Source organism: Actinosynnema sp. NPDC091369, from assembly GCF_044757065.1.
Taxonomy (GTDB): domain Bacteria; phylum Actinomycetota; class Actinomycetes; order Mycobacteriales; family Pseudonocardiaceae; genus Actinosynnema.
The window spans coordinates 112,976-157,393 of record NZ_JBIVUG010000017.1 but is presented as its reverse complement, the minus strand read 5'-3'; the positions used below and the strand labels follow the sequence as shown (position 1 = coordinate 157,393).

Here is a 44,418-nt window from a genome sequence, read left to right as displayed (position 1 = left end):
GGCTACCGCACCCCGCACGAAGCCCGCGTCGGCTATCGTCAAGGTCTCACCCTCGTGGCATGAAATCCGGTGTCCGGTCATCGGGGACAACCTCAGTGCGAGCTGGAGTGCTTGGTGTGGTCTGCGGTGGTTGTAGTGGGCCGCGTAGCGGTCCAGCACCGTCCGCAGGTGGTGTTCGTTGATGATGAGCAGTCGGTCGGTGGCTTCGCGTCTGACGGTGCCGACGAACCGTTCGGCGTGGGCGTTGGCTCGCGGACATCGTGGTGGGATCTTCACGACCTGGATACCGGTAGCGGAGAAGACTGCGTCGAACGAGGCGGTGAACTGACCGGCCCGGTCGCGGATGAGGAACCGGAAGCTGTCGGCTCGGTCGTCGAGGTCCATGAGCAGGTTGCGGGCTTGTTGGGTGGTCGACGCTCCGTCTGGGTTGGTGGTGGTGCCGAGGATGTGGATGTAGCGAGTGGCGACTTCCATTACGAAGAAGACGTACACACGTTTGAGGGTGACGGCGCAGTCGACGTGGAAGAAGTCGCAGGCCAGCATGGTCGTGGCCTGGGCGCGGAGGAACCGTCGCCATGACATGTCGGTGTCACGCTGGGGTGCGGGCGGTATTTGCAGGCGCTTGAGCACGCGGCGAACCGTTGAGGCGGCTACCCGGTGGCCGAGCTTGAGCAGTTCGCCCTGAATCCTGCGGTAGCCCCAGCCGGTGTTCTCCCGCGCCATCCGCTGGATCAACGCCACGACGGTGTCGTCGACCGGTGGTCTGCCGGTCCGGTTGGGGTAGGTCCACTTCTTCGCCACCAGGTGCCGGTGCCATCGCAGGATGGTGCCCGGCGTCACCAACCGGTGCTCGCGCAGCAGTCGGGGGAGTCGGCGAACCAGCGCAGCGAGCACCGCACGATCGGCCCACTCCAGCCGCGGGCGGGGGTTGGTCCGGCGTAGAACGGCGACCTCGTGCCGCAGTACCAGCAGCTCCACGTCCTTGGCCGCGGAGGACCGGCCGAGCAGAACCAGCCAGTCACCGAGCCGGACGAAGATCAGGTACAGCAGTCGTAACACCACACCCCACGATCATGCCCTGAAGGTCCAGCGTGCGCGATCGTCGCAGCTCGGCATGCCAGTGCAGAGTTCTGGCACCCCACAGGCGTTGCAGGACCATGATTTGGTGGCGCAGCGCCAGGATTTCGGTGTCCTTGTCCCGGTCGCTCATGGGCAGCAGGCGCAGCAGCGCGAACGCGTTGGTCACACCGAGGTAGGCCAGTCGAAGCAGCACGGCCGATCATCATGCCGTGCTGGTCGACGTCACAGCGGATGGCAGCCGTCCCCGCGAGCGCTTGACGTCTCTTGCGTTTATACGTCCTCTACCTGCATGGATGGGGTTCTCGGCAGGCGCAAGGTCTCGGTGCCACCGCAGCACCGTCTCCGGACGGACCAGCAGTCGGAGCTGACGAAGCGCATCGACCGGGAGTCGGTGCAGCAGCGCCGCGAGGAACGCCGGTCGCCGCGAGAGAACCGCGGACGGGCATTGCCCAGTTGGCGCTCCAGGACCGTGAGCTGGTGACGTAGCGCCAGGATCTCCACGTCCTTGTCCCGGTCGCTCATGGGCAGCAGGCGCAGCAGCGCGAACGCGTTGGTCACACCGAGGTAGGCCAGTCGGAGCAGCACAGCCGGTCATCATGCCGTGCTTGTCGCTGTCACAGCGGATACAGCCGTGCGCTGTGAGCGCTTCGATGTCTTTGGCCTTGCACGCCCTCTACCAGCGTGGATGGAGTTCTCGGCAGGTACAGGGTGACCGCGGACGAGGCTTATGGGCAGGCCAAGTACCTGCGGTTCTGGCTGGAGCGGCACAACATAGCCCACGTGGTGGCGACCAGGGTCAACGACACGCTGGTCACCACCGACTTCCGCCAGGTCCGTGCCGACTACCTCGTCGCCGGGCTGCCGGCGCGGGCCTGGCGGCGGTTGTCGGTGGGCGCCGGAGCGCACGGTCCGCGCGAGTGCGACTGGGCGAGGGTGCCACTGCGCATCCTGTGGGAACCGGGCCGCGGGCACTGGCTGCTCGCCCGCCGCTCGATCACCGACCCGACCGACATCGCCTACTACGGACCACGCCGCTCGACCCTGCTGGACCTGGCCTGGATCGCCGGCACCCGCTGGCGCATCGAGGAATGCTTCCAACAGGCCAAGAACGAGGTCGGGCTCGACCACTACCAGGTCCGTTCCTGGCGGGCCTGGTATGCCCACATCACCCTGTCGATGCTCGCCCACGCCTGGCTCGCCGTCACGCGATCCCTTGTGACAAAGGGGGAATCAGCGTCAGCCGCACGGGCATGATCGCCTTCACGTTACCCGAGATCCGACGCCTGTTGATCAACCTGGTGCTACGCCCCGCGACCAGTGTCGAGCACGCCTGGTCCTGGTCGTGTTGGCGCCGACGACGTCAACACCAAGCCCGCCTCAGCCACTACAAACGACGTCGCTACCCACTCACATAAGTGCCGTTGCAGTACTAGGTCGAAGTGCTCCGGCGTCTTCCGGCTGCTGTAGTCCTCGACGTCGATGCTCATGCACAGCCTGCGCCTGCCCTCGGGTAGCACCACCGCGGCCTCTCCCGGCGAAGAAGGCGACAGCGACAGAACTCGTTGCGGCGGAAAAAGAGTTCAGCGGTGGCTCTTCGTCGCGGTCGCGAGGTTCGACCGCATCGTCCTGGTCAGCGGGTGGTCAGGTCCGAGCAGTCGTTCGGCGTCGGCCAACGTCGTCTCGAACAGCGGAATCGCCTGTCCGGTGCGCCCCGCCGACGCGTAGGTGACGGCGAGGTTGTGCCGCGAACTCAGTGTGACGGGGTGGTCGGGCCCCAGCACCCGCTGCTGATCGGCGATGTTCGCCAAGAACAACGTGATCGCCCGATCCGTGTCACCAGCCGCCCGGAGGGCATCGGCGAGGTTGTTGCGCGCGGTCAGCGTATCGGGGTGGTCGGATCCCAGTATTCGCTTGAAGTCGGCCAGGCTCGCCTCGAATAGGTGGATTGCCCGCGGCAGGTCACCCACCGACCGGTAAACCGAGGCGAGGTTGTTCTGTGAGGTCAGTGTGTCGGGGTGGTCGGACCCCAGCAGACGTCGTCGATCGGCCAATGTTGTCTCGAACAGCGGAACCGCCCTCTGCGGATCACCTGCCGACCGATAGGCGAGAGCGAGGGTGTTGCTTGAGCTGAGCGTGTCGGGATGGTCAGGTCCCAGCACTCGCCTGAAGTCGGCGAGGTTCGCTTCCAGCAGTGGAATCGCCCGCTCCGAATCGCCCGACGACTCATAGGAGCGGCCAAGGTTGTGACGTGAGGTCAGGGTGCTCGGGTGATCGGTACCCAGTACTCGCTGTTGGTCAGCCAGGGTTGCCTCCAGCAGCGGGATCGCCCGTCGCAGCTGACCCGCCGACCAGTAGGCGTTGGCGAGATTCACCTGCGCGGTCAGCGTGTCGGGATGGTCGGGCCCCAGCACCCGTCCAACGTCGGCCACGACCGCTTCCAACAGCGGAATCGCCCGTCCCTGGTCACCCGCCGACCGGTACGCGCCAGCGAGACTGCCTCGCCCGGCCAATGTGTACGGGTGGTCGGGTCCGAGTACCCGTTCGGCGTTGTCCAAGGTCGTTTCCAGCAGTGGGATCGCCCGCCGCAGATCGCCTGCCGACCGGTAGGCACCGGCGAGGTTGGCGCCCGCAGCCAGCGTGTCGGGATGGTCGGATCCCAGCACATGTCGTCGATCAGCCAGCGCCGTCTCCAACAGCGGGATCGCCCGCCGCAGATCGCCTGCCGACCAGTAGGCGGTGGCAAGGCTGTCTTGCGAAGTCAACGTTTCAGGGTGGTCGGGCCCCAGTATCCGGCGGCTGTCGTTCAGGATCTCCTCGAACAGCGCGATCGCCCGCTTCGCATCACCCGCCGATTCGTAGGCGTCGGCGATGTTGTGGCGCGAGGCCAGTGTGTCGGGGTGGTCGGAACCCAGCACCCGCCGCCGATCGGCCAGTGCTGCCTCGAACAGCGGAATCGCCCGACCCGGGTCACCCGCCAACCGGTAGGCGCGGGCGAGGTTGTCGGCTGAGCGCATGGTGTGTGGATGGTCGGGTCCGAGCACTCGCCGGCTGTCGGCCAGTGTCGCCTCGAACAGCGGGATCGCCCGGCCCAAATCACCGGCGGACTCGTGGGCGGCGGCGAGGTTGGTGCGCAGGACCAGCGTGTGCAGGTGGTCGACTCCCAGCATCCGCTCGTTGCCAGCCAAGGTGGCCTCCAGCAGTGGAATCGCCCGCCGGGGTGCGCCCGCCAACCGGTAGGCGTTGGCGAGGTTGCCGCACGAGGCAAGGGTGTTCGGGTGGTCGGCACCCATCACTCGCCTGCTGTGAGCCACGTTCGCTTCGAACAGTTCGATTGCCCGGGCCAGATCGCCTGCGGTCTGGTGGGCTATTGCGAGGTTGTTCCGGGACACCACAGTGCGCGGGTGCTCGGGGCCCAGAACTCGTTCACAGCTACTGGCGGCGCGGGCGTGCAGGGCGATGGCAGTGGTGGCGTCACCCTGGCCGTGCAGGTAGCCAGCGAGCACATCGGCGAGATCGCAAACCCGGTCGGTGTCGGCAGCCGGCTCCGAGTGGTCTAGCAGTGCCAACGCGTGGGGCAGTACCGCCTGGAGGACGGGCCAGTCCGCCGGCAGGTGGGGATCGGTTCCGATGACGGCGGTGTTGAGAGCGGTCGTGGTGGCGTGGCAAGCACGAGTGATGTCGTCGGGTCGGCGGTGCGGGTCGGTGGGGTCGGGTGTGCGGGTGACGGCCTGGACCAGGCGGTGCACGCTGATGGTGTCGGCGGTGAGGGTGATCATGCTGTAGGCGGCCAGCCGCCCCAGTGCGTGGAGCAGGTCGCGATCGGGCGCACCGCCGTCGCCGGCGGTGGGCAGGTGACGGGGGATGTCGTCGGGGGCGTACCAGGCCAGTCGACGCAACAAATCCCCGGCGTGCGGGGTGTCGGCGAGCCGGTCGAGAGTGACGCGCCAGACTCGGGCGATGGTGCGCTGGGCATCACCGCCTTCGGCGGTGGCGGTGAACATCCACGCCGGGTACCGCCTCAGCAGCTCCAGGTAGGCAGCGGGGGTGATGAACGTTTGGGCGAGATAGGCGCCAGCCTGCTTGATGGCCAATGGCAGCCATCCCAGCTCCTCGCACAGCCGCCGCGCGTCGGTCAGGTCGGCGTCCGGCCACTGCTCACGCACGATTCGGGCCAGCAGCTCTACCGCTTCCACCTCGGGGAGCACGTCGACGGCCACTGTCGTCGCGCCACTCCAGCCGCCGGTGCGCCGAGAGGTGATCAAAATCGTGCCGGTCCGCACCCGCTCCAGCAGACCGGTGGCGTCAGCCGGGCCGGTGAGGTTGTCCAGCACCAACAGCCACCCGTCGTGGGATGCCAGCCACCGCACCCCCAGTTCGACCCTCTGCTCCAACAGCAGCTCCGCCGTCTGCGGCGCCAGCGCCAGCGCCAGCTCCGCCAAGCCGTTCTCCAGAGCGGCGGGTGAGTCGGCGGTGATCCACCACACCGGGGTGAAACGCTCCGCGCGCCGTTCGACGAACCGGGCGGCCAGGGCGCTCTTGCCCACTCCCCCCAGTCCGTGCACGGCCACGACCACCGCACGTCGGCCGGCCGCGGCCACCGCCTCGTCCAACCGCGTCAGCTCCGTCTCGCGGCCTACGAACGACGCGGGCGCCCTCTCCACGCGCCCCATCCATGAGGGCGCACGCACCGACTCCATCAACGGCACCACCGGTGCGGCCCGCTCCGCACGCACGTCACCGTTGATCGTGACGTCCCGGCCGCCCTAGATCACCGTCGACCCGCCGGACGCCTCGCCGTGTTGCTCCACCGCGGTCGTACCGCTCTCGTCACCGGAGTCGTCCAACATCCACCCACTCACCTGCGCATGGCCACGAGCAGTCCGACGAAATCGGAGAAGACCAATCCCAACCCGTCTGGTATTCCGTCGCAACGCACAACTGCGGACAACCCCGGCGACGCCCTCGCTCTCACCGCACGGTCGACGCCCACCAGCGGTGGACGGCCTCCGTCCCCGCGAGGCATCGCTCGACCGCCTCTGTCCCTCCGACCCGGTGTACGATGGGTATCGCCTCGGCGAGGAAAGCCTGGCAGGAACACAGGTCGAGGCCGGTAAGCAAGCGTCGGAGGTAAAGCCCTGCCGGATCCTGGGCCACGAGGGAGTGGGCGAGCGGGTCGGCGCGGCGGTCACCGGGATCAACCGGGTGCTGGTGTCGTGAGTCCAGCAAGGCGGCCAACTCCAGCACGAGACCTGTGGGGTGCCAGAAGTCGGCCGCATGGTCTGACCTGCGGTTAGGCTGCGGTGGGTTCGTACTCGTTGATCAGGCCGCCGAGGACTGGTCGGCGGCGTGTCGAGGTGTAGCCCGGCTCTGCGGTTGGTGGGTGTGGTCGCGGTGGTGCGAGTTGCAGTGCTCGGTGGGGTCGTCGGTGGTTGTAGTGGGTCGTGTAGCGGTCCAGGACCGCTCGCAGGTGGTGTTCGTTGATGATGAGCAGGCGGTCGGTGACCTCGCGCCGGACGGTGCAGATGAACCGCTCGGCGTAGCAGTTGGCTCGTGGACACCGTGGTGGGCTTTTCACGACCGTGATGCCTGCGCCGGAGAAGGCCGCGTCGAACGAGGCGGTGAATTGGCCGGCCCGGTCGCGGATGAGGAACCGGAGGTCGTCTGCTCAATCTCCGAGGTTCATGAGCAGGTTGCGGGCTTGTTGGGTGGTCCATGCCCCGTCTGGGTTGGTGGTGGTGCCGAGGATGTGGACGTAGCGGGTGGCGACCTCCATCACGAAGAGCACGTAGACCCGCTTGAGGGTGACCGCGCAGTCGACGTGGAAGAAGTCGCAGGCCAACATGCTCGCGGCCTGGGCATGTAGGAACTGTCGCCAGGAGGTGTCGCTGTCGCGCTGGGGCGCTGGCGGTATCCGTAGGTGCTCGAGCACACGGCGCACGGTTGAGGCGGCTACCCGGTGTCCAAGCTTGAGCAGCTCGCCCTGGGGCCGGCGGTAGCCCCACCCGGTGTTTTCCCGGGCCATCCGCGCGGCCAACGCCACAACCGTGTCGTCGATCGGAGGCCGGCCGGTGCAGCCCCGGTGCGTCCGCTTCTTCGCGACCAGGCGTCGGTGCCATCGCAGGACGGTGCCCGGTGTCACCAACCGGTGGTGCCGTAACCAGCCGAGTAGGCGTCGGACCAACGCGGCGAGCACCGCGCGATCGGCCCACTCCAGCCGCGGACCTGGGTTGGTGCGGCGCAGCACGGCGACTTCGTGCCGCAGCACCAGCAGTTCGACGTCCTTGGCCGCGGAGGACTGGCCGAGCGGGACCAGCCAGTCACCGAGTCGGACGAAGATCAGGTAAAGCAGTCGTAGCGCCACGCCCCATGATCATGCTCCTACGGCTGGTTCTGTGCGATCACCGCAGCTCAGCGCCTCAGTGCAGAGTTCTGAGACCCCGCAGGTCCCATGGACGATGCGCTCGCGGTCACCCCATGCGCCCCGCCGCCGACATCGCCCGTCGGCGGCTGTGCCGAGATGTGCGGGGTGTCACGAGCCCCGGCGCCCTCATGCCGACATAGTGTCGGTAAAGTTGCCGACATGATGTCGACAACCCGCCTGGGTCGGTAGCCGATGTTCTTGACGATTCGCGAGCTGGTTTTCGCCCGGAGCCGCTTCGCCTTGATGGGCACCGTGGTCGCGTTGATCGCGATCCTCATGGTGCTGCTGTCCGGGTTGTCCGTCGGCTTGGTCGACGACGGCGTTTCCGGGCTGAAGAAGCTGCCTGTCACGTCGTTGGCCTTCGAGCGCGGTGTGGCGGGCGACGCCGCGTTCTCGCGCAGCGTGGTGGACCTCGGCGCCGTCGACGAGTGGGCGGAGCGCGACGGAGTCACCGACACCGCGCCGTACGGGAACACCCTGGTCAACGCCAAGACCAACGGGGACGTCGACATCGACCTGGCGTTGTTCGGTGTCCAACCCGGTTCGTTCATCGACCCGGAACCGACGCAGGGCAGGCGGTTGGGCTCCGACCCGAACGAGATCGTGGTGAGCGCCACGGCGCTGGACGCGGGCGTCCGGCTCGGCGATGTCGTCACGGTCGACAGGGTCGGCACCGAACTGACCGTCGTCGGCGTGCTGGACGGTCAGCACACCTACGGCCACGTCGACATCGGCTACATCCCGCTGCGCACGTGGCAGGAGATCCGGACCGGGACCGCACCGGGCGCTCAGGCACCGGCACATGCCTACGAGGAGATCACCGCGGTCGCGGTGCGATCCGGTTCCGCGACCGACCTCGCCGCGGGTGACCGCGAGGTGGGGACGATGTCGATGACGTTGGAAGAGTCCTTCGGCGCGTCTCCCGGCTACACCGCGGAGACGTCGACCCTCCGGATGATCCAGGTGTTCCTCTACGCGATCTCCGCCCTGGTGGTCGGGGCCTTCTTCACCGTGCTGACCATCCAGCGCAAACCGGAGATCGCGGTGCTGCGCGCGATGGGCGCGAGCACGCGGTACGTGTTGCGCGACAGCCTGGCCCAGTCGCTGGTGCTGTTGACGATCTCGACCGTCCTCGGGGTCGGCATCGGGGTCGCGGCGGGCGGCGCGATCTCGTCCACGCCGATGCCGTTCTCACTCGACCCTGGGTCGATCGCCGTCGCGGGGCTGCTGCTGGTGGTGCTCGGCATGGCCGGTGCGGCCATCGCGGTACTGCGCATCGTGAAGGTCGACCCCCTCACCGCGCTGGGAGGCAACCGATGAGCGCCGGGCTGTTGTTGGACGAGGTCACCCTCCGGCACGGCGATGGGGAGGACATCACCACCGCGCTCGACGAGGTGACCCTGCGCGTCGAAGAAGGCGAGATCGTCGCGGTGGTCGGGCCGTCGGGGCCGGCAAGTCGAGCCTGCTCGCCGTGGCGGGCGGACTCACCGTGCCCGACGAGGGTCGAGTGTTCGTCGGTGACGTCGACCTGTCGGGCACCGAGCGGGACCGGGCGCGGATCCGTCGGGAGCGGATCGGCTACGTGTTCCAGAGCAACAACCTGATCCCCTCGCTGACCGCCGTCGACCAGGTGCGGCTGCCGCTCACGTTCGGCCGGCACGACGCGGCCCGCGACCCCCTCGAACTGCTCGCCGAAGTGGGTATGGAGCACAAGGCCGGTCGTCGACCCCACGAGCTCTCCGGCGGTGAACGCCAACGGGTCGGCATCGCCCGCGCGCTGGTCACCCGACCGCGCCTGCTGCTCGTCGACGAGCCCACCGCGGCACTGGACCGCCAACGCAGCCACGAGGTGGTCGAACTGCTGGCCAAGGAGACCCACCACCTCCGGATGGCTACAGTCGTGGTCACACACGACCACGACGTGCTGCGCCACTGCGACCGGGTCTACGAGATGGTCGACGGCAGGCTGAACCCGACCCGGCCCGCTCTGGCGTAGCGAAAGGCGACACCCGCCAGGAGGAGAGCATGCCCCGCATCCAGGCGCCCACCGTGGCCGAGCACCGCGCACGGCAACGGCGGGCGATCCTGGTCGCGGCGTACGAGTTGCTCGCGGAGACGGGGCAAGCCCCTTCGCTGGCCGCGGCGGGCGCACGCGCCGGCCTCGCTCGATCCAGCGTCTACCAGTACTTCTCCTCGCGGGACGCCCTGCTGCAGGCCGTGGTCGAGGACACCTTCCCGGCCTGGGCCGCCCAGGTGCGCGCCCACGTCGCCGCGGCACCCACCCCGGCCGATCAGGTGTGGGCGTACGTGGAAGCCAACGTCGCGCTGTTCTCCGGGCCGGAGCAAGCGGTCGCCAAGGCTCTGCGGACCGCCATGGACCCATCGGTGCTGCACGAGCACAGCGCGCGACTGCACGCCCAACTCCGGGAACCGCTCATCCACGCCCTGCGCCTGCTCGGCGAGCCGGATCCCGACCAGATGGCCGAGCTGGTCAACACGACCGTGCTCCGTGCTTCACAGGACATCGAGCGCAATGGCCAAGCGGCCGTACTGTCCCGGCTCGACCGGCTCCTCCGCCCCTACCTGGACGTGAACCGGACCGGGTGACCCTGTGGGGCGTCAGAAGGCGACCACGTGCCCTAACCCCGCGCCTGAGCCGCGACCGTTTCGGTACTCGTTGACGACACCGTCGACCACCTCCGCGAAACTCGCCCGCTACACCGGCTGCGCCCCAATTCCCGTCTACTCCGCGGACCAGGAACGCTTCCGCCTGCACCAAGGCGGCAACCGCAGACTCAACAGCGTCCTCTACACCGCCGCCATCGTGCAGAAACGCCCGGCATCCAGCCGCACAAGCACTCCTGGCACGCCACGAACCCGCCAAGGGCTCACGAGGGGCACGCCGCATCCTCAAACGCCACCTCGTCGACGTCATCCACCGAGCAATGACCACCGACCACATGGCCTGGCACCACCACGTCACCCACTATCAGCCTACCGCTTGACATAGAAGCATCAACGGGCTACTGCGCCAGTACTTCCCCCCAAAGGCACCGACCTCTCCCGCTGGTCCGCCAAGGACCTCGAAGCCGTCGCACTGGCGATCAACAACCGGCGCCGCAAAATCCTCGACTGGAAGACTCCTGCCGAGGTTTTCGAAGAGCAGCTACGCTCACTTCAACAGCCCGGTGTTGCATCGACCGGTTGAACTCACCCAGTACGGCGCCACATCCTTCGCCGACACCTGCCAGGCTGCCGGGGTGACCCGGCCCATGGGCGCGATCGGCAGCTCCGCGGACAACGCCGCCGCAGGGAGCCTCAACGCCTCCTTCAAACGCGAGACGCTGCAAGGCGCCCAGAGTTGGGGCAGCGTCAGGGAAGCACGCCTGGCGGTGTTCGGCTGGGCACATCGCTACAACGCCCGACGACGCCACTCATATCTCGGTCAGACCTCCCCCCGATCGACTACGAGAACAGCCTGCTACCAACACCGGCTACGCTGACCCCAGCCGCATAACCCCGTGTCCAAAATCCGGGGCCAGGGCCCCTCCGCCGCCTGTAACCGAACCTGCTCGCGTTTGGCCCTGCCCCGCTCGGACAGACCACCACCATCCGCGTACTTATCACTCCTGCGTAGACCACCCATCGATCACCACCCCGCAGGACATGCCGAGAGCCACACGATCAACCCTGGTCTTTCAAGATCTGTACCCGCCAGCCGCATCACCAACCTCACCGGGCAGTACAGCTAATCGTTGCATTCCCGCGTGCACTACCGGAGGGTTGAACTGATTTAGCCGCCGCCCAAATGGGTGATTACCTCCTGATTCGCTAGCGCGCCAACGGGGACTCGTTAGATGCTAGTGGACACTGCTTTCCTCCACGTGAAAGAGTGCGGAATGCGCCGACCAATGAAACGTTTTCTAGCCGTAACGATGGCTGCGATACTGGCGATAGGGCTGTGCACCACTAGCGCGATGGCGGAAAGCCGTGTCACGCGCGCCGAGATCCACTGTTCGAGCTTCTCCAATGTGATCATGCCCCACATAGGTCAACAGTACTTCCAGCACGTACCGTCGACTGCCTGGGATTCGTATAACTTCGGTTGCGTCCTGGCCAGGGGTGACCGCAACGTAGGCGTGTTGGCTCTGCAGGAAAGCTTGAACAAGTGCTTCGCGCGAGCCATCGATCAAGACGCAATTTTTGGCACGGAGACTGAAAATGCGGTAAGGTATGCCCAGGGAGAAATCAACAGACTTTACGGTCGACCTGTAGTCGCTGTCGACGGCAGGTTCGGGCCGCAAACCAGTTTTTACTTTATTTACTCGCTGTACGACCACTGGAATGCCGGATTCCAGACGGACATGTGCAAGTATCGCGGAGCATGAACTGTCCGGCCATGCTCGCAAAAGACGACGGCACTCTCACACTATTAGCGGCGATGACTTTTCGAGCGGTACAGGAGCGAACAGCGCCGTTATCGGCCCACCATGGAGAGGTCGAGAATACGGGATAACCAAACGCTGTCGATCGTCGCTCACGGCGGAAGTGCTTGTATTCGAATTTCAATAGCCGATGCCGCGAAATCGCCGTCTCGTCAGCCACTTTCTGATGCGCGTGTAGACCAGAACTCGAGGTTGTGGCGGGTGGTCAGGGTGTCGGGGTGATCGGACCCGAATGCTCGCTCCCGCGCTTCAAGCAGGTCGATGAACGCTTCCACCGCACCTGCCGCGTGTGGGGTGCCAATAGTCGGCCACACGGCCTCAACTGCGCTTACGCGGTCGTGGGTTCGTGCTCGTTGATCAGATCATCGAGGATGGTTCGGCGGCGTCTGGGCGTGTGGACCGCCGGTCTGCGGAGGCTCGTGCTCGGTCTGTCGGTCATGAGTGTCTTTCAGACCCCGTCGCCGCGGTGGCTTCCGGGCCGTTGATCGACGGCCCGGAGGACGGTCGTGGTGGTTGGGCGTTAGGGTGGGGCATGGCCTCTCCTGCTGCGTCGGTGCCGTCCGGTGGCGATCCGGTGGTGCCTGCGGCTGATCCGGTGGCGATCCGGGCTGCGTTGACGCCGATGCTGGTGGCGGAGTTCGATCGTGAGTGGGAGTTGGTGTTGGAGCGGGCCAAGGTGTCGAAGGACTTGGCCGGGATTCGGGATCTGTTGGGCAAGTGGCGGCACATCGCCTACGGCGAGTTGCGTGACCCGGGTTCGTACTACCGGATGTTGGCCAAGGCCGAGCAGGTCCAGCGTCTGGGCGCCAACCCGGACGCGGTGTCGTTGGAGGAGATGAAGGCGCTGCTGCGTCGGCGTCAGGGGCGGGCCGAGTAGCCGGTGTATCGGATCGTGCCCGACGCGGCGAGCCTGGAGCAGGTGGCCGCGCTGCCCGTGGAGGCGCTGTCTGCGTATGCCGAGGTGTTGGCGGTGTTGGAGTTGCAGCCGTGGAACGGCCGTCCGCAGCACGAGGACAATCCCGGCGCGGCGGTGCGGTACTGGAGCTTCGGACCGGACAGGGTCGGTCAGGTCGTGTACTTGATCCTGGAGGAGCAGCGCGAGGTGCACCTGTTGCTGGTGCAGTGGCTGGGCTGATCCTATCGGCTGCGGGATTGCGCTTGCCGGAATGCCGTCCGTGCGAGTTGCGCGGCAGTTCACGACTTCCGGGAGCACTGGGAGCGGATAGTGGGAGCAGAATGGGAGCCGTCGGACGCGCTCGATAGCGCTGAACCGCATTCAACGACTCCCAATGGTCATATTTATCCTGCGGTAATTCTGTTTCCGCTGGTGGAGGCTTTGTTCTGGCTTCATTCACACCGAAGAGGTCACTGGTTCGATCCCAGTATCGCCCACAGTGGTTTTTGCCTGGTCAACGGCTCGTAGACGATCTTCGTCTGCGGGTCGTTGATCGTTCGTGGGAGCAATATGGGAGCAAAAGATCTTGACCACCTTGCTGCTCCGAAGAGGTCACAGGTTTTTGCTCCCGTATTGCTCCCACCGGGCTTGGAGTCCGGCGAGCATGGCGTCGATCATCGGGCGGGTGACGTGGGAGTAGACGCCCATGACGCCGCGGAACTTGTGCCCGATCCTCTTGTGCTGCAGCACCTCGGGCACGCCGTCTTCGATGAGCCAGGTCTTGTGGGTGTGGCGCAGGTCGTGGAAGTGCATGTGCGGCTTGATCGGCGCCCATCCCTGTGGGGTTCCAGAAGTCGGCCGTATGACCTGACCTGCGGTTACGCTGCTGCAGGTTCGTAGTCGTTGATCAGGCCGCCGAGGACTGGTCGCCGGCGTATCGAGGTGTAGTCCTGCTCTGCGATCGGCGGGTCTGGTCGTGGTGGTGCGAGTTGCAGTGCTCTGTGGGGTCGGCGGTGGTTGTAGTGGGTCGCGTAGCGGTTCAGCACGGTCCGTAGGTGGTGTTCGTTGATGATGAGCAGGCGGTCGGTGACTTCTCGCCTGACTGTTCCGACGAACCGTTCGGCGTGGGCGTTGGCTTGTGGACACCGGGTGGGGTCTTCACAACCTGGATGCTCGCGTCGAAGAGGACCGCGTCGAGCGAGGTGGTGAACTGGCCGCCCGGTCTCGGATGAGGAATCGGAGGTCGTCTGCTCGGTCACCCAGGTCCATGAACAGGTTGCGGGCTTGTTGGGCCATGCCCCGTCGGGGTTGGTGGTGATACCGAGGATGTGGACGTAGCGGGTGGCGACCTCGATCACGAAGAACACGTAGACCCGCTTGAGCGTCAGGGCGCAGTCGACGTGGAAGAAGTCGCAGGCCATCAGGCTCGCGGCTTGCGCGCGGAGGAACCGCCGCCAGGAGGTGTCGGTGTCGCGCCGGGGCGCGGGCGGTACGCCTCGGCGCTTGAGCACGCGGCGAACCATTGACGCGGCTACCCGGTGGCCGAGCTTGAGCAGCTCCCCCTGGATCCGGCGGCAGCCACAGTCGGCGTTCTCGCGGGCCATACGCTCGATCAACGTCACGATGATGTCGTCGACAGGTGGGCGGCCCGTGCGGTGGGGGTAGGTCCACTTCTTCGCGATCAGGCGCCGGTGCCATCGAACAAGGGTGCCTGGCGTCACCAATCGGTGCTCGCGCAGCAGTCGGGGGAGTCGGCGCACCAGCGCGGCGAGCACCGCGCGATCGGCCCACTCCAGCCGCGGGCGCGGGTTGGTACGGCGCAGTACGGCGACTTCGTGCCGTAGCACCAGCAGCTCCACGTCCTTGGACGCCGATGACCGGCCAAGCAGAACCAGCCAGCCGAGGACCCGGACGAAGACCAGGTACAGCAGTCGTGGCGCCACGCCTCGCGGTCATGCTCCTACAGCCCATGGTGCGCGATCGCCGCAGGTCGGCGCCTCAGTGCAGAACTCTGGCACCCCACAGGTGCCGCAGCGCCAGGATCCTCATGTCCTTGTCCCGGTCGCTCAGGGGCATCAGGCGTAGCTGCGCGAAGGCGTTGGTCACGCCCCGGTAGGCCAGTCGGCGCAGCACAGCCGGTCATCATGCCGCGTCAGCCGAGGGCGCTGCAGATCTGCGGCCGCACCCAGGAGTGCCTCGACCTCTCACGCTACGCACAGCTTCAACCTGCATGGATGAAGTTTGTCGGCAGGCACAGCGCCGACGCGTGGAGCCCTCGGAACCGCGATCCCGTTCGCCCGCCGGTCGAGGGGGCGGCGCGAGAATGCGAGTTGCTCAGCTGCTTCCGGCAGGGCGGGTCTTCGCCGCTACCCAGGACTCGACACCGTCCAGGAATCGGTCCACCCCGAAGCTGAGCTCGATCGGCAGCGCTTCCCCGTCGGGCCGCTCAGGTCCGGCGTGATCGCTGCTGGTTTCGGCGGCGTGGACGGCCGCTAGTGCGGGGTAGCCGTCCGGGTCGATGAGCTCAGTGAGCGCGTGTGCCAGTTCGGCTTCGTTGTGCGGCGATCCGTCGGCGGCCTTGTGGGCGCTGGTCATGTCCATGGTGATCTGTGCTGTGCCGCGTACGACCGCAGTCAGGTGCAGGGCCGCCGCCCTCGCCTCACCACCCGCAAGCCCGGCCGTCAGCAGGGGCTGCAGCAGGCGATCGAGCCACGCGAGCTGGTTGGGCCCGATCGGTGCGTGGTCGAGCGGCACGCGCAGGAGCCAAGGGCGGGCCTGGAAGCCGGCCCAGAGCGCGCCGACCCAGTGCCGGACCGCGTGCCGGAAGTCCCCTGTGCTGTCGAGCTCGGGTGGTTGCCCGGCCGCGACGTCGGCCACGACCTCCAGCAGCAGGTCCTTGCTCGGGATGTGGTTGTAGATGGACATCGTCGAGTAGCCGAGCTCGGCGGCGATCCGCTGCATCGACAGCGCCTCCAGGCCGTCGGCGTCGGCGATCCGGACGGCCGCGTCCGCGATCTGCGCCACGGTGAGCTTGGGCCGAGGTCCGCGCTGACCACGCGAGCGCCCCGCCCACAGCAGTGTGAGGCTGCGCTGCAGGTCAGAGGTCTTGCTGTCTCGCGTCGTCATCTGCTGCCCCGTCCATGTCGTCTCGTCATTCTAAAACTATGTATGCCGTACGTTCGTATGTATGGTGTACATAGTTTTGTCCCGTCTCAGCACGAACGGATCCCCATGACCCACACGAGGAACGCACCTCCCGCGCCTCCGCTCCGCCGTGCCCAAGCCTGGTGGCGCCGCCCTTGGATCGTGCCGCTTCTGCTGGTGGTCGCGGCATTCCTGACCTTCTCCGTGCCGCCCTACCTGACCCTCGATCCGTCCCTCTCCCGCTTGGAACCGCCGGAAGGCAACCACCTCTACTACACATTGCTGGTCGCGCACGTCTTGTTCGGCACCGTCGCGATGACGACCGCCTGCTTCCAGATCTGGCCCGCGTTCCGCAACCAACACCGGCGCGGACACCGGATCACCGGCCGGATCTACGTCTTCGGCGGAGTGTTGCCCGCGGGCCTGCTCGGGCTGTACATCGGCTGGCACACCGCGGCCGGCCCTTCCGTGCGGGTGGCCAACCTGGTGGGCTCGGTGCTGTGGCTCGTGATCACGAGCATCGCGCTGCGGATGGCCCGCCAACGCCGCTACGGCGACCATCGCAAGTGGATGTCACGCAGCTTCGCACTCACCATGTCGATCGTTCTGAGCCGAGTCATCAACGTGGTGGCCACGATCGCGCTCATGCCGCAGGTAGACACCACCTTCGGCGGCAGCGGAGAACTCATGCAGTACAGCGCCGCGAGCATCGGGGTCTGGCTCAGCCCCCTACTCCTGCTCCTGCTCACCGACTGGCTGCTGGAACGCCGCAAAACCCGGTAGTGCCTCTCGGAGCCCTTTCCGACCTCAACCAGCCGCGAGATGAAGAGCGAGAACGGTTCGGGCAGGTCGGTGATGCGAGTGGGGGGCGCAGCGGAGTCTGCGTCGTAGCCGCCGACTCTTCAGGGTGGAGACAGTGCGTCGCCTGGGACGCGGATGCGGGCATGGGTCGGGTTGACCGCCTGCTGTCCGGGCCTCACCCTGGGCACGCCGGATGCCGTCGTAGGTGCCGCCGGCGACGGCGCGTCCGTTGTCGTCTCATGAACTGGCTGGCCGGTCCGGTCGCGGATGAGGAACCGCAAGTCGTCGGTCCGGTCGTCGAGGTCCATGAGCAGGTTGCGGGCTTGTTGGGTGGTCCATGCCCCGTCGGGGTTGGTGGTGGTGCCGAGGATGTGGATGTAGCGAGTGGCGACTTCCATTACGAAGAAGACGTACACACGTTTGAGGGTGACGGCGCAGTCGACGTGGAAGAAGTCGCAGGCCAGCATGGTCGTGGCCTGGGCGCGGAGGAACCGTCGCCATGACATGTCGGTGTCACGCTGGGGTGCGGGCGGTATTTGCAGGCGTTTGAGCACGCGGCGAACCGTTGAGGCGGCTACCCGGTGGCCGAGCTTGAGCAGTTCGCCCTGGAGCCTGCTGTAGCCCCAGCCGGTGTTCTCCCGCGCCATCCGCTGGATCAACGCCACGACGGTGTCGTCGACCGGTGGTCTGCCGGTCCGGTTGGGGTAGGTCCACTTCTTCGCCACCAGGCGTCGATGCCATCGCAGGATGGTGCCCGGTGTCGCCAACCGGTGCTCGCGCAGCAGTCGGGGGAGTCGGCGAACCAACGCGGCGAGCACCGCGCGATCGGCCCACTCCAGCCGCGGACCTGGGTTGGCGCGGCGCAGCACGGCGACTTCGTGCCGCAGCACCAGCAGTTCGACGTCCTTGGCCGCGGAGGACCGGCCGAGCGGGACCAGCCAGTCACCGAGTCGGACGAAGATCAGGTACAGCAGTCGTGACGCCACACCTCACGATCACGCCCTGGAGGTCCAGCATGCGCGATCGTCGCAGCTCGGCATGCCAGTGCAGAGTTCTGGCACCCCACACGTCAACGGTGCCAAGGACGCCGGCATCGAGTTCCGGGCGGAACTCAAGGACGGCCGCACCGTACCCGTGCGACGCAAGGTCGGAGTCGAAGAGCTCCGCCGGATCTGGAACGTCATCACCGATGACGTGCCCACCATCCCCCAGAACGGCTCGGTCCCGCAGTGAGCTGGTGACGCCGTCGCTCGCAGTTCGGCAGACACCCCTTCGGCCGCATCGACGGAGTCGTCGGCAGGCACCGCGCCCACCCCGCTCGAGCTCTGCCGCAACGCGGATGACCTGTCCCAAGGCACTCTCGACGAGTCCGATGAGTTCCTGCTGCCTGCGGCTCAGCGCGTGGAGGCGAACGGCACGCTGTTCACCGGCTCGGCGGGGAGATCCACAGGGTGCCGCCACAGCCCTCTGGCGCGCAACAGGGGCAGGACCCCTTCACCGAACCAGTAGGCCTCCTCGAGGTGCGGATGTCCGGACAGGATGAACTCGGTGACGCCGGCCGCGTGGTACTCCTCGATGCGCTCGGCGATCTCGGTGTGGCTACCGACCAGGGCGGTGCCGGCGCCGCCGCGCACCAGGCCGACGCCGGCCCAGAGGTTCGGGTAGACCTCCAGGCTGTCCCGGCGGCCGCTGTGCAGGGCGACCATCCGCCGCTGTCCCTCCGAACCGCTGCGGGCCAGTCCTTCCTGCACGCGCGCGATGGTGGCAGGGTCGAGCGCGTCGAGCAGCCGTTGCGCCTCAGCCCACGCCTGGTCGGCGCGGTCACGGCTGATCACGTGCAGTCGCAGGCCGAACCGGGGCTCGCGGCCCAGCGCCGCCGCCTCGCGCCGGATCCAGGCGATCTTCTCCGCGACCTGGTCCGGCGGTTCGCCCCAAGTGAGGTAGACGTCGGCGTGCCGGGCGGCCACCCGGCCCGCGGCGGGTGAGGAGCCGCCGAAGTAGACCTCCGGCACCGGGTCCGGGGTGCGGACCAGCTCGGCGTCCTCCACGGTGAGGTGCTCACCGGCGTGGTCGACCCGCTCACCGCGCCACAACGCGCGCACCACGGTCAGGAACTCGTCCGTGCGCCGGTACCGCGCCTCCTTGTCCAGGAAGTCACCGTAGGCCCGCTGCTCGTGGTCCTCACCGCCGGTCACCACGTTGAGCAGCAACCGGCCGCCGGAGTGGCGTTGGAAGGTGGCCGCCATCTGCGCCGCCAGCGTGGGGCTGACCAGGCCGGGGCGGAAGGCGACGAGGAACTTCAACCGCTCGGTGGACCCGACCAGCATGGCGGTGGCGAGCCAGGCGTCCTCGCACCAGGCACCGGTGGGGGTGAGCGCGGCCTCGAACCCCAGCTGCTCGGCGCTGCGGGCGATCTGCCCCAGGTAGGCGAGGGTCGCCGGCCGGTCGCCACCGGCGGCGGTGGTGGCGACCCCGTGACCGCCGCCGACGAGGTAACGGCTGTCGCCGTAGGTGGGCAGGAACCAGTGGAACGTCAGTGACATGGTGTCCTCGTCAAGGCGTCAAGTGTCGGGTCACGGGGCGGCGAGCAGGGGGCGGCGGGAGTGCAGTGCGGCGGAGAAGCCGTCCACCACGTCGTGCAGGGGCCGCTGCGCCTCGGGGGCGAGCGCGAGCACGTCGTCGGTGGTGGTGATGTGCTTGTCCAGCACGAACCACCCCTGCACGACGTGGTGCGCGCCCAGCGAGGACAGGACCGGCCGCAGCGCGTAGTCGACGGCGAGGACGTGCGCCGGGCTGCCGCCGGTGAGCACGGGCAGGACCACCTTGTCGGCCAGCGCGAACTGCGGCAGCAGGTCCAGCAGCGCTTTGAGCACACCGCTGTAGGCCGCCTTGTAGACCGGTGAGGCCACCAACACGCCGTCCGCGTCCGCCAGCGTCGCCACGACCTCAGCGATGGCCGGGTCGGTGGCGTCGGCGCCCAGCAACGCCTCGGCGGGAAGGTCCCGGACGCGGACCACGCGCACGGCGTGGCCGTCACCCCGCAGCCGCTCGGCGAGGTGCTCGGCCAGTGCCGCGGTGCGCGAGGTCGGGGAAGGGCTCCCGGACAGCACCAGGATCGAGGGCATCGTCCACCTCCGTCAGATCAGGCCGTGGCGCGGCGGCGGTGTGCCGTCGAGCGCGTAGCGGCCGATGTGCTGGACCTTCCAGCGCACCGGGTCGTGCAGGGTGTGCGTGCGGGCGTTGCGCCAGTGCCGGTGCAGGTTCAGCCCGTTCAGCGTCGAGCGGGTGCCCGACACCTCGAACAACGCGCTGCTGGTCTCCAGCGCCACCGGTTCGGCGAACGCCTTCGCCGCGGCGACCGCGATCGACGCGGCCGCCGCGCTCCGGTCGTCCAACGCGGCGCCGGCCGAGTCCAGCGCCGTGCCCGCGGCGACGAGCAGCGCCTCGGCCGCCCGGACCCGCACCTCCAGCTCGCCGAAGCGCTGGACGGTCAGTGGGTCGTCCGTGGCGCGCTCGACGCCCGCCTCGAACCACGGCCTGCTCTTGGTGCGCACGAAGTCGGCTGCCTCCAGCAGCGCCGAGCGGGCCAGCCCGACCTCGATCGCCGCATGCATCGCCTGCGCGCGTGCGCCGTGCAACTGCGGGCCGGTGAACGTCAGGTGGTGCGGGACGACGTGCTCGGCGGGTACCCGCACCTGCCGCAGGTGGACCGTGCCACTGGCGGTGGTGCGCTGCCCCATGCCGTCCCAGTCGTCCACCACCTCCACCCCCGGAGCGTCGGCGGGCACGTACGCGACGACGACCCGGTCGTCGCGGTCCTTGGCCAGCACCGGGATCCAGTGCGCGAGCAGCGCACCGGTGCAGTAGTGCTTGGTGCCGTCGAGCACGAATCCGCCGTCGGGGTGGGGCAGCAGCCGCGTTCGGTAGTCCTGCGCGTGCTTGGTGCCCGCCTCGGACTGGGCGTTGCCGAAACGCCTGCCCGCGAGCACCTCGCGGAAGAAGAACGCGCGCTGCGCGGCGCTGCCCCGCTGCCGCAGGACGTTCACGTAGACGAAGTGGTTCTGCGGGACCTGGGCGATGTTCGGGTCGGCCACCGCGAGCAGCCGGAACACCTCGAGCACCGTCGTCCACGACACGTCGGGCCCGCCGTCCTCGGCCGGGACCGTGATGCCCAGCAGACCCGACGCGGACAGCTCGTCCAGTTCGGCGCGCGGGAGCCGCCGCTGCGCGTCGCGTTCGGCGGCTCCCTCGGCGAAGCGCCCGGACAGCTCGACGGCTGTCCGGACGGCTTCGGCGTCGTCGGTGATCACGTGTACCACGTGGGCTCCGGCACCTCTCCCAGGAGCGCGTACCGCCCGACCTCGGCGCGCTTGTAGGCGATCGGGTCGTGCAGGGTGTGGGTGCGCAGGTTGCGCCAGAAGATGTCGAGCCCGACCGAGGCGGCCGTGGCCCGCGCCCCGGTCACCTCGAAGATCCGGGTGCCGATCTCCAGGCCGGTGTCCACGGCGCGCTGCTTGGCCGCCGCGATGACCACGGCCGCCTCACCGCGCTCCCTCGGGGTCACGTCGTCGGGGTGGGAGTTGATGCGCTCGATGAGGGCCGCGGCGCGTTCGGCCAGTGCCTCGGCGGCCCAGAGCTTGGAGTGCAGGTCGCCGTAGGTGTCGAGGATGTAGAACTCCTCGGAGGCCGAGTCCTTGTTGTCCCCGCCGTAGGGCCAAGGCCGCGTCTTGTCCTTGGTGTAGGAAGTGGCGGTGGACAACGCGCCCTGCGCGATGCCGAGGTAGAAGTTGGTGAACACCAGCTGGATCAGCGGTACGTTGAGCGTGTTGTAGGTGCGCGGCCGGAACTCCTTGTCGACGTAGCCGGCGGCCTGCGCCCAGGGCACCCGCACGCCGTTGACCTCCACGCTGCCGCTCTCCGTGAGCCGCTGGCCCAGGTTGTCCCAGTCGTCGTTGAAGACGATGGCGTCCTGGTGGGACGGTACGATGGCGAAGATGTGCTTGTCCGTTCCCTCCAGCACTCCTTCGAGCACGGTCACGTCGGAGACCTTGCCGCCGGTGGAGAACGACTTGCGGCCGGTGAACTCGATCTCGTCGCCGTGGTCGGTGATGACGAGGTCGTTGTCCCGCGGGTTGACCGCGCCGCCGAAGAACCACCGCTCCCGGGTGGCCTGCTCCTCCACGGCCGCGATCTGCTCCGGTGTGGCGACCAGGCGGGCGGCCCAGAACCACAGGTAGTGGTAGCCGATGAGCTGGCCGATCGACCCGTCGCCCGCGGCGATCTCCCGGATGACCCGGTACGCGGTGGTCCAGTTCTGCCCGCCGCCACCGTGCGCGACGGGGCCGAGGAGGGTGACGAGGCCGGAGTCCTTGAGCAGGGCGACTTCGGCGTGCGGGGTGGCCCCGGCTCGATCACGTGCGACCGCGTCGGTGGCCAACAGGGTGGAGACCTCCCGTGCGCGGGCGATCCATTCGTCGGAGGTGGTGGGTGTGGTGTTCCAGGTGCGCTGCGCGGAGGTCGTCACGGTCGGGCTCCGATCGGCTCGGGGGTGGCGGCGGAGGTGTCGAGGGACGCTTCGAGTTCGCGGACGACCGGCAGGACGTGCTTGCCGAAGTACGCGACTTCTTCCTTGTAGTGCAGGAAACCGAGCAGGAGCAGGTCCACGCCGCGCCGCTTGTACTCCACGATCCGGTGCGCGATCTGCTCCGGCGTGCCGATGAGCTTGGACCGGAAGCCGTCGTTGTACTGGACGAGGTCGTCGAACGCCGAGTCGGCCCACATGCCCTTCTTGTCACCGGTCGAGCTGCCGGCCTGCTGCACGGCGTCCCGGAACCCGTGCACGGCCTCGACATCGGCCTTGGCGACGATCTCCCGCAGCGTTTCGCGGGCCTCGGCTTCGGTGTCGCGGGCGATGAGGAACCCGTTGAGCCCGAAGCGCACCTTGCGCCCGTGCGGCGTGGCGGTGCGGTTGACCTCCTCGATCTGCTCGGTGATGCCGTCGAAGTCCTTGCCGTTGCTGAAGTACCAGTCCGACACCCGGCCGGCCATGGCCCGGGCGGCGGTCGAGTTGCCGCCCTGGAAGATCTCCGGGTGGGCCCGCCCGGGCACTTCCAAGGGCTTCGGCTTCAGGTCGTAGCCGTGCAGCCGGTAGAAGTCGCCGGAGAACTCGGCGGGCTCTTCGGTCCAACTCGCGCGCAGCACCCGGATGAACTCCTCGGCCCGGCGGTAGCGCTCGTCGTGCTCCAGCCACGGTTCACCCAAAGCGGTGAACTCACCCTTGAACCACCCGCTCACCACGTTCACCGCCGCACGGCCACCGGAGAGGTGGTCCGCCGTGGCGACGAACTTGGCCAGCACAGCGGGGTGCCACAGGCCCGGGTGCACCGCGGCGATCAGCTTCAACCGCTGTGTGGCCAGCAGCAGCGCGAGGCTGAAACTGGTGGATTCGTGCTGGTAGGCCGCGCCGTAGCCGGCCATGTAGCGGACCTGGCTGAGTGCGTACTCGAAGCCGTTGTCCTCCGCGAGCACGGCCAGCTCGCGGTTGTAGTCGTAGGACCAGTCGGTGCGTTGCTCGATCTTGCTGACGACGAGGCCACCGCTGACGTTCGGCACCCAGTAGGCGAACTTCAGCGGTTCCCGTTCCCGGTTCTCGGGCACAGTGGAACTCCCGGCTGTGGGATGGGCGAGCGGCGGAACTGCCCGGAAAGGACAGTGCGTGAACGGTGTCGTGGCCTAACGGGGGCAACAGCCCTGGGCGCCGACGCGGACGAAGTCCACGTGCCGGCGCCTGGTCAACACGGTCGGTCGCTGCACGCGTTCACTTCAGCAGCCCGGTGTTACCGGGTCAACGCACACGGTCCGCCTCCCACATCGTGAACGTCGTGCCCGCCGAACGTCGTCCGTGGAGATCGGGTGGCGTGGTGGTGCTCGTTGCGGATGCCGACCAGTCGTCGGCGTCGGCGGATGCCGACCTGGGTCAGCCGAGGGCGCTGCGGACCTGCGGTCGCACCCGGGAGCGCCTCGACCCCCACGCTACGCACGGCTTCAACCCCGTCCCCGACCGGACGCGGGAATGCCCGTTGCGTTGCGAGTGCGGATCGCTTGTCCGGCCTGAGGGATACCACAGTCAGCGCGGAAGGTTCCAGTGCACACGGGGCAGTGGACTGTGGGAGCCAAGTGGGAGCCGTCGAGCGCGTTCAACGCTGTCGGGTTGCATTCAACGGCTCCCATGGCTGCGTTCGGTTGTGTCGGCGGAACGGGACGCCCTGCGGTTGGGTGGCTGTGGATTCGTGCTCGTTCGGGCAGAGGCAGCCGGGGCGACGTCCTGGTCGACCTCGCCGTCCTGACGCTCGGGCGCCGGGAGCACCTCGACGACGTCCCGGTCGAGCACGGCTTCGACTCGTTCTCGTCGGGCCGCGAGGTCGAGGTGCCGGGGTCCCGGCTGTGAGGCCGACCCGTTCAGGACGGCACCGGGCCGCCGTTCCCCGCGTTCCCGGTCCTGGTCGACGCGGGCTCCAGGTCGGCGAGCCGTCGGCGGACGCGCTCGGCGTCGGTGTCGCGGCCCTGCTGGCGGTAGAGGTCCAGCGCTTCCCGCCAGGCCGCGCGAGCCCGGGCGTGGTCGCCGAGCGCGAGGTGGGGGTGGGCGAGGTTGTCCAGGGTGTCGGCGGCCTCGGCGGTGTTGCCGACGGCCTGGTAGAGGTCGAGCGCCTGCCGGTAGTGGTCGACGGCCCGGAGGTGGTGGCCGGTGTGGTGCTCGATCCAGCCGAAGCTGTCCAAGGTGTCCGCTTCACCGTCGAGGTCGTCGTGGCTGCGGTACAGGTCGAGGGCGGCCTGGCAGTGCTCGCGGGCGACCTCGTACTCGCCCAGGCGGGCGGCGTGCCAGCCCACCATGTTGAGGGCAGTGGCCTCCCACACCGGGGAGCCGAGGGCGCGGAACAGGTCCAGGGCGTGCCGGGCGTGGTCGAGGGCCTTGCGGTCGTTGCCGCGCTGCTCCCAGGCCCACGTGAGGGCGTGGTGGGTGTGGGCCTGCTGCGCGAGGTCGCGGTGCTGCCGGGCCAGGTCGAGGGCTCGGTGGAGGTGGTCGATGGCCCGCTCGTGCTGCTCCAGCTCGGCGTGCGCGTGGCCCAGGAGCCGGTGGGCGAGGATGTGCGTGCCGGGGTCCGGTAGGTGGGTGGCGGCCTCGGCCGCGGCCTGCCACACCGCCAGATCGTCGTGGATGTGCCCGCGCAGGCGGTGGAACGTGCCCAGGGTCCACGCGATCTGCCACACCACCCGGTGGTGGCGCCGGGTGACCGCGTCCTGCTGGGCGGCCAGGAGGTGCAGGTGGTGGGCGTCCATCCAGGCCAGGGCGGTCGCCCGGTCGGGCAACGGGTGGGACCGGGTGCCGGGCGCGGGTGGGCTGAGCCGGATCGGTGGGCGGTAGGGGTTCAGCAGGTGGTCGGCGGCGTGGGCGGTGTGCAGGTAGAAGTCGACCAGCCGCTCCAGCGCGGCCTCCCGCGCCGGCTCCGGCAGGTGCTCGTCCGCCGTCGTGGCGTAGGCGCGGACCAGGTCGTGCATCGCGTAGCGGCCGTGCGGGTGCCGGTCCAGCAGCGAGTGGTCCTCCAGCACCCGCAGGCCCTTGCGGGCTTCGGTCGGGGTCAGTCCGGTGAGGGAGGCGGCGGCGGGCAGGTCGATGTCCGGTCCGGGCGCGATCCCGAGCAGCACGAACACCACCCGCTGCGGCGCGGTGAGGTGGCGCAGCGACCACGACAGCACCGCGGGCAGGCTGGCGGTGAGGTCGGTGTCGTGGTCGAGCATCTCCAGACCCGCCTCGCGCAGTTCCGCGGCCAACTCGGCCAGCGGGAGCCGGGGACGGGTGGCGGCGTGCCGCGCGGTGATCGCCAGGGCCAGGGGGTGCCGACCGCACAGCCCGACCAGCTCGTCGATGGCGTCGGGTTCGGCGTGGGTGCGGTGCTCGCCCAGCCGTGCGGCCAGGAGGGCGCGGGACTCCACGGGCGTGAGCACGCCCAGGGGCAGGTGGTGCGCGCCGTGCCGGTCGATCAACGACGGCAGGCTGGTGCGGCTGGTGACCAGCACGGTGCAGGTGGAGTTGCCCGGGAGCAGCGGCACGACCTGGTCCGCGGATGCGGCGTTGTCCAGCAGCACCAGCGCTCGCCGCCCGGCCATCAGGTTGCGGTACAGGACGCCCGGGTCCGACTGGGCCCCGTCGGTGGTGGCGCCCAGGGCGGTGAGGAAGCCGCGCAGCGCGTCGGCCGGGTCGGTCGGCTCCCCGGTGGGGCTGAACCCGTGCAGGTCCACGAACAGCTGCCCGTCGGGGAACCGGTGCAGGTTGCGGTGCGCCCAGGCGAGTGCGAGCCAGGTCTTGCCGACCCCACCCACCCCGCCCACCGCCGAAATCGCCCCTGTGCCGGCCGCCGGGCCGCCCGACGCGGCGGACCCGTGGCCCGGTGCCGCGACCAGGGCGCGGTCGAGCTCGGTCAGCTCGGGCACGCGGCCGGTGAACGGCGTCGGCGCCGCGGGCAGTTGGCGGGGTACCACCGGCGACCGGTCCGCCTCGGGCGAGGCCAGGTCGGGGTCCGCGGCCAGGATTCGGTGGTGCAGCCGCCGCAGGCCCGATCCGGGTTCGGTGCCGAGTTCGTCGGCCAGGCGGGTGCGCAGCCACCGGTACCGGTCCAGGGCCTCGGCCTGGCGACCGGCGCGGAAGAGGGCGAGCATGAGCTGGGCGGCCACGTGCTCGTTCAGCGGGTGCTCGGCGGCGCGGTCGGTCAGCTCGGGCAGCAGTGCGGCGTGCCGCCCGAGCCGCAGCGCCAGGTCCAACCGGTCGGTGTCGGCGGCGAACCGCTCCCGCTCCAGCCCGTGGCGCACCGACGTGACCCACGGTGTGTCCAACCCGAGCAGCGCCTCGCCCCGCCAGAGCCCGGCGGCGGCCTCGGCCAGCTCCAGTGCGCGGACCTGGTCCGTCTCGGCGCGTGCCCGCGCGACCAGCCGGCGGAACCGGTGCACGTCCACCGCTTCCTCGTCGACGACCAGCTCGTACCCGCTGGACCGGTGCACGATGGCGGCCTGCTCGGTGGTCCGCAGGGCCCGGCGCAGGCGCGACAGGTAGCCGTAGAGGGTGTTCCGGCCGCCGGGTGGGACCCGGTCACCCCAGGCCCGGTCGAGCAGCTGGTCGGCCGACAGCCACTGGTTGGCCTCGACCAGCAGCACCGCCAGCACGCACCGCTGCCGGGCGTGACCGAGGTCCACCTGCCGCCCGCCGATCCACGCCTGCACCGGGCCCAACACGCGGAACTCCACCGTCACCGCGGAACTCCCTCTCGCCGACCGGCCCCCGTCATCCCGGTCTAGCAGGGGCTTCGGGCGGTTGCAGGTTTCCCGCAGGTTTTCGTTCGTTCGGTCGAGCAAGGTGGCGGACGTGGCGGCCCGGAACGGCACGAGCTCACGACACGCCGGTCCTCGCCGCACTCCCATCACGGTCACGGAGGACTCCATGCGGTTACGGCAACGAACGGTCGCGCAGGCACCGGGGAGCGGCAGGCGATCGCGACTGGTGCGCGGCACGACGGCTGCGGTCTTGGCCACGGCGATGGTCCTGCCGATGGCGGCTCCCGGCGCGCAGGCGGCCCCGGCCACGGCGTCGCAGTCCGGTGAGGTGTCGGCGACCACGGTGCAGGCGATCATCGCGGCCGCCCAGGCGGCCTACTCGGCGTACAAGCAGTTCGCGAAGGCGGGCATGTCGGTGGAGGAGGCGACCAGGCAGATCCTCAGCGCGATCAACTCGGCCAAGAACGAGATCATCTCCCACATCGACCTCGTCGCCACCGCGCAGGCCAAGGCGTGCGCGCGGGCCGCGATCATCGACTTCGCGGACATCGAGCGGTTCACGCCGGACACGCTCCAGGCGTTCGCCCGCGACGCCACCGCCTGCGTCACCTACATCGACAGCCTGCTCGACGCCGTGGTCGACCCCGGCGCGATCGACCAGCTCGGGTTCGCCCTCGACGCGGTCGGCCCGGTGGCGCTGATCGCCCGCGGGCGCGCCGGCCTGACGACGCAGGGCCTGGCGGACACCCTCGTGCACGGCAACACGACGGTGATCTCCAAGCTCGCGCCGACCTGCAAGGGCGTGTACCGCGAGGGCATGCTCGAGTGGTACGGCTGCACCGCGTACAACGGCGACAAGGGTCAGCACGACACCTCCGTGCAGATCGCCGCGGACCTGGCCACCGCGAACACCAGCCGCCCGGTCGCCAAGACCTCGCGGACAGTCCTGCTGTCCTGACCCGAGGGGTGTTCCCGCCCGCGGCCTTCCCCCCGACGGGCCGCGGGCGGGGGCTTCGGCTGTGCGCCACCGGATACCCGCACCCCGATGGTTCGACATCGCCACGGGTCCGGCAGCGCCGGAACCGCGGCCACCGGGCAGGGAGTGCCCGGTGGCCGCGGTTCGATCCGACCGCGCCTGGGTAGAGGCCCCCGCGACTAGCAGGTGCCGTCGGACTCCTTCAAACCCGTGTTGGCACCCGCTGTGCGGCTGACGACGCTCGGCACGCAGTTGGCCTGGTCGAGCCGGAAGCTGTAGGGGATGCTCACGGTGGTGGTGGACTTGACGTCGGGCCCGGCGGGGTTGGTGTCGGTGCCGGGGCTGGACCACGTCACGTTGTCGAAGATGTTGCCGCTGACGTGCCAGTAGCCGGCCTCGTCGGTGTAGAAGGTGCCGAGGACGTCCTTGGAGTTCTTGAAGTAGTTGTTGTCCACCTTGGCCTTGGCGCCGGCACGCGAGTTGATGCCGGACTCGTTCAGGCTCACGTAGTAGTTGTTGTACATGTGGCCGATGCCGCCGCGCAGCAGGGGCGTCCGCGAGTCGATGTTCTCGTACAGGTTGTGGTGGAAGGTGACGAAACCGTTGGAGCGGTCGCTCTCGCTGGAACCGACCAGCCCGCCGCGGCCGGAGTTGCGCAGGGTGCTGTAGGACAGCGTCACGTACTGGGTGTCGTCCTTCATGTCGAACAGGCCGTCGTAGCCCTCCGACTCGCCGCCGGACGCCAGCAGGGTGGTGTGGTCGACCCAGACGTTGCGGACGTTGCTCTCCATGCCGATGGCGTCACCCCCGTTGGACGTGGGGGAGCCGGACTTCTTGACGTTCCGGATGGTCACGTTCCGGATGATGATGTTGCGCGACTCCCGGATGTGGATGCCCAACTGGTCGAACACCGCGCCGCTGCCGACGCCGATGATGGTGACGTTGCTGATCTGCTTGAGCTCGATCACGCCGGCGGCGGTCGAGCAGCTGTCGCCGGAGACCTTGGCCGTGTTGGCGTGGTTGATGGTGCCCTCGACCTCGATGATGATCGGCGTGCTGCTGCTGGCGCGGCTGCACAGGGCCTGGTGGATCTGCGTTCCCGTGGTGGCCCGGACCGTGGCCCCGCCCTGACCGCCCGTGGTCCCGCCGTTCTGGGACGCGTAACCGGTCGCGACGCCCGCGGGCGGATTCGAGGTCGTGGTGGTCGTGGTCGAGGTCGACGTGGTGGTGGAGGTCGACGTCGAGGTGGAAGTCGACGTGGAGGTCGACGTCGTGGTGGTGGACTGTCCGGTGCACGCCACGCCGTTGAGCGTGAAGGAGGTGGGTACGGGGTTGGAACCCGTCCAGGAGCCGTTGAAGCCCGGCGTGACCGACGCGCCCGTGGCCAGCGAGCCGTTCCAGGACGCGTTGCGCACCGTCACCGCGCTGCCGGACTGGGAGAACTCCCCACCCCACAGTTGCGTCACCTTCTGGCCGGCCGCGAACGACCACTGCAACGTCCAGTTCGACACCGCGTCGCCCAGATTGGTCACCGTGACGTTGGCGCCGAACCCGCCGTCCCACTGGTTGGTGACGCTGTAGTCCACACGGCACCCGACCGCCGCACTGGCATTGGAGCCGGCCGCGATCACCAAGCCTCCGGCCAAAGCCGCCACCGACACCGCCGCGGCAATGCTCGCGGTCCGGCTTCTCGCGCGTTCACCAATGCGCATGCTCATGCGTCGCCTCCTTGCAACAGCACTCGTGGACAGCGGTTACCCAGCGACACCGAACGCCGGCCGACGGGCGGGATCGGCACTGGTCAGCACGTCCTGGGAACGCTCCCAGAAGCATTGCGCAACTGTGCGCAACTGGCAACAATATTCACGTCGGTGAACGATGCCGGTCACTTACCACGCGGTTTTTACCGTGTCCACGGCCATTGTTCCGCAGCAGTGTCGTTCATACTTGTGAACCATTACTCTCCGTGGGTGGCGCCCCTGGAGCGGGCGGGCAGTCGAACACTTGCGTCGAGAACTTCTCAATCGACGACCGAAATGCGACCCCGCGGTCCCCTCCCGTTTTGTCGTCGCTGACTCGATGGCCGACTTGGAGGCGGACGCGGGCCGGGGCGGTCCGGCCGATGTCCACCTCGATCTCTTCCACCGCTGGTCTCGGCCCGCTCGCGGAAGACCTTCGAGGGCCTTCACCGGGTCATCGCGGCCGACGTCGAAGCCCTCGGCAAGGCCGGCATCGACGAGGGCACCCTGCGGGGCATCACCGAGACGGCACTGGCACAGCTTCCGCGTCCACCCCGGTAGCGCACGCCGCTGTGACGATCACCGCGCGCAGCAGGCCGCGGCGGGTCAGGTTTTCGTGGCGATGACCCAGCGGTTGGCGGCCAGCGTGTCGTGGGGCTCGGGGAGCGGTCCGCGTCCGTGGTGGTGGGTGAAGTCGAACGGGGTGTGGACCCGGGTGGTCCAGCCGCGGGCGGTGAGGGCGGCGGCGGAGTCGGGGCGGGGGTCGTCGTCGAACAGGGCGAGCAGGTCGATCCCGGTTTGGGCCTTGGTCGAGGTGTAGACGGGGTTGTGGCGGACCGCGGGGTGTTCCCGGACCAGTTTGACCTCGTAGGCCAGGGTGCTGCCGGGTGCGGACAGCCGGTCCACGGTGTCGACCAGCCGGCGTTCGGCGTCGCCGGGCAGGTACAGCAGCAAGCCTTCGGCCAGCCAGGTCGTGGGCTCGTCCGGCCGGAACCCGGGTAGGAGCCGCGCCCAGTCGTCGCGGAGGTCGGCGACCACCGGGTGGCGGGTGGCGCGCGGGCGTGCTCCGAGGCCGTCCAGGACCTGCTGCTTGAAGTCCAGCACCGGCGCCTGGTCGAGCTCGAACACGACGGAGTCGGGCGGCCAGTCGAGCCGGAACGCCCTGGTGTCCAGGCCGGCGCCGAGCAGCACGGCCTGGCGGTTGCCCGCGGCGAGCACGATGTCGTCCAGCACCCTGGTGCGCAGCCCGAAGTAGCGGGCGAGCCGGCCCCACAGCGGGTTCGCTTCGCCGTCCGGGACGTCGCGCGGGTGCACGGGCCAGTTCGCGGACGCCGGTGCGGCTCGCACGAAGTGCTCGGCGTAGTCGTCGCGGGCGAGGGAGTCCGGGCGGTGGGTTTCGATCGCGCGGGCAGCCGCGACCATGAGCGCGGTCAGCGCGACGCCCTCACCGAGCACCGTTCGTCCTCTCGTCCGAGGGGATCGCACCACGTGTCGGGGCGGTCGTGGGTGGTGGTGCGGGCCCCGTACAGGTCGGCCATGAACCGCGTGGTGTCCTCGTCGCGCTGGAGCAGGCTGGTGGTGCTGTCGACGAGGACCGTGATGTGCCAGCCCTTCTGGAAGGCGGTGCGGGCGGTCGAGTCCACGCACACGTCCGCGTACACGCCGGCGAACACCAGGTGCTCGATGCCCCGCCGGCGCAGGTGTGGCTCGAAGCCGGGGGTCAGGAACGCGTCGAAGCACGCGTGCTTGGTGACCACGAGCTCGCCCGGCGCCGGCGTGACCTTGTGGAACTGCGCGCCCCAGGTGCCCTCGACGCAGGTCGGCGCCCGACCACCGCGGTCGTTGCGACGACGCCAGCTCGGGCCTTGGTGCTCGACGTCGCCGACGAAGCGGACGAACACCACCTCGGTGCCGCGGGCCCGCGCCAGGTCGACCGCGCGTGCGGCGTTGGTCGTCACGGCGTCCAGGCGCGCGGGGTCCTTGCGGTACCGGGTCGCGGCGACCGGTCCGGTGCAGAAGTCGTTCTGGAGGTCCACGACGATCAAGGCCGTCCGGGTCACGATCCCGCCTCCAGCCGCGCTTGCCCGACGCGCCGGTGGGGCAGTTCGGCGAGCAGCGCGTCGACCACGGCCGTGGTCGAGTGCCGCCCACCCAGGTCGGGGGTGAGCACGCCGCGGGCGGTCACGGCGGCGAGCGCCCGTTCCGTCGACTCGATCGCGCCCGCGCCGTCGCAGTGCCGTTCGACGACGGCCGCCGCGGCCCGCACCGTGGCCACCGGGTTGACGGTGTCGCGACCGGTCAGGTCGTCGGCGGAGCCGTGCACGGTCTGGTACTCCACCAGCCCGGCCAGATCGGGGTGCAGGTAGACGTTCTCGGTGCAGCGGTTCTCCTGCTTGTCCTCGCCGTAGCGGTCCAGCAGGACGACGTGCATGATGTCGCCCCACTCGTTGCCGGCCACGACGACCGTCCGCCGGGGTAAGCCGTGCTGGAGCAGGTTCCGGTTCACGGTGTCGGGTTGGCTCAGCTCGATCCGCACCCGGTGGCGTTCGGCCGCGGCGCGCACCCAGTCGTCGAACGCGCCGTCGAGCAGGTGGTGCTTGTAAGCCATGACGATCCGGTCGGGGCCGCCGTCCGGCCACTGCCGCCGCCCGCGCGCCAGGGCGTGGGCGATGACGTCGTCGGTGACCTCCCGGCTGAACTGCATCGTGCGGGTGATCACCCCCGGCGCGTGCCGGTTCTCACCGGTGTAGAAGCCCTGGGCCTCGTCCCGGACGAGCAGCAACGCGGCATCGGGCGACGACCTGGGCGCCGACACCACGTCGACCTTCACCGCCCGCAGCCGCTGCCGGACCAGGTACAGCGACTGCGCGTTGACGGCCGTGCGGAACACCGCGGCGGCGCCCCGCCGGGCCAGTGCCCGGCAGAACCGCTCGTAGTGCCCGGCGTCGTCCTCGGTCAGCCGGCGCATGTCCGCGATCCCGCCGGCCTCGGCGCGCAGCGAGTGGTAGGAGTGGTAGGTCCGGGGTGAGCGGGTGACGGCCGGGGTGACGCCGTGCAGCTGCCCCAGTCGGTGCACCACCCGTTCGAACACCGCCGCCAGCTCGGGGCCGGTACCCCGTCCCACGGCGAGCCCGACTTCCGCCGTCATCCGGCGCTCGGCACCAGGCGGTCACCGGGGATGCCGGCCGCGTCCGGTCGGTAGAAGTCCTTGATGCTGTCCACCCAGACCGACACGGAGATCCGGTCGTCCGGGTCGGGCTCCAAGGCGTCGAAGAGCGCGTCGATGTTCTGCTGCTCGAACCCGATGGCGGACATCAGTGCGGTGAACACGTGCCGCTCGATCAGGCCGTCGCCGTCCGGGTCGCCCAACCGGGCCAACGACCGGGCGAACTCGTCGATCGTGAACTCGAACCGCTTGGGGGACAGCACGATGTCCTCGAACTCGTCCCGGTCGATGCGACCGTTGCGGTCGTCGTCCAGTTCCTCGGCGAGGGTCTTCCAGTAGCGGTGGAACGCCGCGTTCATCGCTTCCTTCGCCGCCGCGTCGGACTGCGGCGCCGCCTCGACCACCCGGCGGGCCATGTCCTCGAAGTCGTTCGCCTCGATCTCACCGGAGCCGTTGGCGTCGAACAAGGCGAAGACGAGGTCGACCCGACTCAGCGCAGCCTGAGGGTGCTTCATGGTTCTTCTCCCGTCGGAAATGACGACGCGCCATCGGGTGGAATCGCGCCGTCGTCCCGCCGCCGTGCCCGGTGGCGGTGTCCCCATGATGTCGAAGGCTGCGCGTGCCTGGTCGAACCACTCGCGTCTTCACTGGAAAGTGTGAATTGTCGGCCGCCGCCCGGGTTTGTTCGAGCGCGGACGTCATCGCCCACGCAACCGCCGGAGAAGGCGACAGGCTGCGCGGAGGACTTGTGAGGGCGGGGTGGTGGCTTTCGGGCGGCGACGTCAGCTCTTGCGACGGCGAGGCGCTGCCGATCGCGGCGGGGTGGACCGCATGTGGTCGCGCACCGGTGCGAGCAGTGCGGCGAGGGCGGTGACGTCGGACGGGGAGAGCGGTTCGAAGAGCAGGCTGCTGACGACCTCGACGTGTCCGGGCAGCACGGCCGCGAGCAGCGCGCGTCCGGCGTCGGTGATGGTGACCGTGACGCTCCGCTCGTCGTCGGCGGATGGCGTGCGTTCGACCAGGCCCGCCTTCTCCAGCAGTCCCACCTGGTAGGTCAGGCCGCTGCGGCTGTAGACGACGCCGTCGGCCAAGTCGGTCATGCGGTGGCTGCCCGTCGGCGAGTCGCCGAGCCGGGCCAGCAGCTGGAACTGCACGTAGCTCAGATCGCCCGCCTCCTTCAGCTGCTGCTCGACCGCGTGGCGCAGCAGGCTGGTCACCTCGACGAGGTCGAAGTAGGCGCCCAGCTGGACGGGGTCGAGCGACGGCGGGGAGTCGGTCATGCGCGCCAGTCTATTGCTTCGAATTTGAAGGATCACGGACCGTCCGGCGGGTGGGGGGCGAGTCGGTGCTCCGGGTCGGGTGCGGCACCCGCGGGGCCACGACGTGCCGCACGTCACTTTGCTTCGAATTCGAAGCAAGCCTACTGTCAGTGCCAGATGCTTCGAGTTCGAAGCAAACCGCGAGGGAGAGTCGCCATGAAGGCAGTGCGTTTCCACGAGTTCGGCGGTCCCGAGGTCCTGCGCTACGAGGACGTCGAGCAGCCGGTCCCCGCGGCCGGTGAGGTGCTGGTCCGCGTCACGGCCACGACGTTCAACCCGGTCGAGGGCAACATCCGCCTCGGCGTCATGCAGGGGCCGATCCCGGTCGACCTGCCGCACACCCCCGGCCTCGACGTCGCCGGCACGGTCCACGCCCTCGGCGAAGGCGTCGACGGCCTCGCGGTCGGTGACGCTGTAGTCGGTTTCCTGCCGATGACCAAGCCCGGCGCCGCGGCCGAGTACGTCCTCGCACCGGCGGACGTCCTGACCGCGGCGCCCAAGGGGATCCCGCTGGCCGACGCCGCCGCGTTGCCGTCGGTGGGCCTCACCGCCTACCAGGCGCTCTTCGACCACGGTCAGGTGGAGGCCGGGCAGCGCGTGCTGGTCAACGGCGCGGGCGGACCGGTCGGCGGCTACGCCGTCCAGCTGGCTAAGTGGGCTGGTGCGCACGTGATCGCCACGGCCAGTCCGAGCAGCGCCGAGGCCGTGCGGACCGCCGGCGCCGACGAGGTCGTCGACCACACCACCACCAGCGTGCTGTCGGCGGTGACCGGGCAGGTCGACCTGGTGCTCAACCTCGCGCCTGTCGACCCGGCGGTCCTGGCCGGGCTGGTCACGCTGGTCCGACCGGGCGGAGCCGTCGTCAACACGACGGTCTGGATGCCCGCGCCGACCGACGAGGACCGCGGCGTGCGCGGCATCGACCTCTACGTCCGCAGTGACGCCGAGCAGTTGGCGAAGCTCGTGTCCCTGGTCGACTCCGGCGCGCTGCGGGTCGACGTGGCCCAGCGCGTGCCGTTGACCGAACTGCCGGCGATCCACGCCCAGGCCGCGTCGGGCGTGGTTCGCGGCAAGGTCGTCTTCCTCGTCTCCGATGTCTGACACGCCATCCGAGAGCCCATGTCGCCGGCCGTGGTGCTGACCCGCGCGGCGCGGGCGTGAATCTCGGTGAGGAGTGTTCGGTCCGATCGTGAGCACTGCACCGTGCCGCACGAAGAGGCGGTCCTCACCGCGGCACTCCGCGCGGTCAGTCCGTCGAACTCCTCGGGGTGTAAACCGTGCCAACTCCCGCACGGTTCACGCCGGCACCTTCACCACCGAAGGACTTGTGCGCCAGCCTGAGCTTCCGGCACGCAGCGGGGGATCCGCTACCGGGGACGGCGGATCTTGATCAGGTCCATGTCGGTGGCGGTGGCGCGCATGTCGCGGAAGTCGACGCCGAGTCGGTCGAGCGCGCGGGAGGCCAGGGCCAGGGCGCGGTCGCGGACGGTTCGGTCGGTGGGTTCGACTTCGGCGCGCAGTTGGACGCGGAAGCTGAAGAAGTCCAGGGTCCGGTCGTAGGAGAGGGCTCCCTGTTCGGAGAAGCCGTTGGTGAGCACGCCGTGCTGGTCGACCTCGGCCAGCAGGCGGGCGCGGGCGGTGTCGTCGAGGTCGGTGAACCTGCCGCGCACCATGACCCGGTAGGTGTGCTCGACCATGTGCAGCCCCTCGTTCGTCCGGCAGTCCCGTGCATGGTGGGGCAGTGGCCGGGCGGATCGCAATCGACTTAACCGGCCGCACGCTTTCCCAGTGGATGAGCGTTCGACCGGGTGGCGGTGGCGAGGAGGTACGGTCCCTCGCGCCGGCCCGGATGCGGCCATGGGGTGTCTGCTCGAAGAGCAGGAAAGGGGACGAGCCGTGCGCCGTCGTACACGCAAGACCGTTGTCGCCGTGATCGCGTTGACCAGCCTCGTCGCGGTGAGCGCCTGCGCGAAGAACTCCGGGGACAGCCCCGCCGGGCCGACCACGGTCGCCGGTTGCGAGTTCGCGACGCCGCCCAGCGCGCCCGCCGCCACCAGCGTCACGGAGAGCACACGGGCCTCCGACGGTGACAAGGTGGACGGAAGCGCGCTGAAGATCGGTCTCGCCTACGACATCGGTGGCCGGGGTGACGCGTCGTTCAACGACCTCGCCGCCGCCGGGTTCGACCAGGCGATCAAGGACCTGGGCGTCGCGAAGGACAACACCCGCGAGCTGTCCGCCGCGCCGAGCGAGGACGAGTCGGTGAAGCAGTCCCGGTTGCGCCAGCTCGCGCGTGAGGGCTTCAACCCGATCGTCGCCGTCGGCTTCGCGTACACCGAGTCGCTGAAGGTCGTCGCGCCGGAGTTCCCGGACGTCCGGTTCGGTCTGGTGGACTCGGCCGTGCCGGGCGCGGCCAACGTCACGCCGCTGGTCTTCGCCGAGCAGGAAGGCGCGTTCCTGGCCGGTGTCGTGGCCGCGTACCAGAGCAGGAAGTGCCACGTCGGCTTCGTCGGCGGCGTCGACATCCCGCTGATCCACAAGTTCGAGGCCGGGTACGTCCAGGGCGCGAAGGCCGCCGCGCCGAAGGTCGTGGTGGAGAAGAAGTACATCACGCCGGCCACGGACTTCACCGGCTTCCAGGACCCGGTGAAGGGGCTGGAGACGGCGAAGGGCCTCATCGACAAGGGCGCGGACGTCCTCTACCCGGCCGCGGGCGCGTCGGGCATCGGCGTCTTCAACGCGGTCAAGCAGGCGGGTGTGCTGGCGATCGGGTGCGACGCCGACCAGTACAACCAGCCGGCGCTCGCGGACACCCGGGACGTGATCGTGGCGTCGAGCCTCAAGCGCGTCGACGTGGCGGTGTACGACTTCGTCCGGGCCGCGGCGGAGGACGACCTGGCTTCGTTGCCGGACGTCTTCGACCTCAAGGTGAACGGTGTCGGCTACGCCACGTCCGGCGGCCGGATCGACGCGAAGCTGCAGGGCATCCTCGAAGGGTTCAAGGCGCAGATCATCGCGGGCACGATCAAGGTCACGGACAAGCCGTAGTCCGTCGGCACGGGAAGTCCCCGCCGGCAGCGCGATCCACCGCCGGCGGGGACTTCGGCGCTAGTCGGCCGCTTCGGCCGGTGGCGTCACGAAGAAGGTGAAGTCCTCGCGGGCCCTGGCGTCGACGGGCAGGGGCAGGCTGATGCGACCGGAGGCCACCAGGGTCCGGATGGTGGGTCTGCTCAGGCCGAAACCCGCCGTGAGCAGCTTCTCGACCCGGATGGGTGCGGGGAGCTCGAACCTCACGACGACCTCCAGCGGGACGGGGTCCTCGTCGGACAAGGCGTAGAACGGCATGTCGGTCTCCAGGTCCCAGGTGCCGCTCCAGTCGAGCCGGTACCCGGACCGGCCGGCCGTCACCGGGTCCATGACCAGGTGCCGGACCAGGGCCGGGTCGTTGTTCTCGAACCGGCGCAGGCGTTCGTGCTCCAGCGTTCGCACGTGGACGCGTTCGTGGATGGGGATCTTGGACGTGCGGCCGCACCCGTCGCAGCCGATCAGCACCCAGACGTCGAGCAGCTTGCCGTTGGCGTTCACGCGGAACTTGTCGGTGGGGTGGTGGCGGGTCGACCGGCACGAGAAGCACGACGTGACGATGGCGGGCAGGCCGAGTTCTTTGACGACCCACAGCGCTTTCCGGTCGGCGCTCTCTGCGGGCACGCGGGAAGAAGGCATGGCTTGGGCAGACTCCAGGGCGTGGGGAGGAGACGCCGGACAGCGCGCTCATGGCGCTGCGGATTGCCTCCTGGAACCAGCGAGGTACGGCCGACGGCCACCGAGGGCGTCGGCCGGGGCGACGTGACCCGCACGTCGCGTTCGTCACTGGTCACAGGTCCATGTGCGACATGATGTTCACCCTGAGCGCGTAAGGCAACGGGTTTTCGTCGTGGAGCCTGCCGTCGGGTGGGACTGGTGATGGGGGAGTGGCGGGCACATGGGCATGACGCTGTCGTTCACGAGGGTGACCCCGGAGGAACTGGACCGGGCGTTCGCGGACCCGGAGTGGGCGCGGGAGCACGTGGCCGACGAGGACGTGCCGTACTGCTTCCTCGAGAAGTCGTGGGCCGGCATCCAGTTCCTGCTGGACGCGGCCGGTGTCCGGGTCGACCTGTACGAGGACGGCGAGCCCGTCGACCGGCGGTCGGCCTTGTTCGGGTGGACCGCCGCCGCGGTCGCCGCGGCGGCGGAGCTGCTGAGCGCCACGCCGTTCGAGGTGTTGGCCGCCCACTACGACCCGGAGAAGCTGAGCGAGCAGGACGTCTACCCGATGAACCACCTGTGGGACGCCGACGACGTCGAGTACCTGCGGGGGCACTACCGGGACCTCGTCACGTTCTTCGAGGAGACCGCCGCGGCCGGTGGCGCGGCGATCCGGGACTTCAGCTTCTGAGGCCCCGCCCCCGGGAGCGGGTCACCTCGCCGCCGTGACGGCCGGTCGGGGTCTGCCCCGGGACACGGCCACGCCGACCAGGCACAGCGCACCGCCCGCCAGCGCCACCAGACCGGGCACCTCGTCCAGCAACGCCCACGACAGCAGCACGACGAGCGCCGGCACCAGGTAGGTCGTGGCGCCGAGCTTGCCGGTGGTCATGTGGGACAGCGCGTACGCCCACGTGTAGAACGCCAGCGCGGTCGGCAGCAGCCCCAGGTACACCACCGCGAACGTGGCGCTCGCCGGGGCGTGGCGCAGGTCGCCGACGAGCTGCCCGCCGAACGGCAGGCACGCGATCGCCCCGACCACGCAGCCGTACGTGGTGGCCTGCAACGCGGACGCGTGCCGCAGCGCGGGCTTCTGCGCCACGACCCCGACCGCGTACCCCGCCGCCGCGACGAGGCACAGCAGCGCGCCCTTGGTCGTCGAGCCGCCGCCGTGGTCGACGAGCCCCACCGCCGCGACACCCGCGAACGCGATCACCAGCCCGGCCAGCAGCCTCGCCGGGAAACCCTCGCGCAGCAGCCACCCCGCCAGGAACGCCACCAGGATCGGGCCCACGCCGACGATCAGCGCGGCCGTCCCCGCGTCCGCGTGCCGCTCACCCCAGTTCAGCGCCACCATGTAGAGCGCGAACCAGAACACGCCGGAGCCGATGACCCCCGGCCACGCGGCCCTCGGCGGCACGCCCACACCGCGCGCCGCGGCGACCGCGCCGAGCGCGATCGCGCCGACCAGCAGCCGTCCCAGCGCCAGCGACCCGGGCTCGAAGTGCTCCCCGGCGTACCGGATGCCGACGAAGGCCGACGCCCACAGCACCATGGTGACCAGGACCGCCGCGGCGGCCTTGGTGGTGACACCGCTCTGCTCCACGGTTCAGCCCCCCGCCATCGCGCGGACGTCGCGTCGGCGCAGCTTGCCCGTCGGCGTGCGCGGCAGCTCGGGCACGAACACGACGTCCTCCGGCACCTTGTACCAGGTGAGGGTCGCGTGCGCGGTGGCGAGCAGGTCGGCGCGCACCCGCTCCGGTGACGCGTCGTCGGCCAACGCCACGAACGCGCGCAGGCTCGTCACACCGGTCTCGCGCCGGGCCGAGCACACCGCGGCATCGCGCACCCCGGGGTGCCGCATCAGCAAGTCCTCGACCTCGGCCGGGTGCACGTTCTGGCCGCCGACGATCTCCACGTCGTCCATCCGGCCGTGCAGCCGCACGTACCCGTCCTCGTCCACGGTCGCCGCGTCACCCGTGGCGTACCAGGAATCCCCGGCGCGCAGGGGCGGGTCGCTGCCCCGTGCCACGCCCAGCGCGATCGACGGGCCCGCCACCTCCAGCGCGCCCTGCACGCCCGGCGGCGACTCCGCGCCTGTCCCGTCCACGATCCGCATCCGGTACGGCGGCAGGACGCGCCCGATCGCGTGGGCACGACCGCGGCCGATCTCGTCGGCCACCAACGCGTGCCCGATCTCCGTGGTGCCGAAGACGTTGAGCAACCGCTCGCCGAGCACCCGACGCAGCCGGGACTCCAGCACGTCCGGCAGCACCTCGCCGGCGACGACCGCGAGCCGCAGGTCCGACAGCAGCTCGTGGTCGGGGTGGCGCAGCAGCCGCGCGTAGAAGCTCGGCTGGCCGTAGAACACCGTCACGCCGTGGGTCTTGACGATCCGCAGCGCGTCGTCCTCGGTGGCGCGTTCCCGGGACAGCACCGTCGTGCCGCCGCGGTGCAGCGGGAAGAACAGCGAGTTGCCCAGCCCGTAGGCGAAGTACATCCGCGACACCGAGAACGTGACGTCGTCCGGCGTGAGGCCGATGACCGACCCGATGGCCTGCTCGTACACCTCGGGGTCGCCGTGGGTGTGGAAGCACAGCTTCGGGTCGCCCGTGGTGCCGGAGGTGAAGACGGCGTAGGCCGGGCTGTCGGACGTGACGGGCGCGTAGGGCGCGTCACCGTCGGCATCCAGCTCGTGCGGCGCGATCCCGGGCGGACCGCCCCAGTCCTCCTCGCACACGACCGCGTCCGGCACCGCGATCGTCAGCGCGCGGCGCACCTCGTCTGGGTGCATGGTCGAGTTCACCGGCACCGCGACCGCCCCGATCCGCAGCGCGCCGAGGAACGCCCACACCACGTCGATGCCGTCCGGCAGCACCAGGGCGATCCGGCTGCCCGGGCCGAGGCCCCGCGCGGTGTAGGCCGCGGCGGCTCGGCCCGCGCCTTCGTAGACGTCGGAGAACCGGTAGGTCTCGGCTCCGACGTGGTAGGCCGGTCGCCCCAGCCAGCCGCGGTCACGCGCACGTCGTGCCAGCCGTTCGACCAGGTTCGCGCCACTGCGCACCGACATGATTCCCCCCGATATCACGTCGAAAGTTGGTCGGCCACGACCTCCCCTGTCGTCGCCGCGTGGACGAGGTTGGCGACCGGTGACGTGGACTGTCAAGCGATGCCGGCCGCCCGGCCGCCCGCCAGGCACACCGCGTCACTCCATCGAGTGAACCCGGTGATTCACCGGGTCGCGTCCGGGAACCGGAAGTCCAGCAGGCAGCGCTGGTCGGTCACCTCGGTCACGCCGTCGAGCTCCAGGCCGTGTGCGGAAGCGAGCGCGCGGAACTCCTCCAGCCGGCGCTCGCGGCCGCCGAAGATCACCAGCATGGTCAGGTCGCTCTCGGTGTCGGCGCGCAGACCGCCGACCGCTTCCACGACCAGGACGCGCCCGGTGGGCCGTGCGGCCTCGGCACAGCGGGCCAGGATGCGGTGGGCGTGTTCGTCGTCCCAGTTGTGGAGGACGTCGACCAGCAGGTACGCGTCCGCGCCCGCCGGGAGCGGGTCGAAGAAGCTGCCCCCCGTCACCTGCGCCCGGTCGGTGAGACCGCGGTCGTCGAACGTGCGACGGGCCTCGGCGGCGGTCTCCTCGAGGTCGACCACGTGGCCGCGCACGTGGGGATGGGCCTCCAGGATGGCGGCGAGCAGGCCGCCCGCGCCGCCGCCCACGTCGACGATCGTGGCGAACCGGGACCAGTCGACACCGGCGACGATCCGGGGGAGCTGGTCGCGGAACCGGCGCGTCATCTGCCGGTCGAACGACTCGCGCAGGTGCGCCTGGTCGTGGATGTCGGTGTAGAAGTCCCGCCCGTACCGGAGCGGGTAGGCCGCCTCGCCGGTGCGGACGCTGTGGAGCAGGTCGACGTGGACGACCTCGCCCCGCCCACCCGCGCGGTCCAGGTGCAGCAGGTCGGTCAGGCGGTTGTCGGCGTCGGCGCGCAGGTTCTCGCCGAACGCGGTCGTCCGGTAGCCGGTCGGGGTGCGTTCCACCAGCCCGAGGGTGGCGAGGTGGCCCAGCAGGAGGTCGAGCGCGACCGGGTCGGCGTCGAGCTCGGCCGCGACCACGTCGACGGGCGCGCCGTCGCCGAGCAGCCGGTCCGGCAGGCCCAACGTCACCGCCACCCGCAGGGCCATCGGGGTGGCCAACCCGGCCATCCGGAGGATCGTGCGCGCATCACTCTCGTCATGTCCCACGACGACCCACTGTCCCAGCAACGTCGACGCGTCACACGCCGAGCCGCGGGCCGCCCGTCCCGCGGGCGCCCGCGGCCCCCGCGCGGAGTCAGGCGATGCCGGCCTCGATCAACTGCTGCCAGATCACACCCTGGTCGACCACCTCGACGCCGAGCTTCTCCGCCTTGGTCAGCTTGCTCGCGCCCACATCGGCCCCGGTGACCAGGTAGTCGGTGTTCGCCGAGACCGAGGTCGCAGTGGTCGCGCCCGCCTTCTCGCAGAGCCGCTGGAACGTGGGCCGCGGCACCTTCTCGCCCGAACGGGGGTCGCTGATCGCGCCGGTGACCACCACCGTCTTCCCGGCCAGCGGCGCGTCCGACGCCACGACGGGCGGCAGGTCCTCCTCCCGCACGTCCAACGACACCCCGTACTGCCGCAGCCGTTCCAGCTCGGGCCGCAACCGGGTCAGGTGCTCGGTCAGCGAGGCCGCGACCTTCGGCCCGATGTCCTCCACCGCGACCAGGCGCTCCTCGTCGGCGTCGGCCACCTCCTCCAGCGAACCGAACCCCGCGCGGCACAGCCGGGTCGCGGTGCCCTCCGACGCCAACGGGATCGCCAGCCCGATCAACGCCCGGCGCAGACCCACGGCGCGGCCGGCGGCGATCGAGTCGATCATGCGCGTCGCGGAGGTCTCACCGATCCGGTCGAACTCCAGCAGCTGCTCCTTGGTCAGCCGGTAGAAGTCCGACGGGTGCTCCAGCAACCCCGCCTCGGCCAGCCGCTCGATCCACACCGGACCCACGGCCTCGATGTCCGCCGCCGCCCGCGACGCCCAGTGGATCAACCGGCGCACCGTCTGCGCCGGGCAGGCGACGTTGGTGCAGAACAACTCCCGGCTGTTGCCCTGCTCGGTCAACCCCTGGCCGCACGACGGACACGCCGCCGGCGGCACGATCTCCCGCTCCGCTCCCGTGCGCTGGGACTCGTCCAGCACGCCCGCCACGAACGGGATCACGTCACCGGCCCGGCGGATCAGCACCGTGTCCCCGATTTTGATCCCGCGCGCCCGGATCACCTCCTGGTTGGCCAGCGTCGCGCGGGTGACCGTCGTGCCGCCCACGAACACCGGCTCCAGGTGCGCCACCGGCGCGATCTTGCCCGTCTTGCCCACGTCCCAGACCACGTCGAGCAACAGGGTCGTCTTCTCCTCGGCGGCGAACTTGAACGCCAGCGCGCCGCGCGGCGAGTTCGACCGGGTGCCCGCGGCGGCGAACGCGTCCCGGTTCGCCAGCCGCAGCACCGCGCCGTCCAGGTCGTAGTCCAGCTCGTTGCGCCGCGCTTCGATGCCCGAGATCACCTCCTGCGCCGCGGCCGCGTCCTCGCAGTGCCGCATGTCGGCCACGGCGAACCCCAGCGCCCGCAACCCCTGCTCCAGGTCGGCCGCCGTCGCGTCCGCCGACGTGTCCAGGTCGAAGGCGAAGAACTGCAACCGGCGCTCCGCGACCGTGGCCGGGTCCTTCGCCCGCAGCGTGCCCGCGGCGGCGTTGCGCGGGTTGATCAGCGGCTTGTCCGGGTGCGCGGCGTTGTAGGCGGCGAACGTCGAGCGCAGCATCACGGCCTCGCCGCGCGCCTCGACCCGGCCCGGCGCGTCCACCCGCTCCGGCACGCCGTCCACCAGGGCGCGCACCAGCGGCGTCACGTCGTCGCCCGTCGTGCCGTCACCCCGGGTGACCGCCCGCGCCAACCGCCCGTCCTCGTAGACCAGCGCCAGCGACAGCCCGTCCAGCTTCGGCATGACCACCACCGGCTGACCGGGGAAGCGGTCGAAGAACGCGGCGACCTGCTCGGGCTTGGTCGCCTTCTCCAACGACAGCATCGGCCGCGAGTGCCGGACCGGCGCGTGCAGCACGGCCGGCGCGCCCACCTGGTCCAGGGGGTTCGGGTCGGGCGCGAGGTCCGGGTGGGCCTCGATCAGACCGCGCAGCTCGTCCTCGATCGCGTCGTACTCCGCGTCCGCCACCAGCGGCGAGCCACGGTAGTAGGCGTCGCGCAGCACGACGACCTGATCGGCGAGTTCCTGGATGCGTTCCCGAGCGTTCACGGCTCACAAGTTACCGGCGACCCCCGACAAAACCCGTGCG

44 protein-coding genes and 3 pseudogenes are annotated in these 44,418 nt (G+C 69.7%); 18 read left to right on the top strand and 29 right to left on the bottom strand.

Annotated features, from left to right (window positions below; all coding sequences use genetic code 11):
• The 3 genes from ACIQMJ_RS37600 to ACIQMJ_RS37590 form a co-directional block, all read right to left on the bottom strand.
• Positions 1 to 1,062: integrase core domain-containing protein (locus tag ACIQMJ_RS37600; protein ID WP_499765783.1), on the bottom strand; the 1,062-nt coding region annotated here is incomplete at its 3' end.
• Positions 1,019 to 1,273, bottom strand: a complete 255-nt coding sequence (locus ACIQMJ_RS37595; protein WP_499765782.1) for a hypothetical protein — start codon at positions 1,271 to 1,273, stop codon at positions 1,019 to 1,021. The genes ACIQMJ_RS37600 and ACIQMJ_RS37595, both read right to left, overlap by 44 nt.
• 77 nt (positions 1,274 to 1,350) lie before the next feature.
• Positions 1,351 to 1,665 carry a hypothetical protein gene (locus ACIQMJ_RS37590; RefSeq protein WP_499765781.1) on the bottom strand — a complete coding sequence of 105 codons (315 nt, stop codon included), beginning with the start codon at positions 1,663 to 1,665 and terminating at the stop codon, positions 1,351 to 1,353.
• 123 nt (positions 1,666 to 1,788) lie between these two features.
• Here ACIQMJ_RS37590 and ACIQMJ_RS37585 point away from each other — a divergent pair.
• A pseudogene (locus tag ACIQMJ_RS37585) lies at positions 1,789 to 2,334 on the top strand (IS701 family transposase); the annotation flags it as partial.
• A gap of 326 nt (positions 2,335 to 2,660) precedes the next feature.
• On the opposite strand, the gene ACIQMJ_RS37580 reads toward ACIQMJ_RS37585, so the two are convergent.
• Positions 2,661 to 5,750, bottom strand: coding sequence for a tetratricopeptide repeat protein (locus ACIQMJ_RS37580; RefSeq protein ID WP_499765788.1), 3,090 nt, complete (start codon positions 5,748 to 5,750; stop codon positions 2,661 to 2,663).
• A 325-nt stretch (positions 5,751 to 6,075) separates the two neighbouring features.
• Here ACIQMJ_RS37580 and ACIQMJ_RS37575 point away from each other — a divergent pair, with 325 nt between their 5' ends.
• Positions 6,076 to 6,297 (top strand): hypothetical protein, encoded by a 222-nt coding sequence (locus ACIQMJ_RS37575; protein ID WP_499765780.1) that lies wholly within the window; start codon positions 6,076 to 6,078, stop codon positions 6,295 to 6,297.
• A 73-nt stretch (positions 6,298 to 6,370) separates the two neighbouring features.
• Here the strand turns inward: ACIQMJ_RS37575 and ACIQMJ_RS37570 are convergent, their stop codons facing one another.
• A complete protein-coding gene (locus tag ACIQMJ_RS37570) occupies positions 6,371 to 6,655 on the bottom strand; it encodes an integrase core domain-containing protein (protein ID WP_499765779.1) in 285 nt (94 codons plus the stop codon).
• Between the two features lie 90 nt (positions 6,656 to 6,745).
• Positions 6,746 to 7,441 (bottom strand): transposase family protein, encoded by a 696-nt coding sequence (locus ACIQMJ_RS37565; protein ID WP_499765778.1) that lies wholly within the window; start codon positions 7,439 to 7,441, stop codon positions 6,746 to 6,748.
• A gap of 252 nt (positions 7,442 to 7,693) precedes the next feature.
• Between ACIQMJ_RS37565 and ACIQMJ_RS37560 the strand changes: the two genes are divergently transcribed.
• The 9 genes and pseudogenes from ACIQMJ_RS37560 (at position 7,694) to ACIQMJ_RS37520 (ending at position 13,081) form a co-directional block, all read left to right on the top strand.
• A complete protein-coding gene (locus tag ACIQMJ_RS37560) occupies positions 7,694 to 8,821 on the top strand; it encodes an ABC transporter permease (RefSeq protein WP_499765777.1) in 1,128 nt (375 codons plus the stop codon).
• 151 nt (positions 8,822 to 8,972) lie between these two features.
• Positions 8,973 to 9,497, top strand: coding sequence for an ABC transporter ATP-binding protein (locus ACIQMJ_RS37555; RefSeq protein WP_499765776.1), 525 nt, complete (start codon positions 8,973 to 8,975; stop codon positions 9,495 to 9,497).
• Positions 9,498 to 9,526: 29 nt separating this feature from the next.
• Positions 9,527 to 10,108 (top strand): TetR/AcrR family transcriptional regulator, encoded by a 582-nt coding sequence (locus tag ACIQMJ_RS37550; protein WP_499765775.1) that lies wholly within the window; start codon positions 9,527 to 9,529, stop codon positions 10,106 to 10,108.
• A gap of 4 nt (positions 10,109 to 10,112) precedes the next feature.
• Positions 10,113 to 10,511 (top strand): transposase, encoded by a 399-nt coding sequence (locus tag ACIQMJ_RS37545; protein ID WP_499765774.1) that lies wholly within the window; start codon positions 10,113 to 10,115, stop codon positions 10,509 to 10,511.
• Positions 10,507 to 10,709: pseudogene (locus ACIQMJ_RS37540) on the top strand (transposase); the annotation flags it as partial. The gene ACIQMJ_RS37545 and the pseudogene ACIQMJ_RS37540, both read left to right, overlap by 5 nt.
• 7 nt (positions 10,710 to 10,716) lie before the next feature.
• Positions 10,717 to 11,004 (top strand): annotated as a pseudogene (locus tag ACIQMJ_RS37535) (integrase core domain-containing protein); the annotation flags it as partial.
• A gap of 396 nt (positions 11,005 to 11,400) precedes the next feature.
• Positions 11,401 to 11,889, top strand: coding sequence for a peptidoglycan-binding domain-containing protein (locus tag ACIQMJ_RS37530; RefSeq protein ID WP_499765773.1), 489 nt, complete (start codon positions 11,401 to 11,403; stop codon positions 11,887 to 11,889).
• Between the two features lie 589 nt (positions 11,890 to 12,478).
• Positions 12,479 to 12,823 (top strand): DUF6247 family protein, encoded by a 345-nt coding sequence (locus tag ACIQMJ_RS37525; RefSeq protein WP_499765772.1) that lies wholly within the window; start codon positions 12,479 to 12,481, stop codon positions 12,821 to 12,823.
• Positions 12,824 to 12,826: 3 nt separating this feature from the next.
• The gene (locus ACIQMJ_RS37520) at positions 12,827 to 13,081 is read left to right on the top strand and encodes a hypothetical protein (RefSeq protein WP_499765771.1); all 255 of its coding nucleotides are present in this window, start codon (positions 12,827 to 12,829) and stop codon (positions 13,079 to 13,081) included.
• A 372-nt stretch (positions 13,082 to 13,453) separates the two neighbouring features.
• Here ACIQMJ_RS37520 and ACIQMJ_RS37515 read toward each other — a convergent pair whose 3' ends face one another.
• The 4 genes from ACIQMJ_RS37515 to ACIQMJ_RS37500 all read right to left on the bottom strand — a co-directional run bounded on the left by ACIQMJ_RS37515 (position 13,454) and on the right by ACIQMJ_RS37500 (position 15,967).
• Positions 13,454 to 13,654 (bottom strand): hypothetical protein, encoded by a 201-nt coding sequence (locus ACIQMJ_RS37515; RefSeq protein ID WP_499765770.1) that lies wholly within the window; start codon positions 13,652 to 13,654, stop codon positions 13,454 to 13,456.
• A gap of 65 nt (positions 13,655 to 13,719) precedes the next feature.
• Positions 13,720 to 14,784: an integrase core domain-containing protein gene (locus ACIQMJ_RS37510; RefSeq protein WP_499765769.1), complete on the bottom strand. Its 1,065-nt coding sequence runs from the start codon at positions 14,782 to 14,784 to the stop codon at positions 13,720 to 13,722.
• Positions 14,785 to 14,839: 55 nt separating this feature from the next.
• Positions 14,840 to 14,974: a hypothetical protein gene (locus ACIQMJ_RS37505; RefSeq protein WP_499765768.1), complete on the bottom strand. Its 135-nt coding sequence runs from the start codon at positions 14,972 to 14,974 to the stop codon at positions 14,840 to 14,842.
• A 201-nt stretch (positions 14,975 to 15,175) separates the two neighbouring features.
• The gene (locus ACIQMJ_RS37500; protein ID WP_499765767.1) at positions 15,176 to 15,967 is read right to left on the bottom strand and encodes a TetR/AcrR family transcriptional regulator; all 792 of its coding nucleotides are present in this window, start codon (positions 15,965 to 15,967) and stop codon (positions 15,176 to 15,178) included.
• 189 nt (positions 15,968 to 16,156) lie between these two features.
• Between ACIQMJ_RS37500 and ACIQMJ_RS37495 the strand changes: the two genes are divergently transcribed.
• The gene (locus ACIQMJ_RS37495) at positions 16,157 to 16,768 is read left to right on the top strand and encodes a DUF2306 domain-containing protein (protein ID WP_499765787.1); all 612 of its coding nucleotides are present in this window, start codon (positions 16,157 to 16,159) and stop codon (positions 16,766 to 16,768) included.
• 119 nt (positions 16,769 to 16,887) lie between these two features.
• Here ACIQMJ_RS37495 and ACIQMJ_RS37490 read toward each other — a convergent pair whose 3' ends face one another.
• Positions 16,888 to 17,772 carry a transposase family protein gene (locus ACIQMJ_RS37490; RefSeq protein WP_499765766.1) on the bottom strand — a complete coding sequence of 295 codons (885 nt, stop codon included), beginning with the start codon at positions 17,770 to 17,772 and terminating at the stop codon, positions 16,888 to 16,890.
• A 52-nt stretch (positions 17,773 to 17,824) separates the two neighbouring features.
• Here ACIQMJ_RS37490 and ACIQMJ_RS37485 point away from each other — a divergent pair, with 52 nt between their 5' ends.
• Complete coding sequence (locus ACIQMJ_RS37485; protein ID WP_499765765.1) at positions 17,825 to 18,019, top strand: hypothetical protein; 195 nt, start codon at positions 17,825 to 17,827, stop codon at positions 18,017 to 18,019.
• 161 nt (positions 18,020 to 18,180) lie between these two features.
• Here ACIQMJ_RS37485 and ACIQMJ_RS37480 read toward each other — a convergent pair whose 3' ends face one another.
• The 5 genes from ACIQMJ_RS37480 to sfnG are packed head-to-tail and all read right to left on the bottom strand — an operon-like array spanning position 18,181 to position 23,443.
• Complete coding sequence (locus ACIQMJ_RS37480; protein WP_499765764.1) at positions 18,181 to 19,329, bottom strand: LLM class flavin-dependent oxidoreductase; 1,149 nt, start codon at positions 19,327 to 19,329, stop codon at positions 18,181 to 18,183.
• Between the two features lie 30 nt (positions 19,330 to 19,359).
• The gene (ssuE, locus tag ACIQMJ_RS37475; RefSeq protein ID WP_499765763.1) at positions 19,360 to 19,911 is read right to left on the bottom strand and encodes an NADPH-dependent FMN reductase; all 552 of its coding nucleotides are present in this window, start codon (positions 19,909 to 19,911) and stop codon (positions 19,360 to 19,362) included.
• A 12-nt stretch (positions 19,912 to 19,923) separates the two neighbouring features.
• Positions 19,924 to 21,105 carry an SfnB family sulfur acquisition oxidoreductase gene (locus ACIQMJ_RS37470; RefSeq protein WP_499765762.1) on the bottom strand — a complete coding sequence of 394 codons (1,182 nt, stop codon included), beginning with the start codon at positions 21,103 to 21,105 and terminating at the stop codon, positions 19,924 to 19,926.
• Complete coding sequence (locus tag ACIQMJ_RS37465) at positions 21,093 to 22,310, bottom strand: acyl-CoA dehydrogenase family protein (protein WP_499765761.1); 1,218 nt, start codon at positions 22,308 to 22,310, stop codon at positions 21,093 to 21,095. The genes ACIQMJ_RS37470 and ACIQMJ_RS37465 overlap by 13 nt, the downstream gene beginning before the upstream one ends.
• Complete coding sequence (gene sfnG / locus ACIQMJ_RS37460; RefSeq protein ID WP_499765760.1) at positions 22,307 to 23,443, bottom strand: dimethylsulfone monooxygenase SfnG; 1,137 nt, start codon at positions 23,441 to 23,443, stop codon at positions 22,307 to 22,309. The genes ACIQMJ_RS37465 and sfnG overlap by 4 nt, the downstream gene beginning before the upstream one ends.
• 571 nt (positions 23,444 to 24,014) lie before the next feature.
• Here sfnG and ACIQMJ_RS37455 point away from each other — a divergent pair.
• Positions 24,015 to 24,233 (top strand): hypothetical protein, encoded by a 219-nt coding sequence (locus ACIQMJ_RS37455; protein WP_499765759.1) that lies wholly within the window; start codon positions 24,015 to 24,017, stop codon positions 24,231 to 24,233.
• Between the two features lie 11 nt (positions 24,234 to 24,244).
• Here the strand turns inward: ACIQMJ_RS37455 and ACIQMJ_RS37450 are convergent, their stop codons facing one another.
• Entirely contained in the window at positions 24,245 to 27,088 is a 2,844-nt protein-coding gene (locus tag ACIQMJ_RS37450) for an AfsR/SARP family transcriptional regulator (RefSeq protein ID WP_499765758.1), read from the bottom strand.
• Positions 27,089 to 27,383: 295 nt separating this feature from the next.
• Here ACIQMJ_RS37450 and ACIQMJ_RS37445 point away from each other — a divergent pair, with 295 nt between their 5' ends.
• A complete protein-coding gene (locus ACIQMJ_RS37445) occupies positions 27,384 to 28,067 on the top strand; it encodes a hypothetical protein (RefSeq protein WP_499765757.1) in 684 nt (227 codons plus the stop codon).
• A gap of 197 nt (positions 28,068 to 28,264) precedes the next feature.
• On the opposite strand, the gene ACIQMJ_RS37440 is transcribed toward ACIQMJ_RS37445, so the two are convergent.
• From ACIQMJ_RS37440 to ACIQMJ_RS37415, 6 genes are all read right to left on the bottom strand, one after another.
• On the bottom strand, positions 28,265 to 29,803 hold the full coding sequence (locus ACIQMJ_RS37440; RefSeq protein WP_499765756.1) for a pectate lyase family protein: 1,539 nt from the start codon (positions 29,801 to 29,803) through the stop codon (positions 28,265 to 28,267).
• 627 nt (positions 29,804 to 30,430) lie between these two features.
• A complete protein-coding gene (locus tag ACIQMJ_RS37435; protein ID WP_499765755.1) occupies positions 30,431 to 31,279 on the bottom strand; it encodes an SAM-dependent methyltransferase in 849 nt (282 codons plus the stop codon).
• Complete coding sequence (locus ACIQMJ_RS37430) at positions 31,255 to 31,884, bottom strand: cysteine hydrolase family protein (RefSeq protein WP_499765754.1); 630 nt, start codon at positions 31,882 to 31,884, stop codon at positions 31,255 to 31,257. Before ACIQMJ_RS37430 ends, ACIQMJ_RS37435 begins: the two co-directional genes overlap by 25 nt.
• The gene (locus ACIQMJ_RS37425) at positions 31,881 to 32,972 is read right to left on the bottom strand and encodes an isocitrate/isopropylmalate family dehydrogenase (protein ID WP_499765753.1); all 1,092 of its coding nucleotides are present in this window, start codon (positions 32,970 to 32,972) and stop codon (positions 31,881 to 31,883) included. The genes ACIQMJ_RS37430 and ACIQMJ_RS37425 overlap by 4 nt, the downstream gene beginning before the upstream one ends.
• Complete coding sequence (locus tag ACIQMJ_RS37420) at positions 32,969 to 33,505, bottom strand: EF-hand domain-containing protein (protein ID WP_499765752.1); 537 nt, start codon at positions 33,503 to 33,505, stop codon at positions 32,969 to 32,971. Before ACIQMJ_RS37420 ends, ACIQMJ_RS37425 begins: the two co-directional genes overlap by 4 nt.
• A gap of 267 nt (positions 33,506 to 33,772) precedes the next feature.
• The gene (locus tag ACIQMJ_RS37415) at positions 33,773 to 34,270 is read right to left on the bottom strand and encodes a MarR family winged helix-turn-helix transcriptional regulator (RefSeq protein ID WP_499765751.1); all 498 of its coding nucleotides are present in this window, start codon (positions 34,268 to 34,270) and stop codon (positions 33,773 to 33,775) included.
• A 195-nt stretch (positions 34,271 to 34,465) separates the two neighbouring features.
• Between ACIQMJ_RS37415 and ACIQMJ_RS37410 the strand changes: the two genes are divergently transcribed.
• The gene (locus ACIQMJ_RS37410) at positions 34,466 to 35,410 is read left to right on the top strand and encodes an NADP-dependent oxidoreductase (protein WP_499765750.1); all 945 of its coding nucleotides are present in this window, start codon (positions 34,466 to 34,468) and stop codon (positions 35,408 to 35,410) included.
• Positions 35,411 to 35,676: 266 nt separating this feature from the next.
• Here the strand turns inward: ACIQMJ_RS37410 and ACIQMJ_RS37405 are convergent, their stop codons facing one another.
• On the bottom strand, positions 35,677 to 36,006 hold the full coding sequence (locus ACIQMJ_RS37405) for a DUF6204 family protein (protein WP_499765749.1): 330 nt from the start codon (positions 36,004 to 36,006) through the stop codon (positions 35,677 to 35,679).
• 160 nt (positions 36,007 to 36,166) lie between these two features.
• Between ACIQMJ_RS37405 and ACIQMJ_RS37400 the strand changes: the two genes are divergently transcribed.
• Entirely contained in the window at positions 36,167 to 37,357 is a 1,191-nt protein-coding gene (locus tag ACIQMJ_RS37400; protein WP_499765748.1) for a BMP family lipoprotein, read from the top strand.
• A gap of 60 nt (positions 37,358 to 37,417) precedes the next feature.
• Here ACIQMJ_RS37400 and ACIQMJ_RS37395 read toward each other — a convergent pair whose 3' ends face one another.
• Entirely contained in the window at positions 37,418 to 38,017 is a 600-nt protein-coding gene (locus ACIQMJ_RS37395; protein ID WP_499765747.1) for a DUF1062 domain-containing protein, read from the bottom strand.
• 274 nt (positions 38,018 to 38,291) lie between these two features.
• On the opposite strand from ACIQMJ_RS37395, the gene ACIQMJ_RS37390 reads away from it, so the two are divergent.
• Positions 38,292 to 38,747, top strand: a complete 456-nt coding sequence (locus ACIQMJ_RS37390; RefSeq protein ID WP_499765746.1) for a DUF1877 family protein — start codon at positions 38,292 to 38,294, stop codon at positions 38,745 to 38,747.
• 21 nt (positions 38,748 to 38,768) lie between these two features.
• On the opposite strand, the gene ACIQMJ_RS37385 is transcribed toward ACIQMJ_RS37390, so the two are convergent.
• The 4 genes from ACIQMJ_RS37385 to ligA form a co-directional block, all read right to left on the bottom strand.
• Positions 38,769 to 39,662, bottom strand: coding sequence for a DMT family transporter (locus tag ACIQMJ_RS37385; RefSeq protein WP_499765745.1), 894 nt, complete (start codon positions 39,660 to 39,662; stop codon positions 38,769 to 38,771).
• 3 nt (positions 39,663 to 39,665) lie between these two features.
• Positions 39,666 to 41,126, bottom strand: a complete 1,461-nt coding sequence (locus ACIQMJ_RS37380) for a class I adenylate-forming enzyme family protein (RefSeq protein ID WP_499765744.1) — start codon at positions 41,124 to 41,126, stop codon at positions 39,666 to 39,668.
• Positions 41,127 to 41,287: 161 nt separating this feature from the next.
• The gene (locus ACIQMJ_RS37375) at positions 41,288 to 42,259 is read right to left on the bottom strand and encodes a methyltransferase (protein WP_499765743.1); all 972 of its coding nucleotides are present in this window, start codon (positions 42,257 to 42,259) and stop codon (positions 41,288 to 41,290) included.
• A 127-nt stretch (positions 42,260 to 42,386) separates the two neighbouring features.
• Positions 42,387 to 44,378 carry an NAD-dependent DNA ligase LigA gene (gene ligA / locus ACIQMJ_RS37370; protein ID WP_499765742.1) on the bottom strand — a complete coding sequence of 664 codons (1,992 nt, stop codon included), beginning with the start codon at positions 44,376 to 44,378 and terminating at the stop codon, positions 42,387 to 42,389.
• Between the last annotated feature and the right edge of the window lie 40 nt (positions 44,379 to 44,418).

Coding starts and splice junctions, on each gene's coding strand:
- ACIQMJ_RS37580 (WP_499765788.1), bottom strand. CDS start 5,750: ATGGGGCGCGTGGAGAGGGCGCCCGCGTCGTTCGTAGGCCGCGAGACG.
- ACIQMJ_RS37560 (WP_499765777.1), top strand. CDS start 7,694: ATGTTCTTGACGATTCGCGAGCTGGTTTTCGCCCGGAGCCGCTTCGCC.
- ACIQMJ_RS37550 (WP_499765775.1), top strand. CDS start 9,527: ATGCCCCGCATCCAGGCGCCCACCGTGGCCGAGCACCGCGCACGGCAA.
- ACIQMJ_RS37530 (WP_499765773.1), top strand. CDS start 11,401: ATGCGCCGACCAATGAAACGTTTTCTAGCCGTAACGATGGCTGCGATA.
- ACIQMJ_RS37525 (WP_499765772.1), top strand. CDS start 12,479: ATGGCCTCTCCTGCTGCGTCGGTGCCGTCCGGTGGCGATCCGGTGGTG.
- ACIQMJ_RS37515 (WP_499765770.1), bottom strand. CDS start 13,654: ATGCACTTCCACGACCTGCGCCACACCCACAAGACCTGGCTCATCGAA.
- ACIQMJ_RS37500 (WP_499765767.1), bottom strand. CDS start 15,967: ATGACGACGCGAGACAGCAAGACCTCTGACCTGCAGCGCAGCCTCACA.
- ACIQMJ_RS37485 (WP_499765765.1), top strand. CDS start 17,825: ATGCCAGTGCAGAGTTCTGGCACCCCACACGTCAACGGTGCCAAGGAC.
- ACIQMJ_RS37480 (WP_499765764.1), bottom strand. CDS start 19,329: ATGTCACTGACGTTCCACTGGTTCCTGCCCACCTACGGCGACAGCCGT.
- ssuE (WP_499765763.1), bottom strand. CDS start 19,911: ATGCCCTCGATCCTGGTGCTGTCCGGGAGCCCTTCCCCGACCTCGCGC.
- ACIQMJ_RS37455 (WP_499765759.1), top strand. CDS start 24,015: ATGGCTGCGTTCGGTTGTGTCGGCGGAACGGGACGCCCTGCGGTTGGG.
- ACIQMJ_RS37445 (WP_499765757.1), top strand. CDS start 27,384: ATGGCGGCTCCCGGCGCGCAGGCGGCCCCGGCCACGGCGTCGCAGTCC.
- ACIQMJ_RS37440 (WP_499765756.1), bottom strand. CDS start 29,803: ATGAGCATGCGCATTGGTGAACGCGCGAGAAGCCGGACCGCGAGCATT.
- ACIQMJ_RS37425 (WP_499765753.1), bottom strand. CDS start 32,972: ATGACGGCGGAAGTCGGGCTCGCCGTGGGACGGGGTACCGGCCCCGAG.
- ACIQMJ_RS37420 (WP_499765752.1), bottom strand. CDS start 33,505: ATGAAGCACCCTCAGGCTGCGCTGAGTCGGGTCGACCTCGTCTTCGCC.
- ACIQMJ_RS37415 (WP_499765751.1), bottom strand. CDS start 34,270: ATGACCGACTCCCCGCCGTCGCTCGACCCCGTCCAGCTGGGCGCCTAC.
- ACIQMJ_RS37410 (WP_499765750.1), top strand. CDS start 34,466: ATGAAGGCAGTGCGTTTCCACGAGTTCGGCGGTCCCGAGGTCCTGCGC.
- ACIQMJ_RS37405 (WP_499765749.1), bottom strand. CDS start 36,006: ATGGTCGAGCACACCTACCGGGTCATGGTGCGCGGCAGGTTCACCGAC.
- ACIQMJ_RS37400 (WP_499765748.1), top strand. CDS start 36,167: ATGGGGTGTCTGCTCGAAGAGCAGGAAAGGGGACGAGCCGTGCGCCGT.
- ACIQMJ_RS37390 (WP_499765746.1), top strand. CDS start 38,292: ATGGGCATGACGCTGTCGTTCACGAGGGTGACCCCGGAGGAACTGGAC.
- ACIQMJ_RS37380 (WP_499765744.1), bottom strand. CDS start 41,126: ATGTCGGTGCGCAGTGGCGCGAACCTGGTCGAACGGCTGGCACGACGT.
- ACIQMJ_RS37375 (WP_499765743.1), bottom strand. CDS start 42,259: ATGGCCGGGTTGGCCACCCCGATGGCCCTGCGGGTGGCGGTGACGTTG.